Source organism: Staphylococcus sp. HMSC14D10, from assembly GCF_001808125.1.
GTDB classification, from domain to species: domain Bacteria; phylum Bacillota; class Bacilli; order Staphylococcales; family Staphylococcaceae; genus Staphylococcus; species Staphylococcus haemolyticus.
The window spans coordinates 1-42,683 of the sequence record NZ_KV792230.1; the positions used below are offsets into that span (position 1 = coordinate 1).

At 32.3% G+C, this 42,683-nt stretch carries 44 protein-coding genes and 1 pseudogene; 26 read left to right on the plus strand and 19 right to left on the minus strand.

Annotation, left to right across the window (positions count from 1 at the left end):
- Positions 1 to 258: 258 nt before the first annotated feature.
- The 9 genes from ilvA to ilvD form a co-directional block, all read right to left on the minus strand.
- On the minus strand, positions 259 to 1,527 hold the full coding sequence (gene ilvA / locus HMPREF3134_RS00865; protein ID WP_070440162.1) for a threonine ammonia-lyase IlvA: 1,269 nt from the start codon (positions 1,525 to 1,527) through the stop codon (positions 259 to 261).
- Between the two features lie 6 nt (positions 1,528 to 1,533).
- Positions 1,534 to 2,109, minus strand: coding sequence for a 3-isopropylmalate dehydratase small subunit (leuD, locus tag HMPREF3134_RS00870; protein ID WP_070440163.1), 576 nt, complete (start codon positions 2,107 to 2,109; stop codon positions 1,534 to 1,536).
- Positions 2,110 to 2,111: 2 nt separating this feature from the next.
- Positions 2,112 to 3,482, minus strand: coding sequence for a 3-isopropylmalate dehydratase large subunit (leuC, locus tag HMPREF3134_RS00875; RefSeq protein WP_070440164.1), 1,371 nt, complete (start codon positions 3,480 to 3,482; stop codon positions 2,112 to 2,114).
- A 17-nt stretch (positions 3,483 to 3,499) separates the two neighbouring features.
- Positions 3,500 to 4,540 carry a 3-isopropylmalate dehydrogenase gene (leuB, locus tag HMPREF3134_RS00880; RefSeq protein ID WP_070440165.1) on the minus strand — a complete coding sequence of 347 codons (1,041 nt, stop codon included), beginning with the start codon at positions 4,538 to 4,540 and terminating at the stop codon, positions 3,500 to 3,502.
- Positions 4,540 to 6,072, minus strand: coding sequence for a 2-isopropylmalate synthase (locus HMPREF3134_RS00885; RefSeq protein ID WP_070440166.1), 1,533 nt, complete (start codon positions 6,070 to 6,072; stop codon positions 4,540 to 4,542). The genes leuB and HMPREF3134_RS00885 overlap by 1 nt, the downstream gene beginning before the upstream one ends.
- Before the next feature lie 20 nt (positions 6,073 to 6,092).
- Positions 6,093 to 7,097 carry a ketol-acid reductoisomerase gene (ilvC, locus tag HMPREF3134_RS00890; protein WP_011275285.1) on the minus strand — a complete coding sequence of 335 codons (1,005 nt, stop codon included), beginning with the start codon at positions 7,095 to 7,097 and terminating at the stop codon, positions 6,093 to 6,095.
- Positions 7,098 to 7,232: 135 nt separating this feature from the next.
- Entirely contained in the window at positions 7,233 to 7,475 is a 243-nt protein-coding gene (locus HMPREF3134_RS00895) for an ACT domain-containing protein (protein ID WP_070440168.1), read from the minus strand.
- Positions 7,472 to 9,205 carry a biosynthetic-type acetolactate synthase large subunit gene (ilvB, locus tag HMPREF3134_RS00900; RefSeq protein ID WP_053025141.1) on the minus strand — a complete coding sequence of 578 codons (1,734 nt, stop codon included), beginning with the start codon at positions 9,203 to 9,205 and terminating at the stop codon, positions 7,472 to 7,474. Before ilvB ends, HMPREF3134_RS00895 begins: the two co-directional genes overlap by 4 nt.
- Positions 9,206 to 9,265: 60 nt before the next feature.
- Positions 9,266 to 10,954: a dihydroxy-acid dehydratase gene (ilvD, locus tag HMPREF3134_RS00905; RefSeq protein ID WP_070440170.1), complete on the minus strand. Its 1,689-nt coding sequence runs from the start codon at positions 10,952 to 10,954 to the stop codon at positions 9,266 to 9,268.
- Positions 10,955 to 11,451: 497 nt separating this feature from the next.
- Here ilvD and tsaE point away from each other — a divergent pair, with 497 nt between their 5' ends.
- The 4 genes from tsaE to tsaD are packed head-to-tail and all read left to right on the plus strand — an operon-like array spanning position 11,452 to position 14,017.
- Positions 11,452 to 11,913, plus strand: coding sequence for a tRNA (adenosine(37)-N6)-threonylcarbamoyltransferase complex ATPase subunit type 1 TsaE (tsaE, locus tag HMPREF3134_RS00910; protein ID WP_070440172.1), 462 nt, complete (start codon positions 11,452 to 11,454; stop codon positions 11,911 to 11,913).
- Complete coding sequence (gene tsaB / locus HMPREF3134_RS00915; protein WP_070440174.1) at positions 11,894 to 12,559, plus strand: tRNA (adenosine(37)-N6)-threonylcarbamoyltransferase complex dimerization subunit type 1 TsaB; 666 nt, start codon at positions 11,894 to 11,896, stop codon at positions 12,557 to 12,559. The genes tsaE and tsaB overlap by 20 nt, the downstream gene beginning before the upstream one ends.
- Entirely contained in the window at positions 12,532 to 12,996 is a 465-nt protein-coding gene (rimI, locus tag HMPREF3134_RS00920) for a ribosomal protein S18-alanine N-acetyltransferase (RefSeq protein WP_070440176.1), read from the plus strand. The genes tsaB and rimI overlap by 28 nt, the downstream gene beginning before the upstream one ends.
- Positions 12,989 to 14,017: a tRNA (adenosine(37)-N6)-threonylcarbamoyltransferase complex transferase subunit TsaD gene (gene tsaD, locus HMPREF3134_RS00925; RefSeq protein WP_070440178.1), complete on the plus strand. Its 1,029-nt coding sequence runs from the start codon at positions 12,989 to 12,991 to the stop codon at positions 14,015 to 14,017. Before rimI ends, tsaD begins: the two co-directional genes overlap by 8 nt.
- Before the next feature lie 381 nt (positions 14,018 to 14,398).
- Here tsaD and HMPREF3134_RS00930 read toward each other — a convergent pair whose 3' ends face one another.
- On the minus strand, positions 14,399 to 16,342 hold the full coding sequence (locus HMPREF3134_RS00930) for an ABC-F family ATP-binding cassette domain-containing protein (RefSeq protein WP_070440180.1): 1,944 nt from the start codon (positions 16,340 to 16,342) through the stop codon (positions 14,399 to 14,401).
- A gap of 241 nt (positions 16,343 to 16,583) precedes the next feature.
- Between HMPREF3134_RS00930 and HMPREF3134_RS00935 the strand changes: the two genes are divergently transcribed.
- The 7 genes from HMPREF3134_RS00935 to HMPREF3134_RS00965 all read left to right on the plus strand — a co-directional run bounded on the left by HMPREF3134_RS00935 (position 16,584) and on the right by HMPREF3134_RS00965 (position 23,726).
- A complete protein-coding gene (locus HMPREF3134_RS00935) occupies positions 16,584 to 17,222 on the plus strand; it encodes a redox-sensing transcriptional repressor Rex (protein ID WP_070440182.1) in 639 nt (212 codons plus the stop codon).
- Positions 17,223 to 17,420: 198 nt separating this feature from the next.
- Positions 17,421 to 18,518, plus strand: a complete 1,098-nt coding sequence (locus tag HMPREF3134_RS00940) for a YeeE/YedE family protein (RefSeq protein WP_070440184.1) — start codon at positions 17,421 to 17,423, stop codon at positions 18,516 to 18,518.
- 19 nt (positions 18,519 to 18,537) lie between these two features.
- A complete protein-coding gene (locus HMPREF3134_RS00945; RefSeq protein ID WP_070440186.1) occupies positions 18,538 to 18,762 on the plus strand; it encodes a sulfurtransferase TusA family protein in 225 nt (74 codons plus the stop codon).
- A gap of 121 nt (positions 18,763 to 18,883) precedes the next feature.
- Positions 18,884 to 20,128: an ammonium transporter gene (locus HMPREF3134_RS00950; RefSeq protein WP_070440189.1), complete on the plus strand. Its 1,245-nt coding sequence runs from the start codon at positions 18,884 to 18,886 to the stop codon at positions 20,126 to 20,128.
- 100 nt (positions 20,129 to 20,228) lie between these two features.
- The gene (locus HMPREF3134_RS00955; RefSeq protein WP_070440191.1) at positions 20,229 to 21,188 is read left to right on the plus strand and encodes a LacI family DNA-binding transcriptional regulator; all 960 of its coding nucleotides are present in this window, start codon (positions 20,229 to 20,231) and stop codon (positions 21,186 to 21,188) included.
- A gap of 84 nt (positions 21,189 to 21,272) precedes the next feature.
- Positions 21,273 to 22,757, plus strand: coding sequence for a sucrose-6-phosphate hydrolase (locus tag HMPREF3134_RS00960; RefSeq protein ID WP_070440193.1), 1,485 nt, complete (start codon positions 21,273 to 21,275; stop codon positions 22,755 to 22,757).
- Positions 22,758 to 22,760: 3 nt separating this feature from the next.
- On the plus strand, positions 22,761 to 23,726 hold the full coding sequence (locus HMPREF3134_RS00965; RefSeq protein WP_070440195.1) for a carbohydrate kinase family protein: 966 nt from the start codon (positions 22,761 to 22,763) through the stop codon (positions 23,724 to 23,726).
- A 117-nt stretch (positions 23,727 to 23,843) separates the two neighbouring features.
- Here the strand turns inward: HMPREF3134_RS00965 and agrA are convergent, their stop codons facing one another.
- The 6 genes from agrA to HMPREF3134_RS00995 all read right to left on the minus strand — a co-directional run bounded on the left by agrA (position 23,844) and on the right by HMPREF3134_RS00995 (position 28,930).
- A complete protein-coding gene (gene agrA, locus HMPREF3134_RS00970) occupies positions 23,844 to 24,560 on the minus strand; it encodes a quorum-sensing response regulator AgrA (RefSeq protein ID WP_011275301.1) in 717 nt (238 codons plus the stop codon).
- Between the two features lie 18 nt (positions 24,561 to 24,578).
- On the minus strand, positions 24,579 to 25,862 hold the full coding sequence (gene agrC / locus HMPREF3134_RS00975) for a quorum-sensing sensor histidine kinase AgrC (RefSeq protein ID WP_070440197.1): 1,284 nt from the start codon (positions 25,860 to 25,862) through the stop codon (positions 24,579 to 24,581).
- 31 nt (positions 25,863 to 25,893) lie between these two features.
- A complete protein-coding gene (gene agrD, locus HMPREF3134_RS00980) occupies positions 25,894 to 26,031 on the minus strand; it encodes a cyclic lactone autoinducer peptide AgrD (protein ID WP_037551251.1) in 138 nt (45 codons plus the stop codon).
- Positions 26,032 to 26,033: 2 nt separating this feature from the next.
- The gene (locus HMPREF3134_RS00985; RefSeq protein WP_070440199.1) at positions 26,034 to 26,600 is read right to left on the minus strand and encodes an accessory gene regulator AgrB; all 567 of its coding nucleotides are present in this window, start codon (positions 26,598 to 26,600) and stop codon (positions 26,034 to 26,036) included.
- Between the two features lie 728 nt (positions 26,601 to 27,328).
- Positions 27,329 to 28,114, minus strand: coding sequence for a carbon-nitrogen family hydrolase (locus tag HMPREF3134_RS00990; RefSeq protein ID WP_070440201.1), 786 nt, complete (start codon positions 28,112 to 28,114; stop codon positions 27,329 to 27,331).
- Between the two features lie 192 nt (positions 28,115 to 28,306).
- Positions 28,307 to 28,930 carry a nitroreductase family protein gene (locus HMPREF3134_RS00995; RefSeq protein WP_070440204.1) on the minus strand — a complete coding sequence of 208 codons (624 nt, stop codon included), beginning with the start codon at positions 28,928 to 28,930 and terminating at the stop codon, positions 28,307 to 28,309.
- Between the two features lie 184 nt (positions 28,931 to 29,114).
- On the opposite strand from HMPREF3134_RS00995, the gene HMPREF3134_RS01000 reads away from it, so the two are divergent.
- On the plus strand, positions 29,115 to 30,701 hold the full coding sequence (locus HMPREF3134_RS01000; RefSeq protein WP_070440206.1) for an SdrH family protein: 1,587 nt from the start codon (positions 29,115 to 29,117) through the stop codon (positions 30,699 to 30,701).
- Positions 30,702 to 30,762: 61 nt separating this feature from the next.
- Here HMPREF3134_RS01000 and mroQ read toward each other — a convergent pair whose 3' ends face one another.
- Positions 30,763 to 31,503: an intramembrane glutamic endopeptidase MroQ gene (gene mroQ, locus HMPREF3134_RS01005; protein WP_053025122.1), complete on the minus strand. Its 741-nt coding sequence runs from the start codon at positions 31,501 to 31,503 to the stop codon at positions 30,763 to 30,765.
- Positions 31,504 to 31,678: 175 nt separating this feature from the next.
- On the opposite strand from mroQ, the gene groES reads away from it, so the two are divergent.
- Both groES and groL read left to right on the plus strand, forming a co-directional pair.
- Complete coding sequence (gene groES / locus HMPREF3134_RS01010) at positions 31,679 to 31,966, plus strand: co-chaperone GroES (RefSeq protein WP_016931053.1); 288 nt, start codon at positions 31,679 to 31,681, stop codon at positions 31,964 to 31,966.
- A 61-nt stretch (positions 31,967 to 32,027) separates the two neighbouring features.
- Positions 32,028 to 33,647, plus strand: a complete 1,620-nt coding sequence (gene groL, locus HMPREF3134_RS01015; RefSeq protein ID WP_037551239.1) for a chaperonin GroEL — start codon at positions 32,028 to 32,030, stop codon at positions 33,645 to 33,647.
- A gap of 114 nt (positions 33,648 to 33,761) precedes the next feature.
- On the opposite strand, the gene HMPREF3134_RS01020 is transcribed toward groL, so the two are convergent.
- Together HMPREF3134_RS01020 and HMPREF3134_RS01025 are read right to left on the minus strand one after the other, a co-directional pair.
- Positions 33,762 to 34,937 (minus strand): tyrosine-type recombinase/integrase, encoded by a 1,176-nt coding sequence (locus HMPREF3134_RS01020; RefSeq protein WP_037559044.1) that lies wholly within the window; start codon positions 34,935 to 34,937, stop codon positions 33,762 to 33,764.
- A 15-nt stretch (positions 34,938 to 34,952) separates the two neighbouring features.
- Positions 34,953 to 35,624, minus strand: coding sequence for a helix-turn-helix domain-containing protein (locus tag HMPREF3134_RS01025; protein WP_049395137.1), 672 nt, complete (start codon positions 35,622 to 35,624; stop codon positions 34,953 to 34,955).
- A gap of 152 nt (positions 35,625 to 35,776) precedes the next feature.
- Between HMPREF3134_RS01025 and HMPREF3134_RS01030 the strand changes: the two genes are divergently transcribed.
- From HMPREF3134_RS01030 to HMPREF3134_RS01085, 12 genes and pseudogenes are all read left to right on the plus strand, one after another.
- Complete coding sequence (locus tag HMPREF3134_RS01030) at positions 35,777 to 35,992, plus strand: helix-turn-helix domain-containing protein (RefSeq protein ID WP_016931050.1); 216 nt, start codon at positions 35,777 to 35,779, stop codon at positions 35,990 to 35,992.
- A gap of 3 nt (positions 35,993 to 35,995) precedes the next feature.
- Positions 35,996 to 36,310: a helix-turn-helix domain-containing protein gene (locus tag HMPREF3134_RS01035; protein WP_016931049.1), complete on the plus strand. Its 315-nt coding sequence runs from the start codon at positions 35,996 to 35,998 to the stop codon at positions 36,308 to 36,310.
- Between the two features lie 12 nt (positions 36,311 to 36,322).
- Entirely contained in the window at positions 36,323 to 36,523 is a 201-nt protein-coding gene (locus HMPREF3134_RS01040; RefSeq protein WP_002476297.1) for a hypothetical protein, read from the plus strand.
- 3 nt (positions 36,524 to 36,526) lie between these two features.
- Entirely contained in the window at positions 36,527 to 36,931 is a 405-nt protein-coding gene (locus tag HMPREF3134_RS01045; protein WP_016931048.1) for a hypothetical protein, read from the plus strand.
- A 4-nt stretch (positions 36,932 to 36,935) separates the two neighbouring features.
- Positions 36,936 to 37,139, plus strand: coding sequence for a hypothetical protein (locus HMPREF3134_RS01050; RefSeq protein WP_070440208.1), 204 nt, complete (start codon positions 36,936 to 36,938; stop codon positions 37,137 to 37,139).
- 14 nt (positions 37,140 to 37,153) lie between these two features.
- Positions 37,154 to 37,462, plus strand: a complete 309-nt coding sequence (tscT, locus tag HMPREF3134_RS01055; protein WP_016931046.1) for a type II toxin-antitoxin system toxin TscT — start codon at positions 37,154 to 37,156, stop codon at positions 37,460 to 37,462.
- A gap of 90 nt (positions 37,463 to 37,552) precedes the next feature.
- Entirely contained in the window at positions 37,553 to 38,425 is an 873-nt protein-coding gene (locus HMPREF3134_RS01060) for a primase alpha helix C-terminal domain-containing protein (protein ID WP_016931045.1), read from the plus strand.
- A gap of 36 nt (positions 38,426 to 38,461) precedes the next feature.
- Complete coding sequence (locus tag HMPREF3134_RS01065; protein ID WP_232594461.1) at positions 38,462 to 40,150, plus strand: DUF927 domain-containing protein; 1,689 nt, start codon at positions 38,462 to 38,464, stop codon at positions 40,148 to 40,150.
- A gap of 310 nt (positions 40,151 to 40,460) precedes the next feature.
- Positions 40,461 to 40,979 carry a GNAT family N-acetyltransferase gene (locus HMPREF3134_RS01070; RefSeq protein ID WP_016931043.1) on the plus strand — a complete coding sequence of 173 codons (519 nt, stop codon included), beginning with the start codon at positions 40,461 to 40,463 and terminating at the stop codon, positions 40,977 to 40,979.
- Between the two features lie 4 nt (positions 40,980 to 40,983).
- Positions 40,984 to 41,628, plus strand: coding sequence for a pathogenicity island protein (locus HMPREF3134_RS01075; RefSeq protein ID WP_070440210.1), 645 nt, complete (start codon positions 40,984 to 40,986; stop codon positions 41,626 to 41,628).
- Between the two features lie 415 nt (positions 41,629 to 42,043).
- Positions 42,044 to 42,376, plus strand: a complete 333-nt coding sequence (locus tag HMPREF3134_RS01080; protein ID WP_002476284.1) for a hypothetical protein — start codon at positions 42,044 to 42,046, stop codon at positions 42,374 to 42,376.
- A 9-nt stretch (positions 42,377 to 42,385) separates the two neighbouring features.
- A pseudogene (locus HMPREF3134_RS01085) lies at positions 42,386 to 42,683 on the plus strand (hypothetical protein); the annotation flags it as partial.

The window sequence follows — 42,683 nt, forward strand, 5'->3', positions numbered from 1 at the left end:
GATAACAACAAATAAAAGTGTAATAGCTTTACGAAGAGAAAGCGTTTGAAGCTGATGAATTGAAAAAATTGAGAAGGGAGTTTAGTTGAGCTAAAAAAGCAAGCAATTTTAGAAAATGAAGAAAGGTGCGAGCGCTTGACTCGAAGTGAAGTAAGTTTCTTAGCGCCATGGTAGCAGATTTACGTTCCGCTAGAGTAGGACGTTGCCAGGCAAATTAAAGAAAACACTCCCATCTCAAGGAATGGGAGTATTTAATATTCAAATTAAAAGTGAGTATAACATTTTATTCTCATTGATATAAATATTTGATGGATCAAAATCATGAACATTAATTTTTAGTTGGTTAAGGTCATCATGATTCTTAAGTTGAATACCGATAATGACAGTACCAGTGTTTTGAGAAGTTTTCTTTAAATATTCAAACTTAGTAATATCATCCTGAGGTCCTAATACATCGTTAACAAATTCCTTTAATGCACCAGGACGTTGAGGAAAGTTAAGAATAAAGTAATGTTTCATCTCCTCGTAAAGTAATGAACGTTCTTCAATTTCTTTCATTCGATTAATATCGTTATTACCACCACTAACTACACATACTACTGTCTTACCTTTAATTTTTTCCTTATAGTGCTCTAATGCTGAAACACTTAATGCACCTGCTGGTTCAGCAACTATGGCTTGTTTAGAGTACATATCTAAAATAGTTGAACAAACAGCACCTTCATCTACTTGAATATAATCGTCTACAAATTTTTTAGCTATATCATAAGTGATATCACCAACTCGTGCCACAGAAGCACCATCTACAAACTTGTCAATATGATCAAGTGTCACTATTTTGTTTTGGACAACAACTGATTCATACATGCTACTAGCGCCAGAGGGTTCGACACCAATAATTTTAGTTTGTGGACTATATTGATTCATATAAATACTAATACCTGAAATCAAACCTCCACCACCAATAGCAGCAAATAGATAATCGAACGTAATTGAATCATTACTTGATTGATTCAAAATTTCTTTTGCTAATGTTCCTTGTCCAGCTATTGTATCTACATTATTAAAAGGGTCGATAAAAGTCATGTGATTTTGTTCAGTATAAATTAAAGCTTCTTTTAAGCAATCATCAAAAGTATCTCCAGTTAATATGATTTTAACGTTTTTAGAACCAAAAAATTTAACTTGATTAACCTTTTGAAGAGGTGTGGTAACAGGCATGAAAATCACGGCTTTTAAATTTAATGCTTTAGCAGTATAAGCAACACCTTGAGCATGATTTCCAGCACTTGCGCATGTAATGCCTTTTTCTTTAGCTTCACTTGTTAGAACAGAAATTGCATTATATGCACCTCTAAGTTTGAAAGAGCGAACCCATTGTAGGTCTTCTCTTTTTAAATACACATTACAGTCATATTTTTGAGAAAGATAGAGATCGAATTGTAAAGGTGTCTCTTTAACAACATCTTTTATTCTTAAGTATGCATTTTCTACATCTTTAGCATTTAAAGTTGTCTTCACAGTCATTTTATCTCAACCTTTATTCTTATTTTCATATTGTTCTATTAAACCTTCATATTCTAATGTTAGGGCTATATCATCTAAACCATTAACTAATTTATGTTTCCATGTTTCATCAATTTGAAAGTTAAATGATTTATCATTAGCTGAAACAGTTTGATTTGGTAAATCAATGGTAATTTCTTTTTGATTAGCTAAATATTTTCTCTCGTTTTCACCTAAAGTAATAGGTAACATGCCATTTTTTGTACAATTCATAAAGAATATGTCACTAAAGCTACCAGCTATAATAATATTGAATCCATAATCTTTTAAAGCCCACGCAGCATGTTCACGACTTGAACCACAACCAAAATTGTCACCAGTGATCAAAATAGTAGCACCAGAGTATTCAGGTTTATTCGGATTAAAATCTGGATTATTTGTACCATCAGGTAGGTATCTCCATTCGTCAAATGCAAAAGGACCGAAACCACTTTTAGTTATTCGTTTAAGATGTACTTTGGGAATAATTTGGTCAGTATCAATATTGTCATTAAACAATGGTACAACTTTTCCTGTATAGGTTGTAATAGGTTGGATATCCATTACTAAACAACCACCTTTCTAACATCTACGAATCTACCTTTAATAGCCGCTGCAGCAGCCATAGCAGGGGACACTAGATGCGTTCTAGCGCCTTTACCTTGTCTTCCTTCAAAGTTACGATTGCTCGTAGAGGCACAATGTATGCCTTCAGGTACTTGATCAGGATTCATACCTAAACACATTGAACAACCTGGTTCTCTCCATTGAAATCCTGCATCTTTAAATATTTTGTCCAAACCCAATGCTTCAGCTTCTTTTTTAACTGAGCGAGAGCCAGGTACAACGATTGCAGTTATTTTTGGATGGACTTGTTTACCCTTAACGATTCGACTAGCTTCTACTAAGTCTGATAATCTTGCATTGGTACAAGAACCTAAGAACACATAACCTAAATCAATATCTTCAGCTTTTTGGCCTGGTTTTAAGCCCATATATTGATAAGCGCGTTCATCATTAATATTTTTAATTTTGGGGAAAGGTGTATTAAAACTAACACCCATTTCAGGATTTGTTCCCCATGTAACTTGAGGTTCTAAATCTGTAACTTCAAGTTTGATAACTTTATCAAATTTAGCATCGACATCAGTATATAATTGACGCCAATCATTGATAGAACGGTCAAAATTTTGAGCATATTTTCTGCCTTTGACATAAGCAAATGTCGTTTCATCTGGTTGCATCAATCCATATTTAGCACCAGCTTCAATAGCCATGTTGCAGATAGTCATTCTAGCTTCCATAGACAGAGATTTAATCGTTTCACCTGTAAATTCAATAGCGTACCCAGTACCAAAATCCACACCATATTGACTAATAAGATACAAGATAATATCTTTCGCATAGACGCCTTTTGGTAATTGACCTGTAACGTCTATCTTTAAATTTTTAGGTTTAGTTTGCCAAAGTGTTTGAGTAGCAAATACATGTTCAACTTCACTTGTCCCAATACCAAATGCAATTGCACCAAAGGCCCCATGCGTGGCAGTATGTGAATCACCACAAACGATTGTTTTTCCGGGTTGAGTGAGACCTGTTTCTGGACCTACCATGTGAACAATACCTTGTTCATCAGAACCCATATCAAATAATTGAACACCAAATTCTTTTGCATTCTTTTGAAGAGTGGTAATTTGTTTGTTCGCAATTTCATCTTTAATATTAAAAATATCTATTGTAGGAACATTATGATCTAAAGTTGCAAATGTTAAATCAGGACGTCTCAATTTACGATTTTGAAGTCTTAAACCTTCGAAAGCTTGTGGAGAAGTCACTTCATGAATTAAGTGTAAATCAATATATAATAATTGAGGTTCACCTTCATTCCCGGTTAAAACATGTTTATTCCAAACTTTATCGAATAACGTTTGTCCCATAAAAGCATTCCCCCTTATTAATAATTCTTTTTTAATTCATTGAATATATCTGATGTAGTATAGTGCCCATTTAAATCTTTAGTTGTTTTACCTTCTTTAATAAGTTGATATACATCCTGTTCTAGTTCAGACGCCGCATCATCAAAGTTAAAACTTTCACGTAAACACATTGCTAATGAGAGTATCATACCAAATGGGTTAGCTAGATTTTGATTTGCAATGTCGGGTGCTGAACCATGTATAGGTTCATAAAGTCTTGGTCCTTCTAAACTAAAACTTGCAGAAGGTGATAAACCTAATGAACCTGGAATGGTAGAAGCTTCATCACTTAAAATATCTCCAAATAGATTTTCAGTAACAATGACATCAAAATTAGTAGGTTGGAAAATTAACTGCATGCTACAAGCATCAACTAGTAAATGATTCACTTTAACATCAGGAAATTCATGACTAATTTCATTAATAGTTTGACGCCAAAGTTTACTTGTAGCTAACACATTTTCTTTATCAACTGATGTTAATTTTTTCTTTCTTTGAGATGCTAATTCAAAAGCTACCCTTGCAATACGTTCAATTTCCTTTTTAGTATAAGTTAATGAGTCTAGTGCACTTTGATTATCAATATGCCGTGGTTCACCAAAATATAAGCCACTAGTTAATTCTCTCACTATGATAAAATCCGTTCCTTTGACACGTGATTCTCTAATTGGAGAAAAATGACTTGTACCTTCAGTAACTTTAGTAGGTCGTATATTGGCGAACAAACCTAGAGATTTACGTAATGCTAATAATCCTTGCTCAGGTCTATTATTAGGATCAGTCCATTGAGGACCACCTACAGCACCCAATAAAATTGCGTCAGCATTTTTACAAGCATTTAAAGTATCATCAGGAAGGGGAACACCATGCGAATCTATGGCTGCACCTCCAAAATCATAAGACGTTAATTGATAATCAAATTTATATTTTTTACTGATTAGTTCTAATAATTCTAACGTACCACTTAAGATTTCTGGTCCTATTCCATCACCAGGCAAAGCTACAATATTATAAGTCATTACAGATTACCTTCCTTTTTGTGAATTTCACTAGCGTATTTAGCATGTGCTTCTACATATGCTTTGCAAGAGGCATATAACACATCATAATCAATACCAATACCATTAACAGGTTGACCTTCAATAGTTAATGAAACATGTACTTCTGCTTGAGCGTCGGTACCTTCAGTGACAGAATCAATACGGTAATCAATGAGTTCACTTTTATGTTTAAAAATTCGATCAACTGCATTATATATAGCCACAATTGAACCAGTTCCTATACTTGAATCTTGATAAATATTACCATTTTTATCTTTTATAACGACAACAGCACTTTGTAAACCATTGGAAACAAACTGCAATTGAAGCGTATCAACTTGATAAATTGCATTTTGCTCATGTTCAGTACCTTGGATAATCGCATGTATATCTCGATCAGTTACACTTTTCTTTTTATCGGCAATGGCTTTGAATTGTTTAAATAATTCAGCCTGATTTTGTGGTTCAATATCGTATCCTAAAGATTTCAATTTTTCAGCAAAAGCGTGTTTACCTGATAGCTTACCAAGAGGTAAATCATTTTTACTTATACCAACAAGTTGTGGCGTCATGATTTCATAAGTTTCTGGATTTTTTAAAACACCATCTTGGTGAATGCCAGACTCATGACTAAAAGCATTTTGACCAACAATGGCTTTATTTCTAGGAACGCGTATGCCAGCATAACGAGATATAATATCAGAAGTATTTTTTGTTTCTGATAGTTTCAATCGTGTTTCATTGCCATAGTGATCTTTACGGACATACAGTGCTAAAGCTAATTCTTCTATAGCAGTATTGCCTGCTCGTTCACCGATGCCATTTACTGTTCCTTCGATTCGTGTGGCACCATTTTCAATAGCAGCCAGACTATTAGCAACTGCCATTCCTAAATCATCATGACAATGTGCACTATAAGTAATGTTTTGTTTAGAGTTAATGTTCTCAATCAAGGTTTTAAAAATTCGACCATATTCATTTGGATAACTATAACCGACTGTATCTGGGATATTAATGATTGTAGCACCACAGTCTACTGCCATCTGTACGCATTTTATTAAGAAATCTGTATCAGTTCTTGTGGCATCCTCAGGTGAAAATTGAACGACATCAAAGTATTGTTTGGCGTAACTGACGTGCGCTTTAATTGATTCCAAAACCTGTTGTTGAGTCATTTTGAGTTTATGTGTTAAGTGAATAGGTGAAGTTGCTATAAAAACGTGAATAACTGGTTTTACAGCATCTTTTGTAGCTTCATAAACAGCATCGATATCTGATTTTTTACAGCGTGCTAAACCACATACAGCTGTTTTAGTTAAAGTATTTGATATAGCTTGAACAGACTTAAAGCTACCAGCACTTGAAGCGGGAAAACCTGCTTCAAGTATATCCACACCCCACGTTTCTAACTGTTTGGCAATCTTTAATCGCTCATCAAAAGAAAAGTTAACTCCAGGTGTTTGTTCACCGTCTCTTAATGTTGTATCAAAAATTTGAATATGGCTTTCCATCGTTAACAACCCCTTAGATTTTATTTTTGAATACTTTTAGATTTAATGAATGGCATCATTTTTCTTAATTCACGACCAACTGCTTCAATTTCATGACCGTGTTGTTGTTCACGTAATTTATAGAATTCTTTAAAGCCATTTTCATTGTCTTTAACAAAGCTATTTGCAAAATTACCATTTTGAATATCTTTTAATACTGCTTTCATATTGTCTTTAACATCAGGAGTGATGACTCTAGGTCCTGAAACATAGTCACCATACTCTGCTGTGTTAGAAATTGAGTAACGAACGTTCTCCATACCGCCTTCATACATTAAATCAACAATTAACTTCATTTCATGTAATACTTCGAAATATGCTAATTCTTTTTGATAGCCCGCTTCAACTAAAGTTTCAAAGCCACTTTGGATTAATTTATGAATACCACCACAAAGTACTGCTTGCTCACCGAATAAATCTGTTTCAGTTTCTTCTTTAAATGTTGTTTCAATTACACCTGCACGCGTAGCGCCAATACCTTTCGCATAACTTAATGAAATATCGCGTGCTTGACCAGTAGCATCTTGTTGTACACCAAATAGTGCTGGTACAGCAGTTCCTTCAACAAAGGTACGTCTTACTAAATGACCAGGTCCTTTAGGAGCTACTAAGAAGACATCAACATCTTTAGGTGGTTTGATAACTTCAAAGTGGATATTAAAACCATGCGCAAATGCTAGGGCATTTCCAGCTTCTAAGTTAGGTTCAATTTCATTTTTATAGACATTTCCTTGGATTTCATCTGGCAATAACACCATGATGACATCTGCTTGTTTAACAGCTTCTGCAACTGGATAAACATCGAAGCCATCTTCTTTAGCTTTATCAAAAGAATGACCAGGGCGAATACCAACAATAACGTCATAACCATTGTCTTTAAGGTTTTGTGCATGCGCGTGTCCTTGTGAACCGTAACCGATAATTGCAATTTTTTTACCTTGTAATGCATCTTTCTCAACAGATTGATCATAATAAACTTTAGTCATAATACATTCCTCCAAAAATTTAAATAACTTAATATTTAGAATATTCTTAAAATTTTAGATAAAGAAATTATCTAAATTATGTGATGTTAGTGGTGATTTATTTAATTATACTAGCGCATCAATGTACAGCTTATCTCAGTTCTGACTAATATCTTGAACTTTGAGTACACTGACTTGTTTTTTTAACTTCGCAATTAAAATTTTAAATATAGCTTCATCTTCAATATCTGCAGTAATTTGCATATCAGAGATACCTTTTTCTTTAGATGGTTTAACTGTTAATTCATTAATATTATATTGTAGTCTAACAAATGCACTTGTAATTCTGTTTAATGTGCTCACTTGATCGGTTACTTTTAAATGTAAAATTCGTTTCATTCTAACCCCTCCATTTCATGGTTCGCTTTGCCACTTGGAATCATAGGATTAACTGGTTCAGTAGGTGAGATTCTCACTTCGATTAGCGCAGGTCCACTATAATTAAATGCTGAATCAAGTGTTTTAGTTAGTTTATTTGGATGATCAACTAAGAAACCTTTAACACCATATGCTTCTGCCATCTTCATGAAGTCAGGTTGATCATTAAATACTGAATGAGAGAATCGGTGGTTAAAGAATTTATCTTGCCACTGTTTAACCATACCTAATGTGCCATTATTGATTAGAACGATTTTTACATTGAGTCCGTATTCAGGCAGTAACGCTATTTCCTGATTTGTCATTTGAAAACCACCATCACCAACAAAGCAAATAACTGTTTTATCGGGTTCAGCTAATTGAGCACCGATAGCTGATGGAATACCAAAGCCCATAGTACCTAAACCACCGCTAGTAACCCATTGACCATGATGTTTGAATGGATAAAATTGAGCTGCCCACATTTGATGTTGACCAACGTCAGTAGTAACTATAGCTTCACCGTTTGTAATTTTTCCTATATATTCAATAGCTTCTTGAGGTTTGCAAAATGTGGCATCAGCTTTTTTATATTTAAAAGGATGTTTGTGCTTATTCTCAATACAATGGTTAACCCAGTGTTCATGGGAAGTTTTATTTGTAAATTTTTGAGATAAAGCTTCTAGTACTTTTTTGCAGTCAGCAACTATCCCTAGGTCAGTCGAAATCACCTTGTTAATTTCTGATTCATCAATATCCACATGAACTACGGTTGCATGAGGAGCAAATTCATTAGGATTACTTGCTAATCTATCATCAAACCGACTACCTAAATTAATTAATAAATCACATTCAGTTAAAGCCATATTACTTGCATAGGAGCCATGCATACCACCCATACCTAGAAATAGTGGATTGTCATAAGGAATAGCTCCCAGACCTAAAAGTGTAGTAGCTACTGGAATTTGATGTTTGGTTACAAATTGAGTTAATAATTCATTAGATTGTGAATGATTGATGCCAGCGCCTGCTAAGATAAGTGGTTGTTTTGCATTCTCTAAATATTGAATTAATTGACTAATATCTTTATCTTTAGGATTTTCAATGACATTATATGCCGGTAAGTCCACCTCATTTACAAGTGGTGCGGATGTTTTAAGCACACCCATATCTTTAGGAAAATCTATAACTACAGGGCCTTTGCGTCCAGAATTTGCTAAGTAAAATGCTTCATGAATGATTCTTGGAATATCATTTACATTTTTAACTTGGAAATTAGCTTTTGTAATTGGTGTAGTCATAGAAAGTAAATCTGCTTCTTGAAAAGCGTCTTTACCAATTCCTGGTGTTGCTACTTGTCCAGTGAATACAACTAAAGGGAGGGAATCACAGTACGCATCTGTTATACCGGTAATAGCATTTGTAGCGCCAGGACCACTTGTTACAACCACTACACCTGTTTTGCCAGATACTCTTGCATAACCTTCTGCAGCATGAGTAGCACCTTGTTCATGTCTTGCTAAGATGTGTTTAATTTTACCATCATAGAAAGTGTCGTATAATGGTAAAACTGCGCCACCAGGATAACCGAATATGAAATCAACACCTTCATGTAATAATGCCTCTACTAAAAGTTCTGAACCGGATCTGAAATTATTATTTGCGTCTAAATCACTATCTACTTTTAGACTAGTTTGTTTTGAATAGTCCATAGCATCAGGACTTACTATGCTACTTTCCTTTTTACTTGTCATGTCGAACAACTCCTCTAGTTAGATTAGATTTTCGGGAACTTGCATAATACCACCAGTATTCGCACTAGTGACCAAAGCAGTATATCTTGCCAGATAACCTGATTTCACTTTTGCCTTAAAAGGTTGTAATGCTTCTTTACGATGATTAAGTTCTTCTTCAGTTTGATTAACATCTAAAGTTCGATTGATTAAATCAATAGTGACTTCATCGCCGTCCTTAATGAGTCCAATAGGTCCACCTGAAGCTGCTTCTGGTGAAATGTGGCCGACAGCGATACCTCTCGTTGCACCAGAGAATCTACCATCAGTTATTAATGCGACATCCTTACCTAAACCTCTACCTACAATTGAAGAAGTAGGGGCTAACATTTCAGGCATTCCTGGTCCACCTTTAGGACCTTCATATCGAATAACAACGACGTGACCTTCGCGTACGATTTTATTATCAATTGCTTCAACAGCTTCATCGTGTGAATTGAAACAAATTGCTTTACCAGTAAATGTCTTAATAGAAGGATCAACGCCACCAACTTTAATGACAGCCCCTTTAGGCGCTATATTTCCAAATAATATTGAGAGACCACCTTGCTTATCATAAGGATCATCTAGTGAATGAATGACATCAAAATTCTTAATTTCTTTACCTTCATTATTTTCACGAAGTGTTTTTCCAGTAACTGTGAGTCTATCTGGATGTAATATTCCTTCTTTTTTCATCAATTCATTGATGATAGCTGGACAACCACCTGCTTCGTGGACATCATGCATAGAATATGAAGAACTTGGTGCAATCTTAGATAAATAAGGCGTCTTTTTAGCGATTTCATTGATACGTTCCAAATCGTAATTAATACCTGCTTCGTTTGCAATGGCTAGCGTATGTAATACCGTGTTAGTTGAACCACCCATCGCCATATCAAGTGCAAATGCATCATCGATAGCTTCTCGAGTTACGATATCAAGTGGTTTGATATCTTTTTTGATATTATCTACTAATTTAAATGCAGCTTCACGAATCATTTCTCTTCTTTGTTCGCTTACTGCTAAAGCTGTACCGTTATATGGTAGTGCCAAGCCTAACACTTCCATTAAACAATTCATTGAGTTTGCAGTAAACATTCCCGCGCAAGAACCGCAAGTAGGGCAAGCGTTTTGTTCCATATCTAAAAATGCTTCTTTGGAGAGTTTACCTTCTTTAAATGCGCCAACCGCTTCAAACATTGATGATAATGTCAAAGCTTTACCTTGCGCTGATAAACCAGCTTTCATAGGCCCACCAGAACAGAATATAGCTGGTACATTGGTTCTAACGGCAGCTAATAACATACCGGGTGTTATTTTGTCGCAATTAGGAATGTAAAATACGCCATCGAACCAGTGCGCATTAATAACGGTCTCTGCAGCATCAGCAATGATTTCTCGAGAGGGAAGTGAGTAACGCATTCCAATGTGTCCCATAGCTATACCATCATCAACACCAATAGTATTAAACTCGAAAGGTATAGCGCCTGCCTCACGAATAGCTTCTTTAGCAATGTCAGCCAATTCTCTTAAATGCACATGTCCAGGTACAATATCGATATAAGAGTTACATATTGCTACAAAAGGTTTGTTCATATCTGTAGGATTTTTAAGTGCGCCCGTGGCGTGTAAAAGACTTCGAGCAGGTGCTTGATGATCACCTTTTTTTATCATGTCACTTCTCATAAATAATTCCCCCCATAAAACACAATAAGTTTAAAACATAAAAAGACGTCCCAATTTATGATTGGGACGTCTATAAGTCCCATTCAATGAGAAATAGGACTTAAACATTTAGTAACAGATAATTACTAAAGTTCCAGTCCTTGCGAGTATAATAAAATAATTAAATTGTCAGTCGGATTATATGTTTGATTTGTCATTTTAATATACTCCTTTCTTGAATGGTTATATTAGAATAGTTAGAATTGTTTAAAAAATTCGATAAACTTAATTTACTATATCATTTTTATTAAGTCAATAGAATTTTTAAGAATTTTCTAACAACTTAATCTCATCATTCTTGTGTTGAGTATAGGGAAATTGTTTAAGGAATTTGTTATAATTAGTAAGTTAAAATTTTTATGACTTAATTTAGTTTACGAGAATAAAATAAGTTACCATAAGTTCTGAAATGGTCATGAATAATCATTTGAGTAAAAAAATTTGAAAGAGTGGGACTAATGATAAGTATTAATAATTTGGATGAATTAAATCATTTTGCAAACGTGTTAGTTCGACACTTAGAGCCTAGTGATTTAATCCTTTTAAATGGCGACCTAGGGGCAGGTAAAACTACACTAACACAATTTATAGGTAAACATTTAGGAGTTAAGCGTAATATTAATTCTCCTACTTTTAATATTATAAAATCATATAAAGGGAGTAATTTAAAATTACATCATATGGACTGTTATCGTTTGGAAGATTCAGATGAAGATCTAGGATTTGATGAATATTTTCAAGATGAAGGCATTACCATTATTGAATGGAGTCAATTTATTCAAGATTTATTACCTAAGGAACATTTAATAATCAATATAGAAACTTTATGTGAAACAAAAAGAACTATAAAATTAGAAGCCCAAGGAACCCATTATTTAAAAGTAAAGGAGGAAGTTGAAAGTGAATTTATTAATGATTGATACATCTAATCAACCGATGTCAATCGCAATCATGCAAGATGATATCGTCTTGGCAGAAACTACGTCGGAAGAAAAAAAAGATCATTCGAGTCAACTTATGCCTGGTATTCAGCACTTATTTGAAGAAGCAAAAATTGAAAAAAATGCTATTGATGGGATTGTAGTTGCTAAGGGTCCAGGTTCCTATACTGGAGTTAGAATTGGCGTAACCACCGCTAAAACATTGGCCTATGCATTGAACACTAAATTATATGGTGTATCATCTTTAGCAGCATTAGCTGCAACAGTGGAGAATGATGAACAAAAATTATTAGTTCCAATCATTGATGCGCGTCGTGAAGCGGTATACACTGGTGTTTATCAAAACGTTAATGGAAATATAACAACTATTTTAGAAGATCAATATTTACCTATTGAAGAATTAAAAAAGCAATTAACTAAAATGAACCAACCATTTCTTTATGTTGGTAGAGATGCTGATAAGTTATCCGAACAACTTGGTGGAGAAATAAAAAATAATTTACCTCATGCTCCAACTATGAAACAACTCATAACTAAAAGTGAACCGATTCATACATTTGTTCCTAATTATATTAAATTATCAGAGGCTGAAAGAAATTGGCTAAACCAACAGAAGCAGAATTAACAATTAGAGCAATGCAAGTAGATGATGTCCCCAGTGTATTCGATATAGAACGAGATAGTTTCAATGATAGTTCGTGGACAATTGATGCATTTTATCATGAATTGAATGAAAATAACTTTGCTAAATATTTTGTGATTGTTTTTGAAAATGAAATTATCGGATATCTAGGACTATGGATGGTTATTGATCAAGCTCAAATTACAACAATAGCAATTCATAAAGACTTTAGAGGTTATGGACTGGGACAATTATTATTAAAATATGTCATGGATTATGCAAGCCATTCATGTGAAGTGATGAGTTTGGAAGTTAGGGTAGATAATGTAATTGCGCAACATGTTTATACTAATTTGGGTTTTCAATATGGAGGTAAACGTAAAAATTATTATGGAGAAGGCGAGGATGCAATGGTAATGTGGGTGAGCTTAAATGAATAAAGAAACATTAATATTAGCAATAGAAACGAGTTGTGATGAAACAAGTGTAAGTGTCATTAAAAATGGAAATTCAATTTTATCTAATATTGTATTAAGTCAAATTGAGAGTCATAAGCGTTTCGGTGGTGTTGTACCTGAAGTTGCAAGTCGACATCACGTTGAAGGGATTACGACAACGATTGATGAAGCATTAACAACTGCAAATATATCAATGAATGATATTGATGCAATAGCAGTGACTCAAGGACCAGGATTAATTGGTGCATTACTTATCGGTATTAATGCAGCGAAAGCACTAGCTTTTGCTTATGACAAGCCACTTATTCCTGTTCACCATATTGCTGGTCACATTTATGCCAATCATTTAGAAGAAACATTAACATTTCCTTTAATTGCGCTAATTGTGTCAGGGGGCCATACTGAATTAGTATATATGAAATCTCATATGCATTTCGAAGTAATTGGTGAGACAAGAGATGATGCAGTGGGAGAGGCGTATGATAAAGTCGCTCGAACAATTGATTTACCATACCCTGGAGGGCCACAAATTGATAAATTAGCTCAATATGGTAAAGATACTTATGATTTTCCTAGAGTGTGGTTAGAAAAGGAAAGTTATGATTTTAGTTTTAGTGGATTGAAAAGTTCTGTTATAAATAAACTGCATAATTTGCGACAAAAGAATGAAGAAGTTGTAAAAGAAGATGTAGCAACTAGTTTTCAAAATAGTGTTGTAGACGTGTTAAGTACCAAAGCGATTAATGCATGTAAAGCCTATAAAGTTAACAGACTTATTGTTGCTGGAGGTGTTGCAAGTAATAAAGGACTGCGACATCGTTTACAACAATTATGTGAAGATAATAATATTCATTTATCCATTCCAAGTCCTAAATTATGTACTGATAATGCAGCAATGATTGGTGCTGCAGCATATTACTATTATAAGTCAGGAATTACAGCTAAGTTAGATTTGAATGGCGAAAATAATATGGATATAGAAGAAGCTACTATAGACGTTTAAATTTATATTATTTATTTAATCGAATTAATTATTTCAATAATCATAAGGAACCTCTTTTAACGTAAGGATTAAGATCCACTGTTAACAGGAGGTTTTTTATTTAGATAAAAATATTTCAAAAGGTCAATAGGGAACGTTTGTACTTATCAACATTAAGTGCATAAGTTGTGGATAAACCGTTCTTAACAATGTGGATATGAATTTAATTTTGTGTAAAAAGTTTGTAAAATAATTTGAAATAAGTTGTGGATAAGTGGGATAACTATGTGGATAGTTGATAATATCGTATTTTAGCTGTTTATAACTTTTGTTGAAATTTGTATAAAAAATTAGCTAGAAAGTTAATTAATACTTTCTAGCTAATAGTAAAATGATGAGTTTTTAGATGTTTTCTTGTAAATTTTCCCATTCCAACATAACCTGTTCTAACTTCTGTTCGGTTTCAAGTTTCTGATTCGCTAATGATGAGGCTTTATCAGGATTATTGAACACGTCAGGCTGAGTGAGTTGTTCATCAATGCGTGCTATTTCATTCTCAAATGTTTCAATTTTGGCTTCACAGTTCTCAATGAGTCGTTCTAATTTTCGTTGCTCACGACGTTGTTGCTTTTGAGAATCATAAGTATTTACATTTTCATTAGCTTCATTTTGTTTTGAAGTATCCTCTTTACTTAAATCATTTCGTTCATTTTTAAAAGCTTCAAGTGCCGCTGCTTCTTCTGTTTTCTCGATGTAATATTGATAATCTCCCAAATACATTTGGCCACCGTCATTATTTAAGTCGAATACTTTATTTGCTAATTGATTAATAAAGTAACGATCGTGTGACACAAAAAGAATAGTTCCTTCAAAATCTTTTAGCGCTTGTTCTAACATCTCTTTAGAATCTATATCAAGATGGTTTGTTGGTTCATCAAGGATTAATACATTATCTCTTTGAAGCATAAGTAGTGCCAATTGCAAACGAGCTTTTTCTCCACCAGATAAATCATTGATGACTTTCTTTACATCATCTTGCACGAATAAGAAACGTCCGAGTATAGCACGAATATCTTTTTCATTCATTGTTGCATATTGATCCCAAACATAGTCGATAATTGTTTTATTAGATTTAAATTCAGCTTGCTTTTGATCATAATAACCAATTTGAAGATTTGCACCAAAGGTAATTTCACCCTCTAATTGCTTTTGACGTCGAGCGATGGTCTTGATCAGAGTAGTTTTACCTACGCCATTTGGGCCAATAATAGCAATATGATCCCCCTTACTTACTTCAATATTAATAGGAGATGTTATAGGCGAGTCATAACCAATTTTCAGATTACGAATATGCATAACGTCATTACCTGTATTACGATTAAAGTCAAATTGAATGTTAGCACTTCTTGCGTCCAACATAGGTTTGTCAATACGTTCCATTTTTTCTAGTGTTTTTCGACGACTTTTTGCCATTCCACTAGTTGAAGCACGTGTTATATTTTTCTCTACAAATGTTTCTAATCGTTTAATTTCATCTTGCTGACGTTCATATTCTTGCATTCTGCTTTCGTAATATTTATCACGTTGCTCAATAAATTGTTCATAATTTCCGACGTAACGTTTAAAATCGCCAAGTGCAACATCATAAATTTGAGTGACAATTTTATCTAGGAAATATCTATCGTGACTAATAATAACAATGGCACCTTTGAAATATTTTAAATAATCCTCTAACCACTTCGTCGTTTCTAAATCTAAATGGTTTGTAGGTTCGTCTAGTAGTAATAAATCTGGCTCATTCAATAGCATTTGGGCTAAGGATAATCGCGTTTTTTGACCACCACTGAAATCGTTGATAGGTTTATCGAAATCATCTTCATTGAAATTTAAACCATGTAGAACAGTTTTGATTTTACTCTCATACTGATAACCATCAAGTTGTTCGAATTGATTAGTTAAAGATTCATAGCGTTCCATATGTTGTTGATATTCTTCGGAATCATAGTTAGATGCTTGATCAGCTAGCCAGTTCGTTTCTTCTCTAATTAGAAGTTCCATTTTTTTTAAATGTTCAAACGGTTTTGACATTTCTTCGAAGACTGAAGCGGATGAATTAAGTGTCATTTGCTGTGTTAAATAACCCATACGTAAATTTTTGATTTTTGATATATGACCGCTATCATAGTCTTCAACACCGGCAATGATTTTCATTAAAGTCGATTTACCGGCACCGTTTCTGCCTACGACACCAATTCGTTCGCCTGTTTTTACTTCGAAATTCACACGCGTAAAAATATCTTCGCCATCAAATGATTTCGAAATATCGTTTAATTGCAAGAGTATCATTCAGGTTTCACCTTTCTATTTATAAGTTTATTACTCGAAATTAGATTGTATATTACTCTATATTTTACCGTATAACTTAGTTTCTTGAAACTAAGTTATTTATTTTTAAAATATGTTAAGGTATAATATTCCAGTATTCATAATAGGACATAATGACATTTTTAAATTTAAAACGTATAGCACTCAAAATAGTTTGGATACATAGATTATAAAATTCAAACATAAAGGAGGGATATTTTAAATGGCTCATAATAAATCTAAAATTCCACGGGCAACTTTGAAGCGATTACCTTTATATTACAGATTCGTTAACACACTCAAGTCTAAAGGCATTGATAGGGTTAATTCTAAGGCTATTAGTGAGGCACTTAATATTGAATCAGCAACCATCCGAAGAGATTTCTCTTACTTTGGAGAATTAGGCAAAAAAGGTTACGGTTACAATATAGATAGTCTATTAGAATTCTTTAAAACAGCACTAAGTGATAGTGATAATATATACATAGCTTTAGTAGGTGTTGGTAATTTAGGTCGAGCACTTTTGACATATAACTTTTCAATTCATGATGAAATGACAATAACTGAGGCTTTTGATATAGATGAACAGATTGTCGGAACAGAGATTGGTGATGTATCTGTGCATCATATGAACGATTTAAAAAAAGTACTCAATGCTCAAAAAATAAATGTTGTAATACTAACTACACCAGAAGAAGCGGCACAAAGGGTTGCGAATCAATTAGTTGAAGCTAATATTCAAGGTATACTAAATTTCACACCAGCTAGAATAGAAGTACCTAATACCGTACAAGTGCATCATATTGACTTGGGCATAGAATTGCAATCATTGCTATTCTTTATGAAAAACTATTCTAATTAAATTTTTATATTTATATTCTTACATCCTTTTTTATAAGAGGGATGTTTTTTAATTTGCGTTTAAAATTCATTAATTTCATTTAGTATTGAAAACATCATATTATTAAAAATCAAAAGCGTTTAATTTTAAGATGTTGCCAAATTTAGTACAATTGATTATAATACCTTAGTAAAATTATCGGGAAAGGATGAAATGATAGTGATATGGATGATTATTAGTGGTCTTATAGTAGGTATATTATTAGGGTTTGTGATGCAACGTACACGCTTCTGTTTAGCTGGTGGCTTCAGAGATATGTACGTTCAAAAAAATAATAAAATGTTTTATGCCTTATTAGTTGCTATTACAGTCCAAAGTATTGGACTACTTATTTTAACCGGATTAAATGTTATATCTATCCCAGATAGTACATTTCCAATTATAGGTACAATTATTGGTGCTTTTATATTTGGAATCGGTATTGTATTAGCAGGAGGATGTGCTACAGGTACATGGTATCGAGCTGGTGAAGGTTTGATTGGCAGTTGGGTAGCACTCGTACTATATGCTGTAACTGCAGCTATTACTAAAACTGGTATTTTACTTCCAGTAATGACATGGATTAATAAACCTACAAACATTAATGCAAATATGTCTCAGACTACCGGTATTCCTATGTGGGTTTTTACGTTAGTATTAACAATTATAACTATCATTTTTGTAACTAAAACATTACGTAAACCAAAACCCAAATTTGCAGTTCCAAAGCTTAAACAAAAGTATAGTGGCTTGAGACACTATTTATTTGAAAAACGATACCATCCATTTGTGGCTGGTATTGCAGTAGGGTTAATTGCTTTAATAGCTTGGCCAATGAGTATTTCTACTGGAAGAGATTACGGATTAGGCATTACTACACCTTCAGCAAACTTAATTACCTTTTTAATTACAGGTGATACTAAGCTAATTGATTGGGGAGTATTATTGATTTTAGGTATATTCTTAGGTTCTTATATTGCTGCTAAAGGATCACGTGAATTTAAATGGCGATTACCTGATAAGAAAACCATTCGCAATAGTGCTATTGGTGGTATTTGTATGGGATTTGGTGCTTCAGTAGCTGGAGGATGTTCAATTGGAAATGGTTTAGTAGAAACTGCTATCATGTCTTGGAAAGGATGGATAGCACTTGGTTCTATGATTTTAGGTGTATGGTTTATGAGTTACTTTATATTTATTAGACCAATGAAAAAATTAGAAAAACAAACATCTAAATCTCAAGCAACAACAGCGACAAAACAAGTACAAACAACTTAATTAATTTGGAGGTAATACAATGTTATATGAATTAGGTACTGTAGGTATGGTTTGTCCATTCCCATTAATAGAAGCGCAAAAGAAAATGCAAATACTAGATAGTGGTGATGAACTTAAAATTGATTTTGATTGTACACAAGCAACAGAAGCTATTCCTAATTGGGCAGCCGAGCAAGGTTATCCAGTTACGAATTATGAACAATTAGACGATGCTTCATGGACAATTACAATTCAGAAAGCTTAAAACAAAATAGGCATGTAAAGTGTCTTTGTTATATTATGTAACATATTGTGTCATTTTATCTTACGCGTTTTTGCTATTTCAATTTAGTATCATTATGATATTTTTAAAGGAAGTGGTAATTATGAAGATGGATGACACAATTTTTTTATTTCTTTGCACTTTACTGGTATGGATTATGACACCAGGTCTTAGCTTATTTTACGGTGGTCTAGTTCAATCAAAGAATGTTTTGAATACAGTAATGCAAAGTATGGCAGCAATGGTTATCGTGACTTTCACATGGGTTGCATTAGGATTTTCATTAAGCTTTGGAACTGGAAATGCTTTGATAGGGAATTTTGATTTAATTGGGTTACAGCATGTTGGCTTTGCAGTTAATGATCAATTAAGTCCGCATATTCCATTTGCATTATTTATGCTATTCCAAATGATGTTTTGTACAATTGCAGTTTCAATCCTTTCAGGTTCAATCGCTGAACGTATGAAATTCTTTCCATTTATTATCTTTATCTTTTTATGGGTGATTTTAATATATAGTCCAGTTGCGCATTGGGTGTGGGGCGGAGGTTGGATTCAACAACTTGGTGCTCTTGATTATGCAGGTGGTACAGTTGTACATATCACATCTGGACTCTCAGGACTAATTTTGGCTATTATGATAGGTAATGGTAAAAAAATTGAAAAAATACAGCCACATAATCTTTTAATCACTTTAATTGGTGGTATTTTAGTATGGATAGGTTGGTATGGCTTTAACACAGGTAGTGCATATACTTTAAATGATGTCGCTTTAACATCATTTGTAAATACGATTATTGCTGCAAGTGGTGGCGCTCTTAGCTGGTTAGTAGTTGGGTACTGTATTACTAAGAAATTAAGTTTACTTGGGTTGTTATCAGGCGTGTTGGCAGGGTTAGTCGCTATTACACCGGCAGCAGGCTATGTTAGTTATTTCAGTGCTTTTATCATTTCATTTGCAGGTGGAATCGTTTGTTACCTTGTTATTAATGTAATTAAAGTGAAATATAAATATAATGATACACTTGATGCATTTGGTATTCATGGAGCTGGAGGAATTGTTGGTGCTATTCTTACCGGTGTTTTTCAATCACACCATGTTAATAATGATGTATCAAATGGTTTAATCTATACAGGAGATGTACACTCAATCTTAATTCAAATACTAGCTGTTGTCGTGGTATTGTGTTATACCATTGTTTTAACATGGATTATAGGAAAAATTTTACAGAAAATAATGCCTATCGCTACTACTGAAGAAGAAGATAAAGCAGGTTTAGATCAACTTGTTCATGGTGAGAAAGCCTATTTTTATGGAGAACTAAACAAATTAAATAAGAGATATTGATAATATTATTAGACTAATACATATTAAAAAAGTTACTTTTAGAGATTATTTCTGTGATAAAATAATCTTTAAATGAAAACTAATTTAGGTGATTAATCTAATGAAAAATATATCAGATATCGCAAAATTAGCGGGAGTATCTAAAAGCACGGTCTCCCGCTTTTTAAATGGTGGCTCAGTAAGCCATCAAACTAAAGAAAAATTAAGTCGAATTATTGAAGAATATGATTATCAGCCGAATCAGTTTGCTCAAAGTTTAAGAGCTAAGCATACGAATCTTATTGGTGCTATCATTCCAAGGATGAATTCACATGCGGTTGATGAAACTGTGAAAGGAATTGTATCTGTATGCCATCAACATCAATATCAATTATTACTTAACTATACTGGTTTAGATATACGTGCTGAAATAGAGGCCTTGGAGACATTTTCAAGAAGTAAAGTGGATGGCATCATATTAATGGCTACTACTTTGACTGATGAACACTTGGAAGTAATTGAAAAATTAAATGTACCGGTAATTCTGGTTGGGCAATCCTATCCCAATTTACATAGTATAATTCATGATGATTATCAAGCTGGTTTTATAGTAGGGGAACAGATAGGGCGTAAAAAGCATAAAAACGTTGTATTCTTTGGTGTAGGTGAGGAGGACGTTGCTGTAGGCGTCAAACGTAAACAAGGTATTATTGATGGTTTAAAAAAATACGATGTTCATCCTGAAATTTATTTAACTTCTTTTAAATATGAAGAGGCAAAAAATGATGTTTCTAAGAAGTTAAAAAATGCTAGAGGTATCGATGCGTTAATTGGAGCAACAGATCCTATTGCATTAGCAATTCATAAATTTTATTCTCAACAAAACAATGCTACTGTAAATTATCATATTTTTGGATTTGGGGGAGACCCAATGACACAACTTGTTACACCCGCTATTACGACAGTTAAATTCAATTATTTTAAAGCTGGCACATATGCTATGAACCAATTGAATGAATTAATTTTTTCTAAAAATGCAGTATCTAAAACTGTCATTCCTGTTGAAATAGAGAATTTTTAAAAATATTTAAAACTATGGAACCGATACCATAATCAATGATAAAATTATATTAAATTTAGATTTAAATTATTTTGGAGGAATAATATGGCTGAATGGTCAAGAGAAGAACGTTATCGTCGTATTGAAGACGTTGATAAAAAGTATTTAGAAAATCTCAATCAACAAGTTAAAGCGTCAAGATTTCGTCAAATATTTCATATTCAACCTGAAACTGGTTTGCTAAATGATCCTAATGGATTAATTTATCATAACGGCAAATATTATGTTTCACATCAATGGTTCCCATTAGGAGCAGTGCATGGATTGAAATATTGGTTTAATTATACTAGTGATGATTTAGTGGCATTTGAACCACAAGATACCTTAATTAAACCCGATACATATTATGATAGCCATGGTGTTTACAGTGGTAGTGCTTTTGAGCATAATGGAGATTTATATTACATGTATACAGGCAATCATCGTGATGAACAATGGAATCGATATGCTAGTCAGATGATCGCTAAAGTTCAAAGTAATGGAGAGATTACTAAATTTGATGCACCCGTAATTCCTTCACAACCTGAAGGGTATACAAGTCATTTTAGAGATCCTAAAGTTTTCGAATTAAATAATGAATATTATGCGATTATAGGTGCTCAAACAAACGAGGAACTTGGTTGCTGCTTAATTTATAAAACGAATGATAAGCAACTAAATCAATGGTCATATTGTGGAGAAATTGATACTAAATTAAAAAACTTTGGTTATATGTGGGAATGTCCCGATTATTTTAAATTAGATTCTAAGGATATCTTACTGTTCAGCCCTCAGGGAATAGAACCACAAGGGGATCAGTTTAGAAATATATATCAATCAGGCTATTTAATTGGGGATTTAAATTTTGATTCATTATCCTTTGATCATAGTGAATTTGTAGAACTGGATAATGGTTTTGATTTTTACGCACCCCAAACTTTTTTAGATGAAAATGGCAATCGAGTTTTAATAGGTTGGATGGGCTTGCCAGAAATAAATTATCCTACTGATGAAGAAGGATGGGCACATTGTTTAACGATACCTAGAGTACTAACAATAGAGAATAATCAATTACGACAACGCCCGTTTAAAGGTCTTGAACGATTACGTAAAAATAAAGAAACGGCATTAGGTTATGCAAATAAATTTAACCGAAAATTACATCCATATGAAGGCAAACAATATGAACTAATTATTGATATTATCGAAAATGACGCTTCAAAAATTTATTTTGAATTACGGACCTCAAAACAAAATAACACCAAAATTATCTACAATACAAGGGAACAAAAAATTACATTAGATCGCTCAGAAAGTGGATTATTGCCTGAAAATGTTCAAGATTTAACGAGAAGTACGATATTGGATTCTCCTCTCACACGTTTGCAAATATTTGTTGATACATCTAGTATTGAAATATTCTGTAATGATGGGGAACGTGTTTTAACATCAAGAATATTTCCAGATGAAAATGCTACAGGTATAGAAACTTCAACAGAGACTGGACAAGTATATTTAAAATTCACTAAATATGAACTTAAGGATGAGTAAAAAATGAGAAAGTTATATGGGATAGGTGAAGCATTAATAGATTTTATTCCAAATGTTAAGAACTCTGAACTTAAAGATGTTGAACAGTTTAGTAGGCAGGTTGGAGGTGCACCAGCTAATGTTGTGAGTGTAGCTCGAAAAATGGGTGCCTCCACTGAAATGGTCACTCAATTAGGTAATGATGCATTTGGAGATATTATCGTAGAAACTTTAAAAGATATTGGTGTAGGTACTCAATTTATAAAGCGAACAGATCAAGCTAATACTGCACTAGCATTTGTGAGTTTAAAAGAAGATGGACAAAGAGATTTTTCATTTTATCGTAAACCCTCAGCTGATATGCTTTATAAAGCTGAATATCTAAATGAAATTACAATCAAGCCAAACGATGTATTACATTTCTGTTCTGTTGATTTAGTTGAAAGTAATATGAAAGAAGCTCACAAATCTATGGTAAATAAATTTAAGTCAGCAAATGCAACCATTGTTTTTGATCCTAATGTTCGTTTACCTCTTTGGCAAAACGCTGAAGCATGTAAAGAAGCAATACATGAATTTTTACCGAAAGCTAATGTGATTAAAATTTCAGATGAAGAGCTAGAATTTATAACTGGTGAAGCGGATGAAGATAAAGCTATTCAATCATTATTTGAGGGTTCTGTAGAAGCAGTTATTTATACTCAAGGTGCTGCAGGTGCAAGTATTGTTTTAAAAGATGGGACTAAGATACATCATGGAGGATTTAAAGTAAAAGCAATTGATACAACTGGTGCAGGGGATGCCTTTATAGGAGCTGCAATAAGTAGAATGCTATTGAGTGACGAATTAAATATTACTAAGTTGCTAAAAGAAGAAGGACAGGACATTCTCAGATTTAGCAACATGGTGGCCGCAAAGGTTACAACTAAATACGGTGCAATAGAGAGTATTCCTACAATTGAAGATGTTACAACTGAATTAAATAAATGATAAAAAGTGCCAGTAAATGATTTTATTAGTTCATTTACTGGCTTTTTTATACGTGATGTTCTCAATTATTTTTACTTCTGTGATGAAATTTATATTTAAAAAGTTTGATAGACATAACTATATTTTTTTAACATTACGAACCGAAGCAAAACAGTGCTCACCGTTTTTAAAATTGACAATACGTTCTTTTGAATCTATGGATTCAATATTATGTCTGTTAACAACGAAGCTGTTGTGACATCTAAAGAACCGCTCATCAAGTTGTGCAAGTTCTTTTAAATTGCCATAGAACTCAATTTGACGATTATCTAAATGTGCGATTAATCGATGTGATTTTGTAGATGATTCGAAAAACATTACGTCATCATATTGAACATAAATTGAATTACTTCCTCGTTTCAATTCAATCGTTTCAACAGTACTTTCTTTAGATAATAATTTTAAGCGAGTGTGTGCAGTTTCTAAGCAATCAATAATTCTGGACTGTAATTGGCTTGGATCATCTTTAAAGATAAAATCCATTGCTGACACTTTGTAAACAAAGGTTAGGTACGTTAACTCACTATGACTTGTAACGAATATGATATTTCCAATAGGGTCATACTTACGAATTTCACTACCTAATTTAATACCGTTGATATCAGCCTCTAATTGAATATCTAGAAAGTAACATCCGACATCATTCATCTCTTTAGATTTTTCAATGACTTCATAAGGATCGTCTGTTGCAAGCGCAATCTCCATAGGTTTTTCTTCAATCATAATGTAATTATTAATAATTGAAACCATATTTTCGCGTTGTTTTACATCATCTTCACAAATGAATATTTTCATGATTACACATCCTTATGACTAATTGTTAATGATTTCTACTTTTTGTATAAAGTAGCCATTCTCTATTGTGGTATCTAGCAATACATTTTCAGTAGAATCAGTAATTTCTTTCAGAGTACTTAATCCTAGACCTCTATTTTCTCCTTTTGTTGAAAAGCGTTCTTGAAATAGTTCGTGAATACGTGGCATATCTTCTTTACATTTATTCATAACAATAAACATGACGGAAGAGTCTGTATTAATAAAAGCGATACGTATTAATGCATCTTCAAGCGTTTCAGATGCTTCTATTGCGTTATCAGTAATAATTCCAATGATACGACTAAGATCAATCGTGTTCATTTCTATATGTTCTACTAACTCTGGTACTTCTATACTAATTGGAATGTTTTTTTCTTGAGCTTGTAAAATTTTAGTGGTAACTAAGCCTTTAATCGCACGTACTTTTAAATTCTCAGTTCCATTAATTTTAATAGACTTCATTTGAAGATTATCTTTCATAGGTACGATATTTTCATTAAAATATTGTCTTAATCCAGGCATATCATCTTCACGAATATATTCAGACATTGTAGTTAAGATGTTCACGTAATCATGTCTAAACTTACGCATTTCATTGTTAATTGACTCAATGTGTAACGTATATTCGTAGTATGTTTCAATCTCTTCCATGTTACGTTTATAACGTAGTTCTTTAATCATATAGTTAGATATGAAAATAATTAGAACAGTAAAGAAAAGAATAATTCCAATGAAAATTAAACCGTACATTTTTAAGGATGAAATATCTAACTTCGGTGTTTGTGAGTAAGCGTATAATATTATAAAAGATAAAATCAAGACAAGCGAAATAATTGTAAGATACGTCTTGTTGATAGATAAATATGATTGTTTTAATCTATTTAATAAAAAGCGGAAAAAAACACCAAACAGAATTGAAAAGCCGCTAAATATTGTTATGTATACAATAAATATTAAAAATTTAGTGTTTAAGTAATTTTCAAAGAGCACAAATGTAATAACTGTTACAAAATTACTAAAAAACATTATGATAGCACAACTTAGTACAGTCAAAATAGAATAAAATTGAACTTTTGAATATAAAAAAATGGCACATCCTACTAATAAAACAATCAATGCAAAGCTATCAAAAAAATAATATAGAATAGAAGAAGGGATTATTATTCCTGCAATTAGTAAATAATCCCTTAATGAGTATTTTAAATTTAAAATTATATTTGAAACTATAAATAGTAGTATTCCTTGGAAAACTGCTAATGGCACATTTGATAAAAAATCCATACTTATACACACTTTCTACACTTTTTTATCATTATTTAGCGTTTGTTAGTTCCTCAGGTACTTCTGGTTCATCAAAATAAGTAGTACAAGGAGTGAATGAAGCTATTGTACCAATTGATTGTAAAAGAAATGTAAATAATTTGATGATTAAATCTAATAATACTGTCATAATTAATTCTCCTCCCTAGGAAAAAAGATTGGTAATAATGTAATGCTCTCAAGTGTAATTCCTAATAAAATTAATTGCTTAAACGGTTCTGGTGCTAAAAATGAAATTATTAATAAAACCATTGTTATGATGACTGATAATAACTTCTTTTTCATTTTTAAGTGACTAGGAATTGGTTGTTTCTTAGTTGCTGAAGGGGCATAGTAAATAATTAAAACAGTCCCAATTGCAACTACAGAATACATAATACCCAGATTCACTTGAAAATATACTAGCAACCAGGGTAATGCTACAAATAAAGCTAAATTTTGAACATGACATAGCAATGATGATTTTGCATGTGCCCCGTGTGCATAACGTCTAACTAAAAAATAACTTACATGTGTAAATAAAGTGTATAGAAATGTATGGAAGATAAGTGCAACACCATATGTCACAATTGTTTTTGATAGATTGCTTACAACAACTTGTAATCCCAATCTTACTTTCAAAAATTGAATATGATCAAGATTATTTTTGCGTTGCAAATATAATGCGAATTGCTCAATCTTATTATCAATTGCTTTCAATGGTGTGCCACTCTCCTTATATCAATTATACAATTTAGTGCAATTGGTCTGGGTACTTATGCTTAACTGTTCAAAATAAATACTTAACTGTTATATTGAAATTACAAGTAATATTTTAACATATAAAATATTACAGTTATGTATAAAAAAATGCGATTTAAGAAATAATTAATTATTTATTCATAGGTTGTGTTTAAATAGACTCATATCACTTACAAGTGATAAAAACTTAATAATCTTAGTCTTTAAATTTAATAGTTATTGTTTGGTAATTGAGTTAAATAATTTTGTTTGTAGTTGCGAAATTATTGACACCTTTACCATATGTTGTAAGTGTTATTAATGGTTATGAAACCATTGCAATAGTAGTAATGTCCCATTAATCATTATTACTAAAGTGACTTCTTGTTTATATGAAGTTTCTTACTTTGTTTTCTTCGTGTAGTTAAACGAGTTCATTAATAAGCCATCCCAACTTATTAATGAACTAAGTAAAGTTACTGAAGTTTAAACTCAGTGGAAAGTGTTTAACTTAGCTATTGTAAGATATAGAAGTTAAATATTTTCAGGATGTAAGCTATCGTAAAATTTTCATAATTAATAACATCCCCAAAAGATTGAAATAACTGTAAAAACATTCCCTTAATATGAAAGTCGCGAGTTCCTCCCAAGCTCGTGACTTTTTTTGTAAAAAAACTGTATCCATATAATTGGATACAGATTAGTAACTATTTATATAGATTTGGTTTTAAATTTTTGAATACAGGAATATTCTCACGTTGAACATCAACTTCATTTAAATTAATATTAAATGCGATTGTGTCCTCATCCTGGCTTAATTCAACTAATATATCACCATTTGGATTGATAATCATTGAATGACCAGCGTAATCAGTATTACCGTCATTTCCAGTTCCGTTACAAGCAACAACAAACATGTCATTTTCAATTGCACGTGCTTGAAGTAAGACTCTCCAGTGATTCAATCTAGGTGTTGGCCATTGAGCTACAAAAAAAGCTATCTGTGCACCATTACGCGCGGGATATCTTAATAACTCTGGAAATCTTAAATCATAACAAATAATTTGTGTAGCTTGAGTACCTGAAGATAGAGGAAATGGTTCTGGTACTGTTTTGCCATCTTCTAAATATGTCGGCTCATCTAGCATAGGGACTAAGTGAACTTTATCGTACTTATTTATTCTATGTCCGTTTTTAGAAACGGTAAATGCAGTATTATAAACTTTGCCATTTCTAATATTTGATACAGATCCAGCTACAATATCGACGTTATATTGTTTAGCTAAGGATTGGATAAAGGGAAAGCTTCTGCTAAGTTCTCTATCTGCTTTCTCATTTAATTCATCCAATGCATATCCGTTATTCCACATTTCAGGAAGAACAACAACCTCTGTATCTTCCTCCAATTTATTTTCGAACCAATTTATTATTTTATTTTCATTTTTTTCTACATTGCCGTATGATACATAAAATTGAAATAATTGTATTTTCATTTAAAAATCTCCTCATCCCATGATTATCTCTAATTTACTAAAATAGAATAAGAAAATCAAAATTTGAAAGTGATGATTAAAATGCTTTATTTTTGAAAATGAATATAAAAAGGACTCAATTTCAACATAGAAATGAATCATAGAGAAACTGAGTCTTGAATTGTTAATCTAATCGATATCAATGAATGTAGATTATTTTTTAATTATTAATCTATTGTTAGTTGGTTGTATTTCTTTTTCACCAGCTTTTTCACGGATGTCACCAAATGGCATTTGAGCAACAAGTTTCCATGAAGCAGGGATGTCAAATTCTTGTGTAGTGATTTGATCTACTAAAGGATTGTAATGTTGTAATGAAGCGCCAATTCCTTTTGAACTTAATGCAGTCCAAATTGCAAATTGATGCATTGCGTTTGTTTGAACTGACCAATTAGCAAAGTTATCAGCATAATTTGGCATTTGTTCTTGTAAACCTTTAATCACATCTTCGTCTTCGAAATAAAGAATTGTGCCATATGCATGTTTAAATCCGTCGATACGTTGTTCAGTTGGAGTGAAATCACGGTCAGGTCCCATCACATCTTTTAATACTATTTTAGTATTGTCCCAAAATTTGTGATGTTGATCATTTAATAACAATACGATTCTAGTAGATTGAGAATTAAAAGCAGAAGGAGTGTATTTAATAATATGTTCTATCATATCTTCTAGTTCTTTATCACTGATTGAAATTGTTGTTTCAGTGCTATAGATAGTACGTCTATCTTCGATTTCTTGTAAAAATGGTTTTGTTTTTGATTTGCTAAATAAGCCCATGTTAAATCTCCTTTGTTTATATATATTATATCTCTAGTATAAATATTATACTTAAATATGTAAAATGTTTTTAACAAAAAATGTCAAAAATATTAATATTTTTTATCATTAACCTTATTTCAATGCATTATATGTAAATATTCTTTATACTGTAAGTGTTATAAAACAAGGAGGTGGAAGATTGATGAAAAAGAAAATAGCTCATACAGGTCTCATTTTAGCTTTAGGCACATCTATGTTAGGGAATGAGAGCATCGTAAAAGCTGCAGAAAATAATCAACAAGCTACGAATGAAGTTAATAGTAGTAAGGTTAGTTCAGACACGGATACCCAAGAACGTCAAAATAGTAGTAATAACATCAATGAAAATCATCAATCTGATACCCAAGATTCAACTGAATTAGAAAAAAATAATAATAATCAAAATAGCGGTGAAAGTGATACATCATCAAATAACGAGAATGATGCTAATCAAAATAGTGATAATACTGTGGATCAAAGTAACGCATCTGATAATAGTAACTCAGGCAGTAATACTGATTTAAATAATGGTGATGACACAAATAATTCTGGAGACAATGATACAAGCAATCCGGATGACGGAGAAAAACCAGGAGATAATGATTCATCAAGCAATCCAGATGACGGAAAGCAGTCAGGAGATAATGATTCAGGCAACCCGGATGACGGAGAACAACCAGGAGACAATGATTCAGTTAAACCAGACAATGGAAACAATCCAGGGAATAATGACTCAGGCGAGCAAGATGATGGAGGAAATAAACCAGGAGACAGTGGCAATCATCAGCAACCACCTAAACATGATGGGAATTCTGGTTCAAATCAAGGTGATAATCATTCAAATTCTGGATCAAATAATGGTTCGCAAAATAATTCCAATAGCAATTCAAATAATAATAGTAACTATCCTGGCAATCATTCAGGACACTCAAGTATCAATGATACAGTAAAACCTAATAAACCCGTTTTTAATAATAATAATGGTTCAACAAACGGAAACCAATCAACTGGTTCTAACCGTCATAACAACACTGTATCTGATTCAATGATCCATCAAATTTTCCCACATAAGAATAATGGCAACTCGACATCTCATTCTAACAGAAATCAAAATCAATCAATTATGAGTGGGTCTAATACTAACCAATGGCACTATGGCGATAACTTACAACAAAATCATCGACAAAGTCATATTGAAACTTATTCAAATAATGACAATATGCAAAGTGAAGTTCCGGTTTATAGCAAGTCAATGCTATTAAATAGATTAAATAGTTTAGCAACTGGTTCATATAAATACAATCCATATATTATAAATCAGGTAAACCGGTTGGGGAATAATAATGAGTATATCTCGAATCAAGATTTTTACAGGCTTTTCCGAAAACAATCATTTAATAATGAATACTTAGATTATTTACAAAAAGGTTCTAACTATTTCAGATTTGAATATTTTAACCCTTTGAATTCGAAAAAGTATTATAAAAATTTAGATGAGCAAGTATTGGCACTTATAACTGGGGAAATTGGATCTATGCCTGAATTGAAAAAGCCAAGTGATAGAGATAAAAAAGAGGATGCAGATATACAGAGCCATGATGATGATAAAATTATAGAAACCAATGAAAAAAGTAAAGAAGCGGAAAATAAAGACAAATATAAAAACATAAATATTGCTTTAATTACATCTATAATTATGATTTTCGTAGGTGTTACAGGTAGGTTTATTTATAGGAAAATTAAAAACTAAAATAGAAAACGCATCTATTATTGTCATTTAAAATGATGAGATTAATAGATGCGTTCATTTATTAAAATAGAAAATGAATTATAAAATTACTTTGTTCTTGTAAATGTTTAACTGTGTCACCAAAGAAAAATTGGACTGCCACTACAAAACCATTTTGTAACATATGAATGATAATTGGAACCGCAATACGTCTAGTTAAAACATAAGCAAGAGAGAATAACATACCCATACCAAAATATATGAAGAAAAATTTAACATCGTTATGTGCTATCGCAAATAAAATTGAACTTACTATTGAAGCGATTAAGAACGCAACAATTCGATTTCCTTTAATTTTATTATAGATTTCACCAAATATAACTTTTCTAAATATGTATTCCTCTAGAATTGGGCCAACTATTGAGATTAATAATATGAAAACTGGAAGCTGTTTTGCAATTGCCATAATTCTCTCAGTATTTGGACTTTGCTGTGGTTGTCCAACTAACCACATAGTGATTAAACTAGCTACCATTTGATAAATCATCACGACAACAAATCCTAATAAAGCCCAAGGTAAAATGTAGCGTTTAGGTTCTTTATAACCTCGCTCCAGTGTTGTTGGATTTTTGATAATACTATTTAACCAAATTATTAATAATGCTGCTATTACAAATAAAATAACTTGAGTGTATACGCCCGCTTTAGCTAGTTCCATCCCTTTTAAATCTTTAAAGAAAGGTAATTGCTGTGCAAGTAAGGGTAAAAACTGTGCTAATCCATAAATAACAATGGTAAGAAATGCTACCCAAATTCTCCTCATACTATTCCTCCAAAAAAATTAATCAATATTAGTTAGTTTATCGCAAAATTGTAAGTTATACAAAATATAGATAACCTTTCGCTTGAAAAATTGACCAAATTTGATTAATATAAAATATAGATTAGCACTCATTATATTTAAGTGCTAAAAAGGAACCTGTTAAGGAGGAACGATCATGCTTAAACCATTAGGAAATCGTGTGATTATTGAACGCAAAGAACAAGAACAAACAACTAAAAGTGGCATTGTACTTACTGACAGTGCAAAAGAAAAGTCTAACGAAGGTATAGTAGTAGCTGTTGGAACTGGACGAGTTTTAGACAATGGTGAAAAGGTTGCTCCAGAGGTTAAAGAAGGAGATCGAGTTGTATTCCAAGAATACGCTGGCTCAGAAGTTAAACGTGGAGATGAAACATACTTAATTTTAAATGTTGAAGATTTACTTGCTATAATTGAAGACTAAAATTTATAAATAATAATTAATAAGTAATAATAAACTATTTTAAACAATGGAGGTATAATCAATGGCTAAAGACCTTAAATTTTCTGAAGATGCAAGACAAGCTATGTTACGTGGTGTCGATAAATTAGCTAACGCCGTTAAAGTTACAATCGGACCTAAAGGACGTAACGTTGTATTAGATAAAGAATATGTAGCACCATTAATTACAAATGATGGTGTCACAATTGCTAAAGAGATTGAATTAGAAGATCCTTATGAAAATATGGGAGCTAAATTAGTTCAAGAAGTTGCTAATAAAACAAACGAAATTGCTGGTGATGGTACAACAACTGCAACTGTATTAGCACAAGCAATGATTCAAGAAGGGTTAAAGAATGTAACAAGTGGTGCTAACCCAGTAGGATTACGTGAGGGTATTGATAAAGCAGTAAGAGTAGCTGTTCAAGCTCTACACGATATTTCTCAAAAAGTTGAAAATAAAAATGAAATCGCACAAGTAGGTGCAATTTCTGCAGCAGATGAAGAAATTGGTAAATACATTTCTGAAGCAATGGATAAAGTTGGTAATGATGGTGTTATTACCATTGAAGAATCAAACGGACTAGATACCGAATTAGAAGTTGTTGAAGGTATGCAATTTGATAGAGGGTATCAATCACCATACATGGTTACAGATTCAGATAAAATGATTGCTGAGTTAGAAAGACCATATATTTTAGTAACAGATAAAAAAATCTCTTCATTCCAAGATATCTTACCTTTATTAGAACAAGTTGTTCAATCTAGTCGTCCAATCTTAATTGTAGCAGACGAAGTTGAAGGAGACGCTTTAACAAATATCGTATTAAACCGTATGCGTGGAACATTTACTGCAGTTGCAGTAAAAGCACCTGGATTTGGTGATAGACGTAAAGCAATGTTAGAAGACTTAGCTATTTTAACTGGAGCTACAGTTATTACAGATGATTTAGGTTTAGAATTAAAAGATGCTTCAATCGATATGTTAGGTAGTGCTAATAAAGTTGAAGTAACAAAAGATAATACTACAGTTGTCGATGGTGATGGAGATGACAATAGTATTGATGCACGTGTGAGTCAAATTAAAGCACAAATTGAAGAAACTGATTCTGACTTTGACAGAGAGAAATTACAAGAACGTTTAGCTAAATTAGCTGGTGGCGTTGCAGTCATTAAAGTAGGTGCTGCATCTGAAACTGAATTGAAAGAACGTAAATTACGTATTGAAGATGCCTTAAACTCTACACGTGCTGCAGTTGAAGAAGGTATTGTTGCTGGTGGTGGTACTGCATTAGTAAATATTTATAATAAAGTAGATGAAATCGAAGCTGAAGGTGATGTTGCAACAGGTGTTAACATCGTACTTAAAGCTTTATCTGCACCTGTACGTCAAATCGCTGAAAATGCTGGGCTAGAAGGTTCAGTTATTGTTGAAAGATTAAAACATGCTGATGCAGGTGTTGGATTTAACGCTGCGACAAATGAATGGGTAAACATGCTTGAAGAAGGTATTGTAGACCCAACTAAAGTGACACGTTCAGCTTTACAACATGCGGCAAGTGTTGCTGCGATGTTCTTAACTACAGAAGCAGTAGTTGCAACTATCCCTGAACCAGATAATAATGATAATCAAGGTATGGGTGGCATGCCAGGTATGATGTAAAACGACCAATAAACGTTGATTTAAAGGTATTTGGTCATTTCATATGACATAATAATGACATAAAAATCCAGAAAATAAAAAATGCCGTTTGATTCAGCTGAACTAAACGGACATTTAAAATAATTCTTTTGAGACGTTTTCCATGAGTTGACTAAACTTGTGGGAAGCGTCTTTTTTGTATGAGTTGGTAATTTTTGCGTAGATGTTCATTGTGGTATTTATATCTTTGTGGCGTAATCGTTCTTGTATTTCTTTGATATGTACACCTGCCTCAATAAGTAGGGCGCAATGTGTGTATCTGAACGAGTGCGTGCTTATTTGCTTGTTCGTTATATCAGTCTTTTTAAGTATAGCTTTTATCCATAATTGCAACTTTTTAATCACAAGTGGATAACCATTTACATCAGTAAATACGAAATTATTATCTACATAAAGTTCATTTTTCCATGTATCCTGGACGTTTACCTTATAATCTTTGAGTAATTGAATCACATGGGGATCGACTGAGATTTTACCGATAGAGCTTTCAGTTTTCGGTGTAAGTATCTGATAATGCTTTTTATTGTTATTCGGATTGTAATAAGTCTTGGTAATACTAATTGTGTTATTCTCAAAATCTATATCAGACCACTTTAACGCTAACAATTCGCCTGCTCTCATGCCTGTATATGCCAATGTGGTAAATACTTCAAAGCTATTTTGTGGTGAATGGTGATACTTAGCAACCTCCAGGAATTGAAATAATTCATCTTTTTCAAGAAACTTTTTGTGTATCTCAATATCCTCTAATTCTTCCACACTTACTTTCTTTTTAGGTCGTTTAATACCCGCACTAGGCAATACTTTTATTAATCGCATTTCATACGCATATTTAAAAATCATATTAGTAGAAGCCACAATACTATCAACATAATTCTTGCTATACTGTGCGCTCATATCGTCGACAAAGCGTTGATAATCATGTTTCTTGATGCTTTGTATTGGTTTAGTATTAAAACGCTCTATGGCGTGTTGTATGGCTTTCTTACGTGCTCTCACACTACTTACTTTTACATCATTAGCATACTGTTTAAGCCAATCATCAGCTACTTGTTTGAAGGTGCTAGAAGAAGGGGCAATATAATCACCATTTCTTAATTGACGTTCAATCATTTCAGCTTGATGTTTAGCGTCTGATTTACGTTTAAAGCCAGTCTTAGAGATATATTCATATTTGCCAGTTTCTGTATTTTTACCTAGTGAAATACGATAACGCCAGTTATTTTTAGCGATTTGGTCATAGCTTGCCATAAGTGTCACCTTTTCTTATATTAGATCATCTTCTTTTACCATTTTACTCATAAGTTTTTCCATAGAATCATTAAAATTCATATATTTAATGTGTTCAAATAGTTCATCGCGTTTCTGTTGCTCTTTTTTTGAATAATCATTTAAAACACTAGAATCTTCTATACTTTTTAAAATGTAAGGGTGTTCTTTGATATGTTCAATAATAGTCAAATTTATCTTTTTATAAATCTCGTCCAACATGCTAGGAGGTATCTCAATCGTAGCTATATTTTCGCCTAATATTGAAGTTTTTAAGTCATAAAATACTCTATAATCATTTTCAAATAAGAAATTTAATTTATAGTAAGGTTTATCTACTAATAATGGTTTGCTTTTATCATAATTATATTGTGGCATCTCTAATCTTCCGCTTGCTTTCAACTCTTTATATACTTCACTATTTTTATCTATATCTTTAAACTTACCAGTTAGTATTTTGAATTCATTTAATAAGTCTGCACTATTAAAAGGATCTAAAGCGCCAGCAATTTTTTTTAATAATTCGTCACTAGGGTTTGCTTTATTATTTTCAACCCTTGATAAAAAAGCATGTGTAACTCCGATTTTTTTCCCTAATTCTTCCAATGTATAAGGATATTTTTTTCTAGCTTTCTTAATAGAATAACCTATTGTTCCATCGTTTTGCATATTAACCACCTCGCAAGAATTTTATCATAAATGTAACAAAAAAAGATAACATTTTTAAATTTGTACTTGAAATGTTACTGAAATAAGTATATATTTAAAGTGTAATTAATAATTGTTACTAATTTCAGTAACAAAAAATTGAGGTGATTAACATGACAAAAATTAAAGTACTTGAATTACGTGGATTAATTGCTAAAAATGGTCACACTTTGCGTAGCTTTTCGAAAAGTAGTGGTATTTCGTTATCATATTTAAGTTTAATAGTTAATAACAAAGCAACTCCTAGTCCTAAAATGGCCAAAAGAATTGCGGACAACTTAAATGTGGATATTGAAGATATTTTTGAATTTGATTTAAAGGAGGCTTAACCAATGTTCAACATCAATATTGATGAAGAAGAAGCACGTGCTTTATTAGAGCAAGCTATTAATCAACGTGTAGATGAATTGGCAAGAGAAAAATTCTTCATGACCTACAAAGAATTATCTGAATACCTAAATTTAAGTAAACCAACAATTGAGGAGTTACTTATTAATAACGGGCTTAAGTACTATATGGTAGGCAGCACATACCGATTTAAGAAATCTGATGTAGATGAATTTATGGAGAAAATCACATCACATATGGACATACACAACAATGATTTAAAACAGATTAATGTTAAGAAGTTACTTAGCACAATTTAGGAGGATAAAGATATGAAACAACAAGTAGTGATAACAAAAAGCGTCGTCGGTTGGTTTTGTGTGAAAGATGTTGAAGGGAATTTAATTTTAAATATAGCGCCTGATGTATTTAAGAAACATTTTCCTGAAGTTAGTCCTAACATAGCTATTGCATGTATGGAGTTAGATATTAATAGAATTGTCGAACTTAAAGATAAGAAAGTGAGTGTATAGGAAATGGAAATTAAACAAAAATATCAATTATCAAAAGTGGTTCAAGTATTAGAAAAAGTATTATATGAAAAAGATAAGGACATATTCTTATCAGCGAAAGATAGATTTCATTCCATAACGGATTACCGCAATGATGATACAGCATTTTATGAACACATTTTAAAACTAGTTCATAAAGAGTTATTTAACATTCTTGCTGAATTAGATTTTGAAGATGAGGCATTTTCTATTCTTGATGAAGTAACAATGACATTAAGTGATGTTATGAATGAAGATAAAGAAATTTACTACTATTCCGTTATAGATAACACGGGTGAACATGAACATACAACAGATAGAGAAGGACATGTGATCGGCATTTTAGAATGGGCGTTGGATTATATTGTTGGAAATATTGAAGTGGAGTGAAACAATGGCTGCTAAATTAGATGTGAATAAACAAAATATCATGCGTGCTATCAACTGGATTATTAAAAATCAAGAAGAAATTATATTTGAAAGTCAAAGTCAGTTAAGTTTCTTCAGTCGTGAAGATTTGGAGAAAATAGACTACTGTAAGCGTACTTTAGAAAGTTTAATTGAAGCTAAAGAAATTTATAATAAAAAAATTAGTTAAGGAGTTAAGCAATAATGGAGTGGGAATTAAGAAATTTATTTGATGATTTAGAAGTAGTACAAGAGAAAATTAATGATGTCGTAACATCTTTTGTTTGGTTTGATGATGAGTATTTCACACATGAACCTAATCATATGTTAACTAAAAAAGAAATATATACGCATGGCTGGAAATATCATGAGCATCGTATCAAAAACACACAGGTTATTGATTTAATGCTTATGTATATGAAAGATTTTGATGACATTATGAAGAAAATCCGTGAAATAGAAAAAGCGTCATCTGATATGAATAGTTTGGCGACTATATCAGATAACGCATAGAACTTTAATAATCTAACAACAGAGTAATTAAGGAATTACACATTTTTATTATAACATCTTTGCTCTGTTGTTTCATTAGAGGTGAAGAAATTGAACAAAATCATATTAGAACACGATACACAAGTTTCTGTAATTTGGTATGAAAGTTTGGACTCGAGATCGTTTAAAAAGTTTTCACAGCCTAAGTGGAGTGAGTTAGTTAATAGGTTATCAATTCCACAAAATAATACAAATAAATATGCTCGTGGTGTTGCTGTATATGGTGATATAAAAGATGGCACGGATGAATATGGAAACGAATATAAGAAATACCGTAACAATGACAACGTGATTTATCGTGATGTCCTAGTGTTGGACTACGATGATATACACAAGTTGAAACCACTGCACGATGCAATTACAGACACTTTAAAAGGCGTTGCGTGGTTTTGGCATACTACGTTTAATCATCAAACAGAAAGCCCTAGAATACGCTTGTATGTGCCATTAAATGAGCGTGTCAATGCAGATGATTACCGTAAGTACACAAAAGTGTTAGTAAGCAAGATAGGTCATCCAGTAGATGAGGGGAGCTTTCAACCTAGCAGAGCTATGGCGTTACCTGTATATCAGCAAGATAAATATCCATTCTTACACCAATATAATGACGCCCCACTTTTGAGGACTGAAAAATTAAAAGAATGGTCGAATGAAGTAAAAGTTCATGAAGATAAACCAATAACCGTTACTTATAACAAACGTGACAGTGCGTATTGGCGTGAAATTGCATTCGGTGTAGGTGAAGGTGAACGCAATAAAACATTAGCATCTTTAACAGGGTACTTATTACGTCGGTATGTGGACGCTAACCTAGTTTATGGATTGGTAAGTGCATGGGCGATGACCTGCACTCCACCTATTGATCAAAAAGAAGTTAATAGAACATTCAAAAGTATTTTGAAAAAAGATAGTAAAAACAAATAAGGAGGTCATTATTTGGAAGATGTAAGCAACGAAGATGTGTTTGAACTTATTGAGGAAACTAGTGCGAATAAACCATTTAGACAAGAAGTTATCCCTAAAGGTTATGAAATTGAACAACATCAAAATGGTGTGGCGCTTTATCAAATTATTCCTAGTAAAAAAGATGGCGAACTAGATAAGAAAATATTTATCACTAATACAATTCCCCAAATTACTGAACGATTCGAAGATATTGAAAGCAATGAAGTGAGTTTTAATATGCTTTTTTATGATAATCATTTACCAGTGAATTTAGGTGTTAGTGCTGAAGAAATATCTGATAGTCGTCAATTACTGAAATTAGTTAATCGAAAATTAGATGTAACTTCAACCACTTCAACTAGGTTGATTGACTATATTAATAAGTCAAAACGATATAATCCACCAGTAAATGTTAATGTGGCCACTCGTTTGGGGCATGTGAAAGGATATTTTATTTATCCCTATCAAGAAGAAATGAAGAATAGCAACATAAAGTTATTTAATAATGATAAGGGATTTCAGAAATTGATAGATTCGTTTCAAAGTAAAGGCACACTTAATAGTTATTCAGAAAATGTATTCAATAAAATTAAAGACTTTCCTATGGTTATGGCCATGTTATATGCGTCACTTGGTTCAGTATTGTTACGTGAATTTGGACTACAGCCTTTCATTGTAGAAATATCGGGCAGTACCTCAACTGGTAAGACATTTACATTGAATTTAGTATCTAGTGTATGGGGGACAAGTGATCTTATTAGTACATGGGGTTCTACGAAGAACAGTATTGAAGCAATGGCATCATTCTTAAATTCATTTCCAATGTTTAAAGATGATACACGTAATACACATCCCAAATTCGTAGCTAATGCAACTTACAATTTCTCCAGTGGTGAAAGTAAATCAAGAAGTAATATCAATTTAACACTTAATGCCAAAAAAGAATGGCGAAATATAATGCTTTCTACAGGCGAGGCATCTATTTCTAATATGGCAGATGAAAAAGCTGGTGTTTCTGCCCGTGTCGTAACGTTACAGGATCAACCATACCCAGATAACTTTGATTTTACCACTTTAGATAAGGCATTTCGAGAAAACTACGGAACATTAGGCGTAGCATTCATCAAGCAATATAAATCAAAAAAAGAGGCATACAAGAGTGCATTTGAAAGTTATCAACGGTACTTTAATCAAAAAGGTAGTAATGAAATCATGCAACGTTTAGGACGTGCATTTGCATTACTACAGGTTACTGGCGAAATACTAAATGATATTGAGGGATTTGAACATGATCATTTTAAAATAATTGAACAAGCCTATGACAGCATGATTAGAAATAATAAAACGATAGATAAACCTAAACAGCTATTAGAGGAATTACTTCAGTATTTAGATGCGAATAGAAATAATATTGCTGGTGATGGTTATAGTTCTGTCAAAAATGGTGATATCAAAGCAATATTTAAACGTGATTATTTATGTATATTGGGTCAAACTGTACACGATAAATTAGGTCATGAAATGCATACTATTACAGGCCAATGGGGCAAAAAGGGATATTTAATTAAAGGTGAAAAAGATCGCTTGCAAAAAAGGGTGAGTCACAAAAACGTTAAGTATAGAGGATTTGCTATAAGACAAGAAGTACTAGAAGAATTAGGATTTGATTTCTCGAATTCTCATAATCCTTATTCAGATTATTAAATAGTTCCCAAAGTTCCCGATAAGTTCCCGTTAAAAATATACAAACGGGAACCCTAAAACTACTTTAACCACAAGCAATTAAGGTTAATAGTTCCCGAAGTTCCCGATAGATAATAATATTATTTATTATTTGAAAATGAACAATGTTATAAGTTTTTAACATATATGAAAGAAAAATTTTAATGGGTACAGCGGGAACTAAGTTTATTCAATGCCTATATATCAATGGTTTGACTAGTTCCCGATAAGTATTTTGGACCGGGAACTCAACGGGGACTAGTTCCCGATTATAAAAACATGGAGGTCAAAAATGACAACAATTACAGAGCAAGGGTATCAACAGTTTAAAATGTTAAGCAATAATATGATGTTTAGAAAACATGTTAAAGATAGTCAAAATGAAATTACTAAAATTTTAATGAGTTTATTAATGTGTGGACCTACAAAAATGCATAAAACCATGTTGAGTAGAGTGCTACTGCTTCGAGATAAATACTATTTATATATTAGTGGTGGATCACTACATTTATTTACTAGAGATTTTAAAGGTGCGATTTCGTTTAATGTTAAACAAACTAATCCAAAACATATTGATTACTTTACTGATGATTGGATCGTTGAAATAGATAATTTAAATTCTCTTAAAAAAGGTTATGGCAATCAGTTAATGAATGAAGTTTTAGAGATAACTTCTGTTATGAAAGTTGATGTTTGTTTATGGACTGAAACGACGTCTAATACGAGATATTTTGAAAAATATGGTTTTGAAAGCATCGGTAAACGTGGAAGAGCGAAAGAAAATTTGATGATTAAGAGAAAAGAGGCATAGCAATATGAACATTGAAATTATACCGAATCAGTTTGAAACAAGAGCAGGTACTTTATTAAGATATTACGCAGGTTTATTAGAAAGTAGTAGAGATAATCATTTTGCTTTCAAAATATATAATGATCCATTCGATATGGTCTATGTGATGACGAAAGAGAAGTTATACGGTCATGTATATATTAAAGATTGCAAAGTGAGACAATCGTTCGAATTAGCGTCTCCTGAGCACACTGAGGGGCTTATAAGAAGCATTGAGGGGCACTATGCAGGTTATGAAATACCAGATGGTACACATGACACTATAAGCGATATGATGGCTAGTTTTATGTTTGATAATGATTATTTTATGTATGAACTTGAGACGTTCGCAGAAAGTAATAATAGTGACATGTTCGACTACATGAGTAGAGATTTCAATATAGATGAACTTGAGGGCGTTCAAACTAGTAATGCAGATGTTATAGGTAATATAGAAGCATTGTATCAGTTAGCTACTGGAATTAATGAACCAGCACCAGAGTTAGTTGAGGGCTTGAAAGTCATTACTGAGTTTATTCAGAATGAGAAGGCGAATGAAGTTGATAGTAAAGTATTAATTGAACGATTGAATGAGTTAAAACACTCTTATTACAAAGGTGTGAAATCATAAATTTATCGGTCATGCACTTAGTAGGTGCATGGCTTTTTATATATAAATCGTAATTGTTAAGATTTGTTAATGATTTTAGATTGAGTTAAGGCAAAAACGAACATAAGTTCTATAATAGAAAGTGTGTGAAATTGTATGAAAAGTAGTATAAACGCTTTATTTATAGTGTTAAATGGAATGTTAAGAAGTTATATAAACGTTACTAAAATAAGAACATTTGTTTGTTATTTAGGTGTAAATTTAGTATAATAGTGTTATAGAAGTAATTATACTTTTATGTAGATTGGTTAGTTTCTTGCTCGCTGAAATCACGAATGCAAAATAGTTAAAAACTGTAAATTGATTGATTTGTTTCATTTAATACCTCCTCATTTACTTAGGTCTGCTCAATTAAGAATGAAATGAGGATAAAACAATGACAATAACAATTGAAAAAGAATTAACGAACGATCATATCAGAGTATTAAACGTATTACGCAACACTAAGCACGAGATTATTACTAAGCAAAATATATTTAATCAATTGAATATGGAATTTAACCGAAACAACGACAGATGGTTAAGAAATACGATTAATAGTTTAGTAGTTGATTATGGTTATCCAATCGGATATAGCTATAAAAAAGATGCAAGAGGTTATTTCATGGTTAAATCTGAGGAACAGAAAGAATTAGCCTTAAGAAGTATCAAGCGTCATATCGAAGGTAGTTTAAAGCGATATGAGGCGTTAAAGAAAACTGAGATTTAAGGTGATGTAGTGAGTGCAGCAATTGAAATTATTCAAGAGAAAGTTAGCGATTACGAATTGTTCACTAGATTTAATACTTACTACATTCAATCAAGAATAGCACTCATAGAAAGTGATATAGAAGATATGTATGACCGAACTACACCTAGTTTATGTAGTGATATTGTATCTGAAAGTATTTACTATGAGAGTTATTCCGTTGAAAATCTAGCAATCGCTATATTAGAAGAACGCCAGAAATTAGAACGGTATAAAAGGAAAAGTCAAAGAGATTTAAACGCCTTTTATACTGTTCTAGGGCGTTTCT

Excerpts from the sequence above, each read along its gene's own strand:
- ilvA (WP_070440162.1), bottom strand. The coding sequence starts at position 1,527 with ATGACTGTGAAGACAACTTTAAATGCTAAAGATGTAGAAAATGCATAC.
- leuD (WP_070440163.1), bottom strand. The coding sequence starts at position 2,109 with ATGGATATCCAACCTATTACAACCTATACAGGAAAAGTTGTACCATTG.
- leuC (WP_070440164.1), bottom strand. The coding sequence starts at position 3,482 with ATGGGACAAACGTTATTCGATAAAGTTTGGAATAAACATGTTTTAACC.
- leuB (WP_070440165.1), bottom strand. The coding sequence starts at position 4,540 with ATGACTTATAATATTGTAGCTTTGCCTGGTGATGGAATAGGACCAGAA.
- HMPREF3134_RS00885 (WP_070440166.1), bottom strand. The coding sequence starts at position 6,072 with ATGGAAAGCCATATTCAAATTTTTGATACAACATTAAGAGACGGTGAA.
- ilvC (WP_011275285.1), bottom strand. The coding sequence starts at position 7,097 with ATGACTAAAGTTTATTATGATCAATCTGTTGAGAAAGATGCATTACAA.
- HMPREF3134_RS00895 (WP_070440168.1), bottom strand. The coding sequence starts at position 7,475 with ATGAAACGAATTTTACATTTAAAAGTAACCGATCAAGTGAGCACATTA.
- ilvB (WP_053025141.1), bottom strand. The coding sequence starts at position 9,205 with ATGGACTATTCAAAACAAACTAGTCTAAAAGTAGATAGTGATTTAGAC.
- ilvD (WP_070440170.1), bottom strand. The coding sequence starts at position 10,954 with ATGAGAAGTGACATGATAAAAAAAGGTGATCATCAAGCACCTGCTCGA.
- tsaE (WP_070440172.1), top strand. The coding sequence starts at position 11,452 with ATGATAAGTATTAATAATTTGGATGAATTAAATCATTTTGCAAACGTG.
- tsaD (WP_070440178.1), top strand. The coding sequence starts at position 12,989 with ATGAATAAAGAAACATTAATATTAGCAATAGAAACGAGTTGTGATGAA.
- HMPREF3134_RS00930 (WP_070440180.1), bottom strand. The coding sequence starts at position 16,342 with ATGATACTCTTGCAATTAAACGATATTTCGAAATCATTTGATGGCGAA.
- HMPREF3134_RS00935 (WP_070440182.1), top strand. The coding sequence starts at position 16,584 with ATGGCTCATAATAAATCTAAAATTCCACGGGCAACTTTGAAGCGATTA.
- HMPREF3134_RS00945 (WP_070440186.1), top strand. The coding sequence starts at position 18,538 with ATGTTATATGAATTAGGTACTGTAGGTATGGTTTGTCCATTCCCATTA.
- HMPREF3134_RS00950 (WP_070440189.1), top strand. The coding sequence starts at position 18,884 with ATGAAGATGGATGACACAATTTTTTTATTTCTTTGCACTTTACTGGTA.
- HMPREF3134_RS00955 (WP_070440191.1), top strand. The coding sequence starts at position 20,229 with ATGAAAAATATATCAGATATCGCAAAATTAGCGGGAGTATCTAAAAGC.
- HMPREF3134_RS00960 (WP_070440193.1), top strand. The coding sequence starts at position 21,273 with ATGGCTGAATGGTCAAGAGAAGAACGTTATCGTCGTATTGAAGACGTT.
- HMPREF3134_RS00965 (WP_070440195.1), top strand. The coding sequence starts at position 22,761 with ATGAGAAAGTTATATGGGATAGGTGAAGCATTAATAGATTTTATTCCA.
- agrA (WP_011275301.1), bottom strand. The coding sequence starts at position 24,560 with ATGAAAATATTCATTTGTGAAGATGATGTAAAACAACGCGAAAATATG.
- agrC (WP_070440197.1), bottom strand. The coding sequence starts at position 25,862 with ATGGATTTTTTATCAAATGTGCCATTAGCAGTTTTCCAAGGAATACTA.
- agrD (WP_037551251.1), bottom strand. The coding sequence starts at position 26,031 with ATGACAGTATTATTAGATTTAATCATCAAATTATTTACATTTCTTTTA.
- HMPREF3134_RS00990 (WP_070440201.1), bottom strand. The coding sequence starts at position 28,114 with ATGAAAATACAATTATTTCAATTTTATGTATCATACGGCAATGTAGAA.
- HMPREF3134_RS00995 (WP_070440204.1), bottom strand. The coding sequence starts at position 28,930 with ATGGGCTTATTTAGCAAATCAAAAACAAAACCATTTTTACAAGAAATC.
- HMPREF3134_RS01000 (WP_070440206.1), top strand. The coding sequence starts at position 29,115 with ATGAAAAAGAAAATAGCTCATACAGGTCTCATTTTAGCTTTAGGCACA.
- mroQ (WP_053025122.1), bottom strand. The coding sequence starts at position 31,503 with ATGAGGAGAATTTGGGTAGCATTTCTTACCATTGTTATTTATGGATTA.
- groES (WP_016931053.1), top strand. The coding sequence starts at position 31,679 with ATGCTTAAACCATTAGGAAATCGTGTGATTATTGAACGCAAAGAACAA.
- groL (WP_037551239.1), top strand. The coding sequence starts at position 32,028 with ATGGCTAAAGACCTTAAATTTTCTGAAGATGCAAGACAAGCTATGTTA.
- HMPREF3134_RS01020 (WP_037559044.1), bottom strand. The coding sequence starts at position 34,937 with ATGGCAAGCTATGACCAAATCGCTAAAAATAACTGGCGTTATCGTATT.
- HMPREF3134_RS01025 (WP_049395137.1), bottom strand. The coding sequence starts at position 35,624 with ATGCAAAACGATGGAACAATAGGTTATTCTATTAAGAAAGCTAGAAAA.
- HMPREF3134_RS01030 (WP_016931050.1), top strand. The coding sequence starts at position 35,777 with ATGACAAAAATTAAAGTACTTGAATTACGTGGATTAATTGCTAAAAAT.
- HMPREF3134_RS01035 (WP_016931049.1), top strand. The coding sequence starts at position 35,996 with ATGTTCAACATCAATATTGATGAAGAAGAAGCACGTGCTTTATTAGAG.
- HMPREF3134_RS01040 (WP_002476297.1), top strand. The coding sequence starts at position 36,323 with ATGAAACAACAAGTAGTGATAACAAAAAGCGTCGTCGGTTGGTTTTGT.
- HMPREF3134_RS01045 (WP_016931048.1), top strand. The coding sequence starts at position 36,527 with ATGGAAATTAAACAAAAATATCAATTATCAAAAGTGGTTCAAGTATTA.
- HMPREF3134_RS01050 (WP_070440208.1), top strand. The coding sequence starts at position 36,936 with ATGGCTGCTAAATTAGATGTGAATAAACAAAATATCATGCGTGCTATC.
- tscT (WP_016931046.1), top strand. The coding sequence starts at position 37,154 with ATGGAGTGGGAATTAAGAAATTTATTTGATGATTTAGAAGTAGTACAA.
- HMPREF3134_RS01070 (WP_016931043.1), top strand. The coding sequence starts at position 40,461 with ATGACAACAATTACAGAGCAAGGGTATCAACAGTTTAAAATGTTAAGC.
- HMPREF3134_RS01075 (WP_070440210.1), top strand. The coding sequence starts at position 40,984 with ATGAACATTGAAATTATACCGAATCAGTTTGAAACAAGAGCAGGTACT.
- HMPREF3134_RS01080 (WP_002476284.1), top strand. The coding sequence starts at position 42,044 with ATGACAATAACAATTGAAAAAGAATTAACGAACGATCATATCAGAGTA.